Origin of the sequence: Haloarcula vallismortis ATCC 29715, from assembly GCF_000337775.1 — an archaeon.
GTDB classification, from domain to species: Archaea; Halobacteriota; Halobacteria; order Halobacteriales; family Haloarculaceae; genus Haloarcula; species Haloarcula vallismortis.
The window spans coordinates 1-56385 of record NZ_AOLQ01000069.1 but is presented as its reverse complement, the minus strand read 5'-3'; the positions used below and the strand labels follow the sequence as shown (position 1 = coordinate 56385).

Below are 56385 nucleotides of genomic sequence, written 5' to 3'. Positions count from 1 at the left end.
TACTATGGGAAGGCTTTATATACTGGAATGGTGGGACTCAGTGAGCGGGCATAGTGGCACGCAACAAGGCGCGATAGCACAGGGAGAAGGATACGCACAGGGGGATAGTATTTTCAGCAAGACAACCGTAACACAGTCACGCCTCGCGCTGTGACACATCTGGCACACACAGATTTCGTGTTGTCTTGGTGTTTGACAGCGGTGGCTATTTTAGAGGCCTTCAGCTAGGGCCGCAGTAGACCGGTCGTCACGGGGCTGGTTCTGGCGACGCTGGCTGCGATGCTTGGTGTTCGGCATTGCCATCGGCGTCAGCCGTCGTTCCATACCGTCGAACGTCGGAACACAGCGAAGGATGGGAAACGCGTAAGTATTGGGAATGAGATGATTCAAACGTATGACGCAGACGTATAAAAACTATATCGGCGGCGAGTGGACCGGACGCGGGGAGACACAAGACATCACGAACCCGGCAGACGGGACTGACGTCGTCAGCACGGTTCCGGTGGCCTCGGCGGCAGAGGCCGATGACGCGGTCGCAGCCGCGGTAGCAGCAACAGACGAATGGGCCGGGATGCCTGGCCCGGAGCGCGGTGCGATTCTGCGTGAGACCGGTGAAATCCTGAAATCCCGGAAAGACAAGCTCGCAGAGACGCTGACCCGCGAAGAGGGGAAACCGCTCGGTGAAGCCGAGGGCGAGGTACAGCGGGCGATTGATATCTTCTATTACTACGCGGAGAAGGCCCGTGACTTCGGGGGGACTGTCAAACAGCCCAGCGGCGGCCGCGCTGGCCTGCAGACGAAAAAAGAGCCGATGGGCGTCGCGGCGCTCATCACGCCGTGGAACTACCCCATCGCGATTCCGGCCTGGAAGATCGCGCCGGCGCTCGCGGTCGGCAACACCGTCGTCATCAAGCCCGCGATGCAGGCACCGACCGTCGGCGCGATGATCGTCGAGGCGCTGGACGAGGCTGGGATCCCGGACGGCGCTATCAATCTGGTCTGTGGCCCCGGTAGCGAAGTCGGCGAACGGCTGACCACCCACGACGACGTCGACGTGGTGTCATTCACCGGCAGCGCCTCGGTCGGCGAGCACGTCTACGAACAGGCAACGAGCAACGGGAAGCGTGCGCAGGCAGAGATGGGCGGAAAGAACCCGACGGTCGTCATGCCAAGCGCCGACGTGGACAAGGCAGCTGACATCGTCGGAGCCGGGGCCTTCGGCGGGACAGGGCAGGCCTGTACGGCGACCTCCCGAGCTATCGTCCACGAGGATGTCTACGATGAATTCCTCGATACCGTCGTCGACTACGCCGAGTCCCTCGAGATCGGAAACGGCCTCGACCGGGCCGGCATGGGTCCCCACGTCAGTGAGGATGAACTCGCGGGGAGTCTGGAGTACATCGACATCGCACAGTCGGAGGGAGCAACCCTCGAGACGGGCGGCGAGGAACTCACCGGCGGCGAGTACGACGCCGGGAACTTCATTTCGCCGGCCGTGTTCTCCGATGTCGAGCCAGATATGCGTATTGCACAGGAAGAGGTGTTCGGGCCGGTACTCGCCGTTATTTCGGTCTCCGACTTCGACGAGGGTGTCGAGGTCGCCAACGATATCGACTACGGTCTCTCGGCCAGCATCGTAACCGACCGGATCGAGGAGGAAAACGAGTTCATCGAGCGCTCTGAATCCGGCGTGGTCAAGATCAACGAGAAGACGACTGGACTGGAGCTGCACGTTCCCTTCGGCGGCCTCAAACGCTCGTCGACGAACACCTACCGCGAGCAGGGCGACGCCGGCCTGGAGTTCTTCAGCTACATCAAGACGGTGTACCGTAACAGCTAATCGAGGCAGCCACCGTCGTGCGAAGCAGACTTTCGGTTACAGACCGGGTATCTCGTACTGATCTTCGAGACCCCAACAGGCGACCGACCCGTACCGCTCCGTAACGATCGACTGTTCAATATAACGGAACAGCTGCCGTAACGGTTGTACTGTCGTTATTCTCGGTACGGAAAGCCGAGAGCATAGACGAAAAAAGCCCACAGACGGCCCGTGAAACAGCATTCGCCGTTCGGATTATCGACAGTCGCTGTGGAATGTCTACAGGTTGGGCTGCCAGTCTGTTCCTCAATACCGAACAGTTGTCTCACCTGTCGGGACTTACTTACATAAGATATGAACTACCATTCTCAAAGCTGGGACAGCGGACGCCGACACGGGCGTGCCAACACAAAAGATAATATCCAGCCAGTAGACCGCACCTGTATGAACGTTGACGCGCTCACGGGCGGATTCGACCGTCGAGACTGGCAGGAGCAGACAGAAACCGACAGCCCCGTTCGGTTTGCGATGATCGGCGTCGGCTGGTGGACCACCGAACAGGCGATGCCCGCCGTCAACGCGGGGGACCTCTGTGAAACGACGGTACTGGTCAGCAGTGACCGCGAGAAGGCGGCCGATGTGGCGGCTGATTCAGAGACAGTCGAACACGCAATCACCTACGAGGAGTTCCACGACGGTGTCGCGAGTGACGCGTACGACGCCGTCTACATCGTCACCCCAAACGCGCTCCACCTTCCGTACGTCGAGACGGCAGCAGAACTGGGCAAGGCGATCCTCTGTGAGAAGCCGATGGAGGCCACCATCGAGCGCGCCGAGCGAATGGTCGAGGTCTGTGACGAACACGACGCGACGCTGATGATCGCCTATCGGATGCACACCGAGCCAGCCGTCCGGCGAGCCAAGGACCTCATCGATGAGGGGTACATCGGTGACCCGCTGTTCGTACACGGAAACATGACCGAACCGATCCTCGAACTCGTCCCCGACCCCGACCAGTGGCGGCTGGACGGGGATCTTTCCGGCGGGTGTGCCGTAATGGATATCGGCATCTACCCACTGAACACGAGCCGGTTCCTGCTGGATGCCGACCCGACGGCTGTCCGAGGGACCGTCGCATCAGTGCAAGCGGAGTTCGCCGACGTGCCAGACGAACACGGCGCGTTCCAAGTGGATTTCCCGGGCCACGTGTACGCGGTGTGTACCGCCAGCCAGAACGCCCATCTCGACAGCCACATCTCCGTGCTGGGAACGGAGGGGAAAGTCCGCGTCGAACCGGCCTTCTACCCCTGGGACGACCGGGCGCTCCAGCTTTCCCACGAGGGGACGACGGTCGACATCGGCTTCGAACAGATCGACCAGATGGAAGAGGAGTTCGAGTACTTCGCTCACTGTCTGCTGACCGACACTGACCCCTATGCCGACGGCAAACACGGCCTCGTCGATATCAAGACGATTAAGGCGGTGTATGAGGCCTCCGAGACGGAGTCGACGGTCACGCTCGATTGAACGCGGTGCGAGATTTTTTCACCCGGCCAGATGTAGTTCGGCGCATGGTTCAGTCAACGTGGGACGACTGGTTCGTCCGTGAGGAGATAGAAGCGACCGACCCCGGCGACGGCGTCGTGATCTGGTATCTCGGCTGTAACGGTTTCGTACTTCGCTCACAGTCGACGACGCTGTACATCGACCCGTACTTCGGGACTGGCGACCCGCCGAACCTCATCCGCATGATTCCAGTGCCGATGGACCCCGCCGACGCGACCGAATGTGATGCGACACTCGTCACGCACGAACACATCGACCATATGCATCCGCCGTCGTACGGCCCGCTGGTCGAACAGCTCGGAGCGGACCTGTATGCGCCGTCGGCATCGTATGACTCCCCGGACTACGACGGTGAGATGCGGGTGCCCGACCAGCAGCGCAACGAAATCGCCGTCGGTGACGAGGTCACCATCGGCGACTTCACCGTACACGTGACCGGGACGAACGACCCTGACGCCATCGAACCGGTAGGATACGTCGTCGAGCACGACGTTGGGACGTTCTTCCACGCCGGCGACAGCCGGCCCGCAGAGGCATTTTCCGGCGTTGGCGAGCGGTTCGACATCGATGTGGGCGCGCTGGCGTTTGGCACCGTCGGTTCTATTTACGAGCCCGAGCCGGACTGCGGTGTCAGAACGAAGTGGTATATGGACGAAAACGAGATCATCGAGGCCGCAAACCAGCTCCAGTTGTCCCGGTTGCTGCCCTCACATCACGATATGTGGCAGGGCGAAGCCGGCGACCCGAAGGTGCTGCATGAACACGCGGTGTCCTTCGACTACCCCAGAGTCATCGAACCGCTGTACATCGGCTGTTCGGTTCGGCTGGGTGAGCCCGGTATTCGTCGTCTCGACGCGCTGGACTGAGTGAACCCGTGGTTCCGGTCGCTGCTATGTCGGCCACTCAAACAGCAGCAGTGCATCTGTCGCGGGGTAGCTTTAATATCCCCACCACAGTATGTCCGGCAAATGTCGCCAACGATAACGAAAATCGAAAGCCGAGAGTTCGAGTACCCCCTCGAAGATGTAGGGACCGATAAGCACGGCTTCAATCTGGTCTATGCGCCGGGCGAGACAACCACGCGGAAACTATTCGGTGTCCAGATTCACACTGACGAGGGAATCACGGGCGAGTACGTCGGTGGGAACTCACCAGCAGCCGCCCAGTACAACATCATCTCCCAGTACCTCATCGGCAAGGACCCGCTGAAACGCGAGAAGCATTGGTCCGAATGCAAGCGCGCGCTCCGAAAGTACGACCGGATGGGTATTGGCCCCATCGACATCGCGCTGTGGGACTTCGCCGGCAAGTACTACGACGCACCGATTCACGAGCTGCTGGGGACCTATCGCGAGCGCATCCCCGCCTACGCGTCGACGTATCACGGCGACGACGCCGGGGGACTGGACTCGCCCGAAGCCTTCGCCGACTTCGCCGAGGAGTGCCGGGACGAGGGCTTCGGTGGCTTCAAGATTCACGGCTGGGGCGGCGGCGACGACGCCCGAAGCCTCGACCGCGAGGTCGAGGCGGTCCACGCTGTCGGCGACGCGGTCGGCGACGAGATGGACCTGATGCACGACCCGGCCTGCGAACTGGAGACGTTCGCCGACGCGCTGGAGCTGGGTCGGGCGCTCGATGAACAGGACTTCTTCTGGTACGAGGACCCGTTCCGGGACGGCGGTATCTCACAGCACGCCCACAAGAAGCTGGCACAGAAACTCGATACGCCGATCCTCCAGACCGAACACATCCGCGGGCTGGAAATCAAATCCGACTTCGCCGCCAGCGAGGCGACTGACTTCCTCCGGGCCGACCCCGAGTACGACGCGGGCATCACCGGCGCAATCAAGGTGGCCCGGATGGCCGAAGCGTTCGGGCTGGACGTGGAGTTCCACGCGCCAGGCCCCGCTCAGCGGCACTGCATCGCCGCCTGCCGGAACTCGAACTACTACGAGATGGCGCTGGTCCACCCGGACTGCCAGAACACCCAGCCGCCGGTGTACGAGGGCGGCTACTCCGACCTGATGGACGCCGTCGACGACGACGGAACAGTTGGCGTCCCCGACGGCCCCGGCCTGGGCGTGGAGTACGACTGGGACTACATCGAAGACAACACCACTGGAAGCGTCCACGTCTACGAATAACACCGTCACAGACTGAGGAGTCGAATCAGTCTGTCGCGTACGCCCTGACACCGGTTTCGAGAACCTCGCGGTAGCGGTCCACGTCGATGTCGACTGCCACCTCGCTGTTGGGTTCGTTGTCGGTCGTGCCGTGCTCGTCACAGATGACGGCCCCGTGGCAAGGACCACCGGTCGTGTCTACATCGAGGTAGTACTCCTCGAAGGAGAGTACCGACTCGTCAATGATGTCGGCGACGACGGCGGCGTCGTGGATGGCCGGTGCGTCGGCGGTAGGATAGGTCCCGGAGTCAGGCCGGTAGTCGAGCCACTCGGCGATGGTCCCGCGGACGCCACCAGCGTTGCGGAACTCCTGTATAAACTCGGGGGAGACGGTGGCACGATTGGTCACGTCAAGGCCGACCATCCGCGTGTTGGCGTCCTGCAGAACGCGACTGGCCGCTGCGGGGTCGTTGTGGAAGTTGGCTTCGGCCATCGGCGTCACGTTCCCGGTCGTCATCGCCGCCCCGCCCATGAGATAGATGTCGTCGACGAGGTCGGGGAGGCGCGGTTCTTTCGCCAGTGCAATCGCCAGGTTCGGGAGCGGCCCGACGGCCGCAATCGTCAGTTCGTCCCCGTACTCGTGGGCGGCTTCGACGATTGCGTCGGCCCCGTGGATGTCCCGTGTATCGCCGTCTGCGTCAGGGATGTCGCCGTGGAGTCCGTTCTCGCCGTGAATCCACTCGGCGGTCGTGAGATCATCGACGAGCGGACGGCCACAGCCACGGGACACCGGAACGTCGTAGCCACCGAGGCCCAGTATCGCGTGGGCGTTTCGCGTCGTGTTCTCGATAGTCGTATTTCCGCAGACAGTCGAGAGACCGACCACATCGATTGCCTCGTGACCGAGCGCCATCGCCAGCATGACCGCGTCATCGCAGCCAGGGTCCGTATCGAAGAAGACTTTACGTGACATACCTTCCGAGTTCCGCCCATCGGGTCTTAAAAGCTGGTACGTACTGGTCGTGGCACACGTATCGCTGTAGACAGACCGCCAGTGTTCTGTGGGGGATCTGTCGGGTCGTCGTCGCGACCACAATCGGTATGTGGGAATGTGTGGCCGACAGAGCAGGTGTGTCCGTCGAAGCCGTCTTATACCGGCCGGGCAGTACGATATTCAACGACAGCTCTGGGTTTATCCACCTCTGGAGCCAAGGCTGAGTTACGCTTTCTAGAGACATTGGAATAGTAGTGGGTTGTTACAGAAAACAGTCACTATTTGCGAATAGTTAAGCTATGGTAAATTTTAACTATTCGGTACCTATACCGTACAGGAAGTAATGAATAAAAATTGTATATGGGCAGTCGCGTTCAGCATACTGCTCGTTTTCTCGGTTGTCAGCACTGGGTTCCTCGGAAGTGCCGCTGCTGCGCCGAGCAAACAAAGCGAGGTGGTATCGGCGAACAGTCAGACGATGACACAGACGGCCGCAGCTGGTGGGGCGACCTGTCAGCTTGACGGGAGCTGTCCGGTTCCTGACGGGTCGGTCGATCTCAACAACAGCGGTGCCGGCGTCGACGTGTTGATCGACGGGAGCCATCAGGGCTCGACGTTCACGAAGTTCGCAAACCGGCTCAGTGAACGCGGGTACGATGTCGATACGAAACGGTCGACGACCGGTGGACTGACCTCGTGGAACAGTTCGGCAGCGAGCGGGCTGTCGGATTACGACGTGGTCATCATCCCCGTCCCACAGACAGCCTATAGCGAGGCCGAGCAGGCTGCAATCGACGAATACGTCAGAAACGGCGGCAGCCTGTTTGTCGTCGGGGACTGGACCTCGCCGCTGCAGGGCCACGCCAGCAAGCTCAACGACATCACCGATCCGTACGGGCTGCATTTCAACGGCGAGAGCGACAAGTGGCTCCGAAATGTTCAGGACCCGACCAACAAGACGGTTGAAGACTACGAGTGGCGGGTCATCCTGCACAACACGGGCCGCCATCCGATAATGAACACCGTGGACACCGTGGAGTACGATGGCGTCAGTCTCAACGTGACCGGCACGGACAACGGGACACAGGCCCCGTTGCTGTACGGTGACAGCGATACCTACGAGTACACCTACTCCACGACAGAGAAAGAGTACCCCCGTGGCGAGCGCATCGTCGGTGCGGCCGCGACGTGGGACATCGGTGACAACGGCCGCGTCGTTGCCTTCGGCAGCCAGAAGTCGCTCACGACGTATCTCACCGACGAGTGGCAGGCCGAACACCAGCAAACCGATACGCGGCCGTTCCTCTTCCGGACCGTGAAGTGGCTGGCCTCGTCGGGCCACGTCGAGCGCCCGGACAGGCCAGTCGCCGTCACCGGTGAGCGAGTCAAAGGCGGCGAGACGCCGGCGAACGAGACAATCGTCCTGAAAAACAGCGAAGTCGCCGCCGCCATCGGCACCGAAACCAACGGTCCCTTCGGCACACTGCCGGGCGGTATCTACGACGCCAACGCGTACGGGCTGACGACCGACCAGATCGGCGTCGCCGAGTTCGCGTTCAACAACTTCGGGACGTGGCCGGTATACGAGTCCTTCGAGCGCCAGAACGCCACCGGGCCAAACGGCGCGGCGGTCGTCACCGCGACCGGCCACGTCAGCACGAATCCGAACGTCTCCGTCACGACAACGTACACGTTGCCGGCCAACTCCAGCCACATCTGGATCAACACCACGATGGAGAACGGCGGCGACCAGCGCCTCCCAATCAACGACTCCGAACGGCTTCAGAGCGGGGCCGCACTGAGTTCCGAAGGCCAGTCAACCTGGCTCCCTGGTTCGGGAAGAATCGAGGAGGCGCGCTCGCCGCCAGTGAGCGCCGACACACTCGATCAGCCATGGGCCGCACTCACCGGTGATCGCGTGAGCTACGGCGTCTGGGGCGGGAATGGCTCCTTTACCTCGTACACGGGTTCGACGACATGGGTTGATCCGTGGCTCGAACACCGCCTCAACCCCGGTGAAACTCGGTCAGCGGAGTTTGCCCTCTTCGTCGGTGAAGACGGTTCAAGTAGCGCGACCAGCGAGTACTACAACCAGCAGCAGGGAACCGAGACGGGAACTGTGACCGGGAGCATCGAGAGTACGGACAGCGAGTCTGTGTCACAGGCCACCGTCACCGCCTCGAAGGGCGACCGTGCGTTCACCTACACCGTCGGATCAGAGACGGGAGCGTACGAACTCGAACTCCCTGCCGGCGAGTACACGCTGACGGCCGACGCCGACGGGTTCGCGGCATCGGATCCCAAGTCCGTCACTGTCAACAGCGGCGAGACAGCCACTGCCGACTTCGACTCGCTGGAGGGGCCAGCCCCCGTCAACGTCACCGCAACGATAGACGACGAGGGTGAGGTCAGTCCCGCCGACGCCCGGATTACGGTGCTCGACGACGGCACCGCGGTCCAGACCGTCTACACCCAGACGACGCCGGCCGGGACGGCCTCGTTCCAGCTCCCGCCCGGCAAATACACGCTGGTGTTCAACCACGGGACCGGGTATATCGCCGAACCGGTCGAGAAGAACATCTCGGTGACGCCCGGCGAAGCAGTCAGCGTCAACGCGACGTTCACCGAGGAACTGGACCCCAGCGAGCGCAACTGGGTCGGCATCGACCCCCACGCCCACAGCAGCGTCAGCTTCGACGGCAAGACGCCCATCGACAACTTCGTCGCCATCCAGCAATCGGCGGGTCTCGACGCAGTGTTCATCTCCGACCACAACGCCATTGGCGGGTGGGGATCGATGGAGGCACAGGCCGAGGAACGCGACATCATGTTTGTCCGGAGTGAGGAGATCACGACCGGCGACCTCGGACACTTCAACCCCTACCCGATGCACGGCGAGGAGATGGTCGACTCCGACGGGACGCTCGTGGAGTTCATCGAGGAGTCCCGCAGTAGGCACAACGCAACGGTGTTCCAGATCAACCATCCGGGTGACCGCTTCGTCAGCCTCGACAGCGCGCCCGGCCAACACGAGGAGTACCTCCCGATGGTCGACGCCATCGAGGCGTACAACGGCCCGTACGGCGAGTCCGACGCTGCCAGCGTGCAGGGGCTGTTCACCCTCTGGAACGAGGGGTACGAGATCACGGCGACCGGTGTCAGCGACGACCACTGTTCGCAGTGCTTCCCGGCGAAATACGGCAGCGCCCGCACCCGAGCATACGTCGAGGGGACCGTCACGCCCGAGAAGTGGGCCCAGTCGGTAAAAGACGGGCACACGTACGCGACGTACGGTCCGGCCGTTGAGTTCACCGTCGACGACAAGATGCCCGGTGAAACCGTGAACACGACCGCCGGGTCATCCGTGGAGGCGTCCGCAACGTTCCGGAACCTCGACGAACTCGCATACGCCGAGGTCATCCGGAACGGGACGACCGTCTCGAACGTCACGCTGGACGGCACGAACGACACCATGAGCACCGACGTGGACGTCGACGGGAACGCCTGGGTCGCCTTCCGCGTCGTCGACGAGGACGGCGACCGAGCGCTGACCAGCCCGGTCTGGATTTCGACCGACCAGCAGGCCGATTCCGGGGCTGACGGCAACGGCGAATCCGGCGGTGCAACGGCGACCGACACGTCAGACACCGGGGGCGACTCGGCGGCAACGGCGACAGCTGACACTGCAGCCACAGAGTCGGAGACGACCGCCACGTCCGGGCCCGGGTTCACTGCCGTCGTGACACTGCTCGCGCTCGTCGGCGCAGCGCTGCTGGCAACGCGACGGGGGACCTGAGCCGTGCCAGACACCAGCCAGCGACGGAGTCGGCGTGGGTTCCTCGGGACCCTCGCGCTGGCTGCGGCGGCCAGCGCAGGCTGTAGCAGCCTCGGCGGCGCACAGAACAGCCAGTCCGGCGACACCGGGGCCGATGGCTCGACGGCAACGCCCGAAGCGAGTGCAATGCCCGCGAAGGCAGACAATGGGACACACCACGACGAGACACACGGCCACACGCACGCCGACGGCGATCACGACCACGGCGAGGGACACAGCCACGACAGCGAACACACCGATAGCGGCGGCGAAGCCGGTGGTGCTGCCGACACCGAGTTGGCCGCGTTCGAATCCAATCTGCGGAAGTGGTTCGTCGATATCGACTCACTCACCGTCGAAGACGGCCGGCTCAGGCTGACCTACGTCACGAAGAGCACGCGCGGCCACGAACTTGCGGCCGACATCGAGACGGTCGTCGTCTCGTTTATTCAGGCGTACACGGATGACTGGGGCGTCGAAGGTCTCGACGCGGAGGTAATCGAGCCGTCCGGCGAGGTGATGGGCTACTGGCGAACTGAATCCCGATGGGTCGAACCGGTGGTCGATGGCCACGAGACGCGGACGACGCTGCTCGAACGGACGCTGGACACGTATCACGGCCGCCTCACTCGCGATCACGACCACGGGGAGGCTGGAACCGACCACGGTGGGAACGAAAGCACTCACCAGCACCACAACGGGACCGAGCACCCAGACCACTGACGGCGGCAGTGGAGTCGCTGCCGTCGCCGTCGTTCCGGGAACGAATGTGAGACGATTGGGGTCGACAAAAGCCGTGTAGTTGCTCAGACTTTCAGCAGCGACAGCAGGCTGACCCCAACGTCGAAGTACTCGATGAGGCGATAGCCGACAAGGATTCCGAGGATACCCATCACACCGGCGAGGTTCGGCGGGGCCGGAATGGGGACATCCAGCAGTCCGAACACAACGCCGGTAGCGACGCCGGTCATCGTCGCGACAATAACGAGTGAAAGATTCATTGGTCGGTCACCACTGTCCTGCGGCGAGGACCCCCGAAGTCGCGTGCCAGAGCGCCCCGAGAGCGGTCGGAGAGTGTGTTTGAACTCTGTGTCATTGGTGGCATAGAGAATGGGTTCAAGCGGTAAGTATGCTCCTCATCGGGTCAGCAATGGTTGAGAGTGGCACACACCAGCCCAAGACAGCTCTGTACTATCAAGAAGTACGGCCATATAGATAGTTTTCTTACGTATCTATGGTCCAATCCCTATATTTCTATCTCGTATTCAGCGTATCTAGATACGTGGGGTCGGGGTGACAGTATAAGCGCAATACATGCAAATACACCCCATATTATGAAGGCAGACTGGTCGTAAATAGATATATCACGGGACAGAGCGGCACAGATTAAACAGTCACAGTGGTGCAACCACAACTAGTATCGTCCGGGAGGCTGGCGTTTATAACCAAGCCACGGGAAGTGATGACGATGCAAGCCGTTCAGTTCGACAGTCACGGCGACCGTGATGTGCTCGAGTATGGCGAATTTCCCGACCCCGAACCCGGCCGCGATGAGGTGGTCATCGACGTGAAGGCGGCCGCGCTGAACCACCTCGATATCTGGACCCGGCGCGGCCTTCCCGGCGTCGACCTCAAGATGCCACACATCCCGGGTAGTGACGCCGCGGGTGTCGTCGACGAGGTCGGCGACGGCGTCTCGCGGTTCGAGCCGGGCGACCGGGTCGCGGTCCTCGCCGGCAAGAGCGGCGGCGGCGACGAATTCACACGGAAAGGCGACCCGACGCTCGCGCCGGACTTCCACATCATCGGCGAACACGTCCGGGGCGTCCACAGCGAGTACGCCGCCGTGCCGGCCGAGAACCTCACGCCGGTCCCGGAGGGCGTCGACTGGGAGACCGCCGCCGCGTCGCCGCTGGTGTTCCAGACCGCCTGGCGCATGCTCCGTGACCGCGGTGACCTGAAAGCCGGCGAGTCCGTCCTCGTCCTCGGTGCGTCCGGCGGCGTGGGCCACGCGGCCGTCCAGATCGCCGACCACGCTGGCGCTGAGGTGTTCGCAACCGCCAGCAGCCAAGAGAAGCTCGACTACGCCGAGGAACTGGGGGCGGACCACACAATCAACTACGAGGAGGCAGACTTCGCGAGCGAGATCCGGGACCTGACCGACGGCCGCGGCGTCGACATGGTCGTCGACCACATCGGCGCACAGACCTGGCAGGACTCGCTCAAGAGCCTCGTCAAAGGCGGTCGAGTCGTCACTTGCGGGGCGACCACCGGCGGCAACCCCGAAACCGATATCAACCGCATCTTCTGGAACCAGCTACAGGTCATCGGCTCGACGATGGCCACGCCCGGCCAGGCCGACGAGGTGCTGGACCTCGTCTGGAAGGGTGAGATGGAGCCACGGGTCCGCGAGACGCTGCCGATGAGCGAGATCGCCCGCGCCCACGAGATTATCGAGGACCGCGAAGGGTTCGGGAAGGTCGTCGTCGTTCCCGACAGCGAACTGTAAGCGGTCGACGACGGCTCACGTGCTGTCCCCGAACCGTTCGACCGCGATCCGCTCGAACGGTGCGGAGTACTGCATCAGCACCGTTCCGAGAATACTCATCACAAGCACGTAGGCCACGGTAAAGGCGTAGATCGTGTTCGCCATCTCGGCGGACAGCGACGTGCCGGCCCCGGTCACTGCCACCGCTGCGATGATGAGCGAGAACTCGCCGCGGGTCACCATCCCGAGGCCGACGCGGATAGAGCGCCGCGGGTCGAGGTCGTACGTGCGGCCGCCGAGGTAGCCGGAGATGAGTTTCGTCGGGGTCGTCACGATGGCGGCCACAACGACGAGGCCGGCGACGCCGGCGAACAGCCGTGGGTCCGTTTCGAGACCGATCCAGAAGAAGAAGACGGCTGCGAACGTGTCCCGAACGGGTTCTAAGAGGTTCTCCAGCTCGTAGGTGTGCGAGGTCGGCGCGAACGCCATCCCGACGAAGAACGCGGCGACGGCCTCGCTGACGCCGATTGCGAGGGCGACGCCGGAGATGAGGACCGTGATGCCGATCGCCCGCAACACCGTGTACTCGTTCGACGTCGTCCGGAGGGCGCGCTCGAACCACGGCGTGCCGTAGTGGGCAAGCACGAGGAGACCCACGATGAACGCGAGCGCAGTGCCGACCGACATCGCGGCGGCAGTGACGTCAGAGCCACCGGTGACCAGCGCGGCCGCCACGGTGAGGTAGACGGCGATGAACAGGTCCTCGAAGACGAGCGTCCCGAGCATCGGGTCGGACTCGTCGTTGGCGATCCAGCCGAGGTCGATCAGCGACTTCGTGATGATCGCCGACGACGAGATGTAGACGATGCCGGCGACCAGAAAGGCCGCGAGCGGGTCCCGGAACAGGGCGAACCCGAGCAGGAGGCCGGTTCCGAAGTTGATGACCAGGTCGATAGCACCGACCGCGCCGATGCGCTCTTTGCTCGCCAGAAGCCGGTCGAGGTTGAACTCCAGGCCGAGGAAAAACAGCAGGAAGACGATCCCCAGCTCGGCCCCGATATCGATGAACTCGGACGATTCGACGACCGGCAGTCCGTAGCCGGCAACGGTGAACTCGCCGGCTACGGACGGTGACAGCACCATCCCCACGACGATGTAGAACGGGATCACTGACTTGTTCGCGGCGGTGGCCACGACGCCGGCGAGCGCGACGGCGGCAAACAGGATGCCGACAGCGAGCAAGTCAGCCACAGCTACCGACCCCCAGTACGCGGCTCGCCCATCTTACAGGTCACCGGTCAGAAGGGCCTCGAAGGCCTCACAGCTCTCGCGCTCGCCCACAACAACGAGCGTGTCGTCGGCCTCTATCGTCGTTGTGGGTGCCGGCCCCGAGATGACCTCACCGTCGCGCTGGATCGCGATAACGGTCACACCCGTCCGCTGGCCGACGTTCGCACTCACGAGCGTCTCGCCGACAAGCGGTGAGTCAGCCTCGACCGCGTACCACTCTAGCAGCGTTCCCTCGGTCAGCATCGTCTCAACGTGGTCAGACGAGACCGGCTGGAAGTACGCCCCTTCGAGGATCGTCCCGACTATCCGAGCCATCCGGTCTGAGAGTTCGATCAGCTTCTCGGAGTCGGCGTCCGGGCTCTCTTTCAGATACAGCTCTCGGTTCCCGGTGTTGTGGGTGACGATGACCAGTTGCTCACCGTTCCCGATGTCCACCTCGTGTTTCTTGCCGACACCGGGCAGGTCGCTCTCTCTGACATCCATACCGCAGGCTTGCAGTGGCGAGGGCATAAGATTCGGGTAGTGAGGACGGACAGCGGTCCACCCGGAACGCCACGAGGGGGGCGTGACTGATCCTGAGCGCCGTTCCGAAAGACGGGTGTTCGACCGTCTGAGCCAGTCCAGATTCGCCATCTCATCGAGTCGTGAATGGGGTGACCAAAAGGTATTAGTGGGTTCCTGCCAACGTTCAGGCAAGCCAACTTTCGCTAAAACAACTCAGCTTGTTTTAGCGTTGGGAGCTACCAATGCCACACGACACACTCCTGCTCATCGGTCGGGACACGTCACGCGCTGCGCCCTACGAGACACACGCTCGCCGCCTGCGCGAGCGCGGGGTAGCCACTGATGTGACGGTGCTGACCTACGACCACGAACCCCGTCGGGAGTTGCGCGACGACCTGGTAGCCATCGACGCCGACCGCGTGTTCGCGCTGCCGATGACCGTCGCTCACGACCACGCGACAGTCACGGACGTGCCCGCGGTGCTCGACGCGGTCGACGCCGAGACGCACTACTGTGAACCAGTTGGACGGAGCCCGCTGCTGACCGAAGCGCTCCGGGACCGCGCCGCCGCTGCGGTTCCGGAGGCCGCCAACGCCTCCGTCGCGCTCGTCGCCTTCGGCTCCAGCGGGAAGCCGTATCAGCGACAGGTGACGGAGTACCACGCCGAGCGTCTGCGCGAGCGCTCGGCCTTCGGCGAGGTCGAACCGTGCTATCTGCTGCAAAACCCCGCCGTCGAATGTGTCAGGTACAACCTCACCCACGACCACGCCGTCGCCGTGCCGCTCTTTCTCGCGCCCACCGACGCGACTGAGACGCAGATCCCCGCCAAACTCGACCTCGACAGGGGCGGCCTCGCCTACACCGACACGCTGGACGACCACCCGCTTGTCACCGAGGCTATCGCGACCGCCGTCGAGACGGCACGGACGATGGCCGACGCACGCACACCACAGACGTTCGAGGCGACGCTGGCCGCGACAAATCGACCAATGGCGACCGACGGCGAGGGCGATTAGGGCTGTCGCGGCAGCAGTGCCGAGCACCGTCGGACGAGAGGAAGCGATTTGTACCCACGGTACATTCTGGCATGTAGATGGTTCGCCGACGAGTAGTGCAGACGCGAGACCAGGTCAAAGAGAAGCTAGTGGCCGCGCTGGTCGAGGAGCATTCTCCGCAGGAGGTCGCTGTGAGCTTCAGCGTCGGCGTGTTTCTCACCGCGCTACCGACGCTTGGCACTGGATTCATCGCTTTTCTCGTCCTCGCGTACCTGTTCAGACAGCTCAGCAAGGTCGCGCTGTTTGCCTCGGTGCTGATACTCAATCCGCCAGTTAAGTGGGGCGTATACGCGTCGAGCTTCTGGCTCGGCAACCGGATTCTGGGGCCGGTGCCTGGGCTGTCGTTCGAGGGTGTGTCACTGTCGATGGGCGGTGACGTGCTGGTCCGACTGTGGACGGGCAACATCATTCTGGCCGTCGTGTTCGCCGCTATCGGGTACGTGCTGGCGTTCCGCCTGATAAACGAGTACAGGCGACGGCAGCAAGAGCCCGCCGCAGGTAGCTGACTGCAGCAAACGGCCTCAGTCTCGCCGCACGACGAACACCGACAGGTCCGAAAACCGCGTGTCGTCCCTGCTGTCACCGCCGGCATCTTTGGCAAGGTCGCCGAGCGTCGTCGCGGTCCGGGCCTCGTCGTCGTGGGTCAGTCGCTCGTAGACCAATGCCGGGAGGTCGGGGTCGCCGCCAGCGTCCAGCAGTTCGGCGGCGATGTCTTCGGGCATCAGGTCGAAGGGCCGGGGCAACACGAGCAGGTGTCGGTCGCCCACATCGCTCCGAAGCCGGTCGAGATCTGCCGAGAGGTCGCCGCTCTTGTGCAGCGTGACAAACGTCGTGTCCTCCATCGGCGTCCGGGCACGGCTGGCGGCCATCTGCAGCGACGAGATACCCGGTACGACGCGGACCGGGCGGTCGACGGCCCGCTGGACCTTCCCGACGAACTGGTAGCCCGAGTGGTTCGGGTCACCCATCGCGACCGCGGTCCCGCGCTCGCCCTCCGCCACGCGCTTGGCGAAGGCGTCGAGCGTGTCGAGTTCGTCACGGTAGCCACAGGTCAGCAGGTCCGCGTCGGTCCGGTCGGCAACGAAGTCGACAACCGTCTCGAAGCCGACGACCGCGTCGGCCTCGCGGATGGCCTGCTCGCCCCGCGGCGTCAGGAAGTCGGGGTTCCCCGGGCCGATGCCGACGGCGTGGACCGGCCGGTCAGTGTCGGGGTCCTCGGGCGCGCTCGCCGCGATATCTGCCGGGTCCGGGCCGGCATCGAGGTCGTAGTCGTCTTCAGTCATCCAGCGAAGCGTCGCCCTCCCGGCTCACGGCTCCTTCGTCACCGTTCGCCCAAATCGAGGGGACGATCATAGGTTGATCGTCCCCTCGCGCACATCTGACGCGACGTGCACCAGTTCGTTCGTCAACCCGGCGGCCAGTCCGCTCCCGCCGCGGCGGCCGACGTTCGTGATCGCCGGGACGCCATACTCGGCGGCGACGTCCCGGAGCCGCTTTCGGCTCTCGGCAGCCTTGACGAAGCCGACCGGCGTGGCGACGACGACCGCCGGGCGCGTCCCGTCCTCGATGCAGTCAGACAGCGCGAGCGCCGCCGTCGGTGCGTTCCCGACGACGGCGATGGCCCCGTCGTAGACGCCCTGCTTGTCGAGTTCGAGTACGGACGCCGCCGTGCGGGTCATCCCGGTCTCGGCGGCCAGCTCTGCACCGTTGCCGATGGCCTTCCGGACGGGACAGTCGTGCCCGCGACCGGTGATGCCCGCTTTGACCATCGTGATGTCGGTGACGATGGGCTGTTCGTCCAACACGGCACGAGCGCCCGCACGGACCGGTTCGTCGTCGTCCGTGCCGGTGAACCGCATCAAATGCTGGAACTCGGGGTCACCGGTCGCGTGGACGGACTTTTGCCGGATGCGGTCGGCCGGCGTCTCGTCAGGGACGAGTTCGCGTACGCGGTCCATCGACGTTTCAGCGATGTCCATCGCGTTCGAGGTGGTCGCGCCGAGGTCGGCGTACTCCTCGAAGTCGTCCTCGCTGTTCGTCTCGCCGTCTGTCGCGTCGTCTGTGTTAATCGTCATCTGAAGGCACCTCCGTCCGTTCTGCACCGCTGTTGCGCGCTTCGAGATCGCCATCCACTTCCAGATTCAGGTCCCTGAGCCGGTCGCGCGTCTCGTCGTCGGCGTCCCAGAGGCCGCGGTCGATAGCCTCAAGCAGCGTTTCGGTGATCGAGTCGAGCGCCCAGGGGTTCACGTCCCGGAGCCAGTCCTGTCGGTCCGCGTCGAAGGCGTAGCGTTCGGCCACGTCCTCCCACAGCGTGTCGCTGACCACGTCGGTCGTCGCGTCCCAGCCAAGCACCACGTCGACCGTCGTGGAGAGGTCGCCAGCGCCCTTGTAGCCGTGTTCCTCCATCGAGTCGAGCCACGAGGGGTTCAGCACGCGGGCGCGCATCGCCTTGCGGACCTTCTCCTCGTTGGTGTAGACATCGACGTTGTCGGGGTCCGAAGAGTCCCCGACGTAGGAGTTCGGTTCCTCGCCGGCGATTTCCGTGACCGCGGAGATGAAGCCGCCGTGGAAGGCGTACCAGTCCGAGGAGTCGAACTCGTCTTGCTCGGCGGTGTCCTCGATTTTGACCGTCGCATCGACCGAGGAGAGGCGGCGCTCGAAGGACTCGTGGGCCTCGCTGACCCGGCCGCGGGAGCCCATGGCGTAGCCGCCCCACTGGACGTACACGTCGGCGAGGTCCGAGCGGTCGTCCCAGTTGCCCTCGTCGACGGCCTTGTTCGTCCCCGCGCCGTAACCGCCGGGGCGCGTCGTGAACACGCGGTGTTTCGCCGCGCTCTCGGCGTCGCCTTCGTCCATGCCATCCGATACGAGGTCTTCGACCTCGCTCTCGACGTGTTTCTTCACGTAGTTCATCTCGTGTGGCTCGTCGAGGTCGACGACGGCGTCGACGGCGTCGTGGACGACCCCCGCGGCTGCCGGGAAGGCGTCCCGGAACAGTCCGGAGACGCGCGTCGTCACGTCGATGCGCGGACGGCCGAGCTCATCGAGTGGAATCGGTTCCACGTCCTCGACGCGGCCGGCATCGGACCAGACCGGTTCGACGCCCATCAGGGCAAGCACCTGCGCGATGGTCTCACCGCGGGTCCGGACTGTCGGCGTCCCCCAGACGACGACGCCGATTTCCTCGGGGTACTCACCCTCGTCCGTTTCGTGCCGTTCCAGCACGCCGTCGGCGACCTCGCTGCCCACGTCCCAGGCCGTCTTGGCCGGAACCTTCCGCGGGTCCAGCGTGTAGAAGTTCCGGGCTGTCGGCAGCAGGTCGACGCCGCCGCGGGTCGGCGCGCCCGAACCGCCGGGCGGGACGTACTCGCCGGCCAGCGCGTCGGCAGTGCGGGGAATCTCGTCGGCCGCGCCGGCCACCCGCGGGGCCGCCTCCTCGCAGATGTAGGCCAGCGCGGCACGGAGGTCCTCGTGTGCGCCCGACCGCACGCGGGCGTCCCCGAGCGGTTCGATATCCACGACGAGGAGGTTCATATTCACCTCCGAACTGCTGTCTTCGAGTTCGCTCTCGGGCACGTCGAAGTCGTACTCGGCCAGCGTCCGGACGAGGTCCTTACTGGTCTCGTGGACGTGGTCGGCCGCCTCGGCGTAGGTCATCCCCAGCGCCTCGTCGTACTCGCCCGGCGCGTTCCGGAGTTTGTCGTAGTCGACGCCGAGCACGCCCGCGACGCTCTCGCGTAGCGACGGTGCGCCGGGGTTTTCGAGGCGCGTGAGGGCGACCAGATAGTCGACCAGTCGGTCGTCGGTCGGCGGCTCGCCCATCGTGTGCAGCCCCTTCCGGATCTGGGTCGTCTTCACGTCAGTGAGGTACTCGTGGACGCGCTCGACGAGGTCGTCGATGTCGAGGTCCTCGCCAGCGACTTCGCCTTCGGCCAGTGTCGACCCCGCCTCGTCCGGGCCGCGCACGTCGGCTTTCTCGTCAATTTCACCCGCAATCCCGAGTTCGACGGCAAGGTCCAGTTCGTCCACTGTCTGGCGAATCTGCTCGGCGAGGTGTTCGCCGTCGTCGGTCCGGGCGTCCTCCATGCCCGCCTCGCGGTAGCGGTCGGCCAGTTCCTCTAAGTCGGCGAGGTCGTCGTATGTCCCGGCGTTGGCCATTACCGGCGTCAGGTAGTCGACGATAGCGGCGTAGGAGCGCCGTTTCGCCTGTGTCCCCTCGCCGGGGTTGTTGACGATGTACGGGTAGACGTTCGGGATGTCGTCGATGAGCTGGTCCGGCGCGCTCTCGCCGTCTAGCCCGACGGTCTTGCCCGGCAGCCACTCCAGACTACCGTGGGTTCCGAGATGGACGACGGCGTCGGTTTCGTAGCTGTTGCGGAGCCAGCGGTAGAAGGCGACGTAGTCGTGGGGCGGCTGGAGGTCCGAGTCGTGGTACACCTTCGAGGGGTCCATGCCGAAGCCACGCGGCGGCTGGACCGTCACGAGGACGTTGCCGAACTCGACGCCAGGGATGGCGAACGGGCGGTCCGGCGGGTCGCCCCACTCCTCGATGACGTTCTCGCGGAAGTCGTCGTCAAGAGTCTCAAACCACTCGTCGTACTGGGTCGGCGAGACGGTGTCGACGCTCATCTCGCGCACGTCTTCGGGTGCGACCCAGCGGTCATCGAGGGTTAGCTGTGCGGTGAGCCGTTCGACCAGCGACTGTCCGCTATCGGGCATCGTCTCTCCTAACTCATAGCCCCGAGCGTCCAGTTCCTCCAGCAGATTGACGGTACTTTCCGGCGAGTCCAGCCCGAACGCCGTCCCGATGCCGTCGTCGCTGGGCGGGTAGTTGTGGAGGACGACGGCCACGTTCTTCTCGTCGTTTGGCGTATGTCGCAGTTCGGCCCAGTTGACCGCCAGCCGAGCGACGTGGTCGATGCGGTCGTCGATGGGGAAGTGTTGTTTCGGCGCGCTGCCGATGCCGGCGTCGTCGTCGGTTCGCTCTTTGCCCGAGATGGGGTGGGTAATGACGTTGCCGTCGAACTCCGGCAGCGCAACCGACAGCGCGAGTTCGAAGCCCATCACGCCCGTGTCGCTGCTGTCGTAGCGCGAGCGAGAGCGCATCGTTGTCACGGTCTGGATGACCGGCACGCCGAGTTTGTCGAGGAACACGTCTTCGGCGCTCTGGCCCTCGTCGTCAGCACTGCGGCCGCGTTCATCCATCGACAGCGAGAACATGAACGACGAGCAGACGGCGTCGACGAGGGGATTGCCGTCAGCATCGAGGAGCCATTCCTCGGTGACCTGCTCGGCGTTCCACTGGCCGTCGGCGTCGGTCGCCGGCTCGCAGAATATCGGGAGCGCGTTCGCGCCCTGGGCCTCGATGGCCCGGACCTGTGCATCGACGTAGCGGGTGTTCTCGTGGGTCCAGTGGGACTCGTAGAACCAGACGGCGACGGTCGGCTTCGCCGGGTCGAACGTCGCGCGCAGGTCCTCGATGCTCGCGCCGGGGTGGTCGGGGTGGTAGACGCCCTCCGTCGGGAGCGTCACCGGATCGTCGAACGCGGGGTCGGCGTCGCCGTACTGCGCGACGAGGTAGCGGACGCAGTTGGCGACGTTGCTCGCCCCGCCCTTGTCGAGGTAGTCGTACACGGTGTCGCGGTGCTCATCGGGAACCGACGTGTCTTCGAAGGCGAAGGCGTCACCCGTCGCTTTCACCACGAGCGGGACGCCCGCCTCGCGCAACCGCTCGACGGCCATCTCGTAGCCGGGCATGCTGTCCTCGGCCCCGTGGAGCCAGAGGACGACGGCGTCGGCGTCGAGCAGTTCGTCGACGAACGCCTCGACCGCTGGCTCGTCGTCGAGGTCGCTCTCCGAGCGCACGACGAGGTCGGCGTCGACCTCGCCCGCGGCCCGCTGGACGGCCCCGAGTTCGTTCTCCGTCGCGGTGTAGAGTCCTAGCTGTGGCATAACGTTATTAAATCTCCGTTTGCACTAATACAAGTATGGTTGTATTCGGCGCGGGCAAAAAAGCTTCGCAGGGGACCTCGTTCGCGGCCGTGGTGGGCCAGCGGGACCTCAAGGACGGTCTGCTCGCGGTTGCGACGGACGACGACCTGGACGGGCTGCTGGTCCGCGGCGAAAAGGGGACGGCGAAATCGACGGCAGTGCGCGCCCTCGCCGACCTGTTGCCAGAGCAGCGCGCGGTCGCGGACTGCCCCTACGGCTGTCCGCCGGGCCGCCCCGACGAACAATGCGCGGACTGTCGACAGCGCTCGGACCCGCCCGTCGAGACGCGGTCGGTTCCACTTGTCACGCTCCCGCTCGGCGCGACCCGGGACCGCGTCGTGGGCACGCTGTCGGTGGCTGACGCGCTCGACGGCGACCACGAGTTCGACCCCGGCCTGCTCGCCCGCGCGAACCGTGGCATCCTCTACGTCGACGAGGTGAATCTGCTAGACGACCACCTCGTCGACGTGCTGCTCGACGCCGCCGCGAGCGGGCAAAACCGGGTCGAGCGCGACGGCGTCACCGTCACCCACCCCGCCGAGTTCACGCTCGTCGGGACGATGAATCCCGAGGAGGGCGACCTGCGCCCGCAGTTGCGGGACCGCTTTGCCCTCCAGACCGAGGTGTCGGCCTGCGAGGACCTCGACGATAGAGTCGCCATCATCGAACAGGCACTCGGCGCTGACAGTGGCGAGACGACGGCGGACGAACCGAACGACCGCGACCCCGGTGAGCGACTGCGGACAGCCCGCGAGCTACTTCCGGAAGTCGACCTCGCCCGCGAGTTCCGCGAACAGATCGCCGAACTCTGTCGGGACGCCGGCCTCGACGGCCACCGCGGGGACATCGCCATGGCGAGGGCGGCCCGGACCTTCGCTGCGCTCGATGGGCGAACAACAGTACTCGAATCGGACATCGAGCGGGCCGCCGAGTTCGCGCTGCCCCATCGGCTCACGTCCCGGCCCTTCGAGGACGCGCCGGACGTGGACGACGTGCTCGACGACCACTTCGAGGACGACGAAGAGGACACAGAGGAGGAATCCACCGAGGACGGAAAGAGCGATGGCGAGGAAAGTGACGCCGACGGCGGGGACGAGGCTGGCGGCGAATCGGCCGACGAGGGAGCCGATTCTGACGACGGCGGGGACAGGAGCGAACAGCAGGAACAGCGCCCGGATGACAGCGAAGAATCCGGGGAGAGCGACGATGAGTCGGGCGAGCGCGGCGAACAGCCGACGCCGGCGTCGGCCGACAGTGACGGTAGGCAACAGGAGGCCGAAGCCGGTGACGGCGACAGAGAGGCTGGAGACGACAGTGAAGAGGGAGAGTCCGACCAGTCCGACGACCCCGAAAACGCCACTCCGCTACTGCCGGGCCAATCCAGAGCAGCGGTCGGCGACAGCGGCGCACCCGACGTGGATGCACCATCGGTCGACACAGACGGTGGAACGGCGAGCGGGCGTGCGGATGCGACGGGCACAAAGCGAGGGGCAACAGTGCGTACCGAGCGTGCCGGCCGCGACGACGAGGTCGACGCCGCAGCGTCGGTCCGTGCGGCAGCCAGTCGCGGGAGCGGCCGCGTCGAATCGCAGGACCTCCGCAAGTCCGTGCGAGCGGGTGACGCGGAGACGCTGGTGGTGTTCGCCGTCGACGCGAGCGCGTCGATGCGCCCGGCGATGAAGGCTGCAAAAGGAACCGTGCTGGAGCTCCTGAAAGACGCCTACCAAGCCCGCGACGAGGTGGCGTTTGTCACCTTCGCCGGCGAGGGCGCAGATGTGGTCCTCCCGCCGACTGACAGTGTCTCGCTGGCAGCCCGGCACCTGAAGAACCTCCCGACCGGCGACCGGACGCCGCTGCCGGACGGGCTGACAGCCGCGCGCGAGGTGCTGGGTCGGGCAGCACCGGACGCCGGGGTCGTCGTGGTCGTGACCGACGGCCGGGCCAACACCGCCGAGGGCAGTCCGGTCGAAGCGACCAGAACCGCGGCCCGGACGCTCGGTGAGGCAGCTGACCGAACCGTCGTCGTAGACGCGGGCGAGGGTAGCCGCGCCGGATTACTCGATCTCGTTGCGGCCGAGACAGACGCATCGGTCGTTCCGCTGGACGCGCTAACCGCCGAGCGCGTCGATGCCGTCGCCAGCGAACGATAACCCCCGGTCTGTATCAGGCGGAAGTTTTACAACCTTACTTGTTCTTGAGACAAACGAGATTTCAATGCAGGATGACACTGACACCGCACGCGCCACGGACAGCGTGTACGACCGCATCGAACGCGCCAGAGGGGCACTGACCGGCCCACAGATCGCCATCGCCGTTGCACTGGTGGCGGCACTCGGCTTCACGCTGCTGTTCGTGCAGGACCCGATGCTGCACGACTCGCTGCACAACTTCCGACACAGTGCCGGGATTACCTGCCACTGATGGCGACTGACTACCTCGAACGCGGCGCGGTGGCCGGCGTGGCGGGTGGGCTGGTCTACGGCCTGTTCGTCGCGACGGTCGGGAACACCTTCACTGCCGGACTGGAGACATTCGAACACAGCCACGGCGGGGGCGGTCCCGTCGTCTCCGGGATCACGACGACCGTCGCGAGCATCGGCGGCGGCGTCCTCTGGGGCCTGCTGTTCGGCGTCGCAGCCTTCGGAATGGCGTACTTCTTCCTCGAACCCGCGATTCCCGGTTCGGGGGCGACGAAGCGACTGGCGCTTGCGGGAGCCGGCTTTCTCACCGTCTCCGGCGCGCCGTGGCTCGTCCTGCCGCCACAGCCGCCGGGCGTCGAGCAGGCGCTCGGAACGGAGACGCGCCTCGCCTGGTACGCCGGCCTGATGGCGCTGGGTGCGCTGGTCGCGGTGCTCGCCGGGCTCGCATACCGACGGACGGAGCGTCGCCACACCGCAGTTCGACTTGGGGCCATGGCGCTGCCGCTCGTACTGCTGGCAGTTCCGGTCGCGCTCGCGCCGGCAAATCCGGTCCACGGCGACGTACCCGCCGCGCTCGCTGCGGCTTACCGCTGGACGGTCGTGTTCGGGCAGCTGGTGCTGTGGGCCACCATTGCTGGTGTTCACGCATGGCTCGGAGACGGCGATACCCCAGCCGTGGACGACTTGGACTATCCCGCGACGGCAGACTGACGACGACGCGACTCAGATTTTTCCGGCGACCGTCCCGAGATTCAGCGCCAGCCCGACGACAGCGACGACGGCGGCGACAGCGAGGTCCGCCGTCGTTCCGCCGACACTGAACGGGGCTGTGCCGGCCGATGCCAGTGCACCGAACCCGATGCCAGCGACGACGAGCGCCACGCCGGCCAGTCCGACGAGCATCGTCCCGGTCGGACCGAACTGGCCGGCCGACCGGCTCGCCTCGTACCGGTCCAGTGCGTCGTGCATCGTCTCCGTGACCGACTCTTCTACGTCCGCCATCTGCCCCGAAAGGTAGGTGTTCAGCGTCTCCTCGTGCTCGTCAAGTTCCGCAGCGCGCTCGGATAACTGTGCGTCGTACTCTGTCAGCTCGGCCTCACGCTCGTCAAGGTCGGTCTCACGGTCGTTGAGCTCGGCTTCACGTTCATCGAGCTGGTACTCCCGCTCGTCTAGTTCCGTCTCCCGTCGGTCGAGTTCTTCCTCACGGGTGTCAATCTTCTCTTCGCGCCGGTCGAGTTCCGCGCTTCGCTGGTCGAGCCCCATCTCCCGTTCATTGAGCCGGCGCTGCATCTGTGCGAACTCTCGCTCGCGCTCGGTTGGGCGGTCGTCGACGGCGCTGTCGTCATCAGTCTTGGCGTCCGCCTCCGACTCCCCCTCGTGGTTCTGGTCTGTGTTATCGGCCATGCTTGGCACCCATACCGAGACACTACAGCTGGCGAATGGTTAGTTTGACACCACATAACACAGTAATCGGAGCCAAACCGGGAACACCAGACCTACACAAAAAGTATTCACTCGGGCCGCTATCGGCCAAAATTAGGACGGGAACGCGTCAACAAGAAAGCTGTGCTATCCCAACTCGATGCAGCCGATACGCGCCGCGCTCGCGGCCCTCGTCGTGGTAGACGACCGGCTCCTCAACGGCGACAGCGGTCCCATCAGAGACCGCGGCCGCTGTCACGACACCGTCCGCGTCCAGCGTGTCGATGGGACCGTCGACGACATCGAACAGCCGCAGTGCGTGGTCGTCGGCGTCGCGGTCCCGGAAGTTCTGCGCGCCGGGGACCGCGAGTAGCGAGCCGTCGGTGCCAAGTCCGCTGGCAAAACCGCCGACAGGCGCGTCCCAGCGGTGGTCGCCGTCGGTCGAGACGCCGATAGCGGTATGCTCGCTCGGATGCCGAGCGTCTGTCTCGCGGCCCTCCTCGGGGTAGGTGTTGCCGGTGATAAAGACCGCGCCGTTGTCCGTCGCGTGGACGTGGTTCGGGTAGGCGTAGACGGTGTCCCCGCCTACGTCGGTCGGCGTCGCCAGCGGGACGCGCCAGCGCTCCCGACCGCCGCTGTCGAGCCGATAGCCACAGTAGTCGCCGTGGCTGGAGACGACAGCGCCGTCAGCCAGCAGCGCAACGTCACCGACGCGGCGCTGGCCGTCGGTCCCGGGGTCCCACATCCAGCGCGGGTCGCCGTCGTCGGCGTCGAGGACGACGAGGCCGTGCTGGTGGTCACCGGGACACCGGTTGTACGCGACGGCGATGCGGTTCTCGTCAGCGTCGATCGAGATTGGGGAGCCGTCGGTCCGGTGGCTCCAGTCGATGGTTCCATCGGGTCCAAAGGCATAGACGACGCTCTCGAAGTGGCGCAGGTCGTTTCCGTCGTCGTCTGTCCGGCGTTCGTACCGCCGGGCGGCGGCGTAGCAGCGGTCACCGACAGCCGTAAGGCTGGCCACGAAGGGGAGCAGGAAGCGCGTCTCCTGCTGTGGGTCGCCCAGGTCGGTCCGGGTTTCGTACCGCCATCGCAGATCTCCGTTGGCATCGTGACAGCGGATTTCGCCGCGAGCGCTGCGTTCGCCGACGACGACGCCGCCGTCGAATGGGACCGCAGCAACGACACTCGGTTCGCCATCGGTGTCGTACTGCCAGCGCTGCCGTGGCGGGCCGGAGTCCGTCGACACGTCGAATGCCTGCAGGTCTCCGTCAGCAGTGCCGACGACGGCGAAGCCATCGGTCAGCGTGACCGCCGAGCGCCGTCCCTGGTGGCGCGACCGGGCTGGTGCTACGTCCCCGAGGTCGGCGGTCGGGATGCGCTGGCTACTCATCGACTGGGAAGGCCTCGTGAAGCACGTCGTGGGCCTCGCCGAGTCCGGCGAGGACATCCTCGCCCTGCATGGTGATGCGCGACACCGCCCGCTCGGCGTCGCGGACGGCGACGAGTCGCCCCCGGAGGTAGTCGTATTCGGAGTCGTCTTCGGGGGTCGCGGCGATTTCTTCTTCGAGGTCGACAAGCGCGGCGTCGAGATGCCGCTCGATTGCGGCAAGCGTCTCCGCGCCGGCAAGCGCCTCGATAGGGCCGGTCATGTGCCCCTCCAGCTCCTGTTCGGCGTGCTGGCGGGCGTGGTCGTCTTCGGTACCGAGAACGTTCATGAGGCCCAGTCGGAGGGCCTCGATTTCGTAGCAGCTCATGGGTGTCGTAGTGTTGTATGGGTGTATGCTCAAAGGGTCTGGTCGACGAGTTCGCTCACGATACGGTCGCGGTCCAGATGCGAGGACACAATCTCGGCGGCATCCTCGTCTTCGACGCCGCCGTACCAGACGCCGTCGGGGTAGACGGCGACCATCGGGCCCTCGCCACAGCGGCCGAGACACGATGACCGCGTGATGCGGGCGTCACACTGGTCGCTGTCGCGGGCGGCCTGCCGGAGCCGTTCGAGGACCGCTGGGGCGCCGTCTTGAGCACAGGTCTGGTTTGTGCAGACGGCGACGTGTTTCTCGGGCGCGTCGTGGACGTGCGGGTCGTCGTCGACGTTCTCGCGGTCGGCGTGTTCGGCCTGGTGGGTCAGCGCCCGCAGCATCGCGCGAGCGCCGCCCTGGTCTTCCTCGTAGCCGTCGAGTTCGACCTTGTACTTGCAGGTGTCACAGGACATCTCGACGCTGCCGGTTCGGGCTTCTTGCCAGCGGTCGCCCAGCACGTCGAGCAGGCGCGTGTCTGTCCCGAGTGGCTCGCCCGGCGCGGCGTCGACGTAGGGGTACTCCTCGTCGAACTCCCGCGCGCCGTCCTTGATACGGCCGGTCAGTACGCCGTCGCCGAGCATATATGGGATGACGACGACAGCGTCGGGTCGGGTCTTGGCGATGTCGTGGAGCGTGTCATCCAGCAACGGCTCGGTGACGCCGATGAACGAGGCCTCCACGCGGTCGAACTCACGACCCTCGTACAGCAGGCGGGCGAGCTTGTGCACGTCGGCGTTGGCGTCCGGGTCGCTGGACCCGCGAGCACAGATGACGGCGGCCACCTCGTCGGCCTCGCGGTCGACGCCCAGTTCGGCCTCGACAGTCGCCGCACGGTCGTCGAGAAGGTCGAGCAGCGCCGGGTGGACGCCAAGGTGTGCGCCGTTGTTGATCGTCAGTTCGGGATGGGCCTCGCGGGCCTGCTCGACGGCCAGGGGCACATCGTTTTTGACGTGGCTGGCGGCGAACAGTGAGAGGTGGACCACCGATACCTGAGAGACCGCCCCGGCCAGCCCCGCGATAGCCTCGTCGATGGCCGGCTCCGCGAGTTCGAGAAAGGCCGCGTCGACCGGGATACCCAGTCGCCCCTCTAGCTCGACTGCAAGGTCGCGAACCTGTTCGTTCGACTTCTCGCGCCGGGAGCCGTGGCCGACCAGCAGCACGGCTTCGTCACCCAGCGTCTCGGGGGCAGTGATGGCTTCGCTCATCGTTCTCGGACTCGCTCGATGCTTTTCCGGAGCTTGCGCCGACGGCTCGGCGCGAACAGCCCCGTCTCCTCGCTGCCCTCGTACAGCCAGTCGCCGAGGACAGGTGCCACGTCGTCGTCGACGCCGAACCAGTAGCCCGACGAGGTCTCCGAGAGGTCGTCATAGGGCGCGTCGACCGGACAGCGGTCAAGCAGCGTCTGAATCGTCCGGAGGAGGCGTTCGTCGCTGTGGACGAAGGAGATGCCGACCGCCTCGTCGTCAGACTTGAAACAGACCGTGCCACAGCCTTCGAGCAGCCCCCGGAGGAGCTGGCGGTCGTAGTCGGCCAGCGCGTCGAATCGATACCCACCCGAGTCACCGTCGAAGGGCAGGCCGAGGGCGGCGCTCGCGCGGTCGGCAAGGCCGCCGACGACCTGCACCGTGAACTCCTCCTCCCGGCGTGTAATCGAGGTGTCGTGGGCGTAGGCCCGCTCGACGATGCGGCGGTCGGCCCGCTCCGCACCGGCGATTGAGGCGAGCCGCCGGGCGGCCGTCTCGTCGCTGGTCCGGACGGTAATACAGCCGTCCTCGCACTCGCCGTCGGCGGCGACCCGCCCCCAGAAGTACGCCGTTTCGGGATGGGCCGCGAGCATGTCGGTCGGCGCGCCGGTTTCGACGCTCATGGCTGGACCTCCTCGGTGTCACTCGCCGGCGCATCGACGGCTCCCGGGTCCTCCTCGACCGATTCGACGTGAATCGCGTCCAGCGGACAGGCTGCGGCGGCCTGCTCGGCGTCGTCCCGGCGGTCGTCGTCGAAGATGGCCTCGATTGCTGTCCGGTCGTCGACCTCGATGGCCGCAAGTCCCTCGCTGTCTTCGACGAAGCGGTCGTCGCGGACGAGACAGGCGAACACGCCGTCGCAGGCGTCGCGGTCGATGGTGATTCGGTACATAATCAGTAGTCGTACTTGGTCTCGTAGCCCCGCGGGGTCACCATCCGGTCGTCCCAGACGTAGGTGTCCTCGTTGCCCACGAGCAGGGTTGTGGTCATGTCGACGAGGTCTGTTTCACCGAGTTCGGGGAGTTCGCCGAGTTCGACGATCTCGACCTGCTCGTCCTCGCGGCCGGCGGCGTGGACGACACCAACGGGCGTCTCCGGGTCGCGGTGTTCCAGGAGAATCTCACAGCACTTCTCGTAGTTGTCCCGCCGTTTCCGGCTCCAGGGGTTGTAGATGGTGATGGTAAAGCCCTCTTTCGCGGCGGCGTGGAGCCGTGACTCGATGGTCGGCATGTCGGTGAGGTGGTCCGACAGCGAGATAGAGACGGTGTCGTTGACCAGCGGCGCGCCGACGCGAGCCGCACATGACTGGGCTGCCGGGACGCCGGGGACTACGTCGAAATCAAGCATCGTCGCCGTCGCGCCTTTGGACTCGATGATCTCCAGCGCGAGGCCGGCCAGCGCGTACACGTTCGGGTCGCCGCTGCCGATAATCGCCACGTCGTTGCCCGCCAGCGCACGGTCGATGGCCTCCTCCGTTCGGGACACCTCGCCACACATCGGCGTGTTGTAGATGTCCTCGGCGGCGTCGGTCACCTCGTCGGGCAGCAGTTCGACGTAAGTCGTGTAGCCGACAATGTGCTCGGCGTCCAGCAGCGCAGAGCGGGCGCGGGCGGTCATTCCGTCGGGCTGGCCGGGACCGAGGCCGACGGCGATGAGCTGGCCCGGTTCGGCGTCGAAATCGTCGACGGTCGCACCGACTTCTTCCTCTTCGTCCGAAGAGTCTGACGACGATGACGCGCCGCAGGAACTACTGCTGGATGACGACGAGGAACTGCTGGCACCGCACTTCGAACTGGTGTCGTCGGCCTCCGTGCTCGTTTCCGTCGACGTACTCGCCTCGCTCGTGGAGGCGCTTGCGCCGCATTTCGAGCTGCTGTCAGCGCTCGCGACGGTGCCGTCTTCTCGCGGGCCTTGCCCGCTCGAACGGTCCGCGGAACTCCGTTCCGCGCTACTCGCGCTTTCCGAGGCGCTTCGCGCCTCGCCCGCGCCGCAGTTCGATTCTGTCTCGGTACTCGCGTCGGTGGTGTTGTCAGTGCTCATTGTTAGAAATCGTCGACGTCACGCCCGCCGCGCGGGGTGACGAGGAACTCCTGGTAGTCGTTGCGCCAGACTTCGGTCTCGTGGGTGCCGACGACGATGGACGATCCCATCCCGCCGACCTTATCGTCGTGCTCGGACAGCTCGCCGAGCGTGGTGATGGTTTCCGTCTCGTCGTCGAGGTTCCGACCGGCCTCGCCGCGGCCGGAGTCGTTAACGATAGCGGCGGGCACGTCGTCGGCTCGTTCCTCCCGCAGAACATCGACCGCTCGCTCGTAGTCGCGCCAGCAGTTGTAGAGAACGACGACGAAGCCCGAAATGGCGGCCGCTCGAAGCTTCTCCTCGATTTCCTCCCAGCCGCGCCACTTGTCGGACAGCGAAATCGTACAGAAATCGTTCGACAGCGGCGCGCCGAGGTTCGCCGCGCCCGACAGCGCCGCGGTCACGCCGGGGACGATTTCGATTGGCACATCGTCGGCGTCGTCGGCGTCGGCCATCGTAAACAGCAGGTCGGACTTCCCGTAGACGTTCGGGTCGCCGCCGGAGACGTGGGCGATGTCCTCGCCGGCCCGGACGCGCTCGAAGGCCTCGCGGGCGAGTTCGACCTGCTTGCCCATCGACGACCGGATAAGGGTCTGCCGGCTGCCGTCGGGCCGTTCAAGCACGGCCCCTTCCTCATCGGCGATTTCGCCGTCGTCGGTTTCGCCGTCGAGTTCAGCCGACTGGGGTGGAAGCGTCCCGTCTTTCCGCAGGAACTCCTGATACAGGTTCGAGGCAATGATACAGTCGGCAGTCTGGATGACGTCTTTCGCCCGCTGGGTCATGTCGTGGGGCAGCCCCGGCCCGATGCCGACGACGTACAACGTCCCATAGTCAGCGGGGCGCGTCGCCTCGGTCGTGGCGGCTGCCGACTGGCGTCCGTCGCTGCTCATCCTGGCGCTCCGAGAACCGACGGTCGAATCTCGATACTGTGGCGCATGGTGAATACAACGCCGCTTTCGCATAAAACAATTGTGCTTGTACTAGTGCAACTGGAGGTGTTAGCAGGGAAAGTCAGCTTGTCACGGGAGTCGGAGTTCCTGATCGAGAAGACACAGAGCGTCGGCCGGTTGTGTCCGTGGTCGTGCGAATACCGCGACAGAGAATCAGGTGTTGCTCAGTCCTCCATCGACGACGAGGCTCTCGCCGTTGACGTAGGAGGCCATGTCGCTGGCGAGGAACGTCGCCGCGTCGGCGATCTCCTCGGGTTCGCCAAAGCGGCCGGAGGGGATGAGTTCCTTCAGCATCATCTTCGTCGTGTCGTCGATCCGCTCGTCCTCAAACATCTGGGTCTTGCTGTAGCCGGGATGGATGGCGTTGACTCTGATATCGTAGTTGCTCAGGCGGTCCGCGAGCGCGTAGGTGAACAGTCGAACCGCACCTTTGGAAGTGCAGTAGTTGACCAGCAGCCCGGTACCGCGGATACCGCCCGAGCTTGACATATTGATGACGGTCCCGCCGCCGTTCTCCCGCATCGCCTCGGTTGCGATCTTCGCACCGAAGAACACACCCTTCGTGTTCACGTCCATGAGGCGGTCGTAATCTTCCTCTGTGGTCTCGTAGAAGTCCGCAATCTCGGAGATACCGGCGTTGTTGACCATGATATCGATACCGCCCAGTTCCTCGGCCGCGGCGACAGCCACTTCCAGATCGTCGGGATTGGTCACGTCACACTCGACGAAGTGTGCCGTCTGGTCGGTCTCGGCTTCGACCAGTTCGTGGGTCGGTTGACCGCCCTTACGGGGCTTTTCCTGCTGGTCTGCGACAATCACGTCAGCGCCGTGCTCCGCGTACCGTCGGCAGATCGCCCGGCCGAACCCGCTCGCGCCACCCGTGACGACTGCTGTCTTGGCTTCGAGTAGTGTTGTCATACGACACCTGTCACCACAGCCGCACATGGTAAATAAGTTTAGAGTTGTAGCGCGGTGCGCAAGTTGCAGCGCCACAAGAGTGGACAGCGACCGCTCGCATGCAAGAAGTCGGGAGCGGGCGGACAGCGGTCAGGAAAGTGACGGTATTACTGCCCGATGGCGACGGTAACGGCCTCGTCGTAGCGGGTCTTCTCGGCCAGCAGGTCGTGCTCGCTGCCGGCGGCGATGGCCGACGCCTCGGCGATGCCCGGCCAGCCGATGAGCTCCTTCGACCGCGAGGGGGTCGGTCCCTCGAACTCCTCCAGCGTCTCCTTCTCGAAGGCAATGACGCCCAGCCCCCACTCTTCTGCAGCGGCAAGCATCCCCTCCTCGTCGGCTTTCCGGGTGCCTGTCGCAATAAACTCCACATCGCTGCGGTCGAGGTCGGCCTCGTCCAGCGCTTGCTCCCAGGCTGCGTGGAACTGCTCGACATCCGCGCCGGCGACGCTGCCACAGCCGAGCACGACGCCGTCGTCTTTGTTGCGCTTCAGAACGGTCACGTCGTCGTCGACCAGCACGGCTTTCGGCCCATCGAGACGCTCGATTGGGCCGAGTTCGTCGTCGAGCACGGCAAGGTTCGTCGCGACCGTCGAGTCGCCGTTGACGACGTGGGCGTCGAGCGCCTTGGCCTGCTTCTCGACGCCCTGCTTGTCGGCGGCCTCGCTCGCGGTCGTCATCGCCGGCACCGCGCCCATCGACGCCAGATCGTCGGCGACCTGATTCGCGCCGTGGTGGCCGCCGGTGATGGGGATGGCCCATGTGAGTTCCTCGTCGACGACACAGATAGCGGGGTCGTCCCACTTGTCGTCGAGCAGATGGGCCGTCTTGCGCATCGCGATACCGCTGGCCATCAGACCGATGAAGCAGTCGTATTCGCCCCAGTACTCCTCAAACACGTCGCCGTGGTATTCGAGGATGTCGATGGACTCGTAGCGGTCGCCGATGCCGTCGACGATATTCTCGGCCGTGTCCATCTTCCGCTCGAAGGCCACGATAGCGATGTTCTCGGCTACTTCGCCGTCTGAATCGGGTGCTTTGCAACCGTGTGAACCAGAGTCGTCGTCTGTGTCAGTGCTCATCAGTCGTCAGCCTCCTGTGAATCCGCGTCGCTTCCACGGTTCGCCCAGTCGCCGTAGAGGAACGACCGTTCGTAGTCCTCACCACCAACGGCATCACCAATCACGACCATTGCAGACGCCCGATACCCGGCGTCTTCCAGTTTCTCGCCGATGGTCGCAATTGTCCCCTCGATAACGTCCTCGTCGGGCCAGGACGCGTGGTAGATGGCCGCCACGGGCGTCTCGGGGTCGTGCCCATCTTCGAGCAGGCGGTCCATCGTCTCACTGACGGCGTGGGTCCCGAGGTAGATGCAGGTCGTCACGTCGCCCATGCCGACGAACTCGGAGATGTGGTCCTCGTCCTCGTCGAGCGTCTTGCCCTGCGGGCGCGTGAAGGCGACGTGGTTGGCGACCTCGTTGAGCGTCAACTGGGTCCGCATCGTCGCGCTGGCGGCGAAGGCCGACGTGACACCGGGGACGATGTAGGTCGGGACGCCCTCGTGTTCGAGCGCGTCCATCTGCTCCAGCGCCGCGCCGTAGATCGCCGGGTCGCCGCTGTGGAGCCGGACGACGGTGTCGCCGGCCTCGTAGGCGTCCCGCATCAGCGGAATCAGCTCTTCTAAGTCCTTGCCGATGGACGACACCGTTTCGGCGTCCTCGCAGTATTCATCGAGCAGTTCGCTGTTGACGAGTGACCCTGCGTGGACCACGAGGTCGGCGTCGGCCAGCAGTTCCCTGCCGGCAACAGTCAGCAGCCGGGGATTGCCCGGCCCGGCCCCGACGAAGGGGATGCCCTCCTGCTCGTCGCCGGCACTGTGCTCGTACACGCGGTCGTCACGGTTGCCGGCGACGGAGTCGATGGCTGTCTGGGGGTCTGTCTCGGCCGCCTCCGTCGATACCTCGTCGTCGGGGGTCGTCGTGTCGTCAGTCATGGTTCACCTCGTCACCGCACAGGGCGGCTTCGGAGCGTTCCTGTCGCAGTAGTTCCCCGGAGCCGTTCTCGCCGCCATCGGTTACGACACCGCTCTCGTCGGCCGCTTCGAGGAAGGCGTCAGTCGCCTGCTCGACACGGGTCTCGGGCTTCTCGGCGTAGGCCAGCGTGTAGTAGTCTCGCTCGTCGATCTCGCTCGGGTCGTCCGTGACAACTGTCTCGCCCTGTTCCATGAACAGCCGGCGGCCGTACACCACGTCGTAGCCGGCCTCAATCAGGCCCTCGTGGGTCGCCGGCGCATCGGTCACCTTGAACAGAATCATCCGGTCGGGGCCGGTCGGCGACGCGCCGCGGTCGGCTTCCCGGAGTGCGAGGCTCGACCCCGCGGTGATTTCGACGCCCAGCGCCGTCGCAAAGGCCGACATGGCGCTGACGCCGGGCACCACTTCGAGGTCGACCTCGGGGTGGAACGCCGCGAGGGTCCGGCGGAGGTGGCCAAAGGTCGAGTAGACGTTCGGGTCCCCCAGCGTGACGAAGGCGGCGTCGCCGTCGCGGGCCGTCGGCGCAATCTCGGCGGCGGCGTCCTTCCACGCCGCACGGAGCTTCTCTTCGTCGCGCGTCATCGGGAAGTCGAGGTCGCCGATGCGCTCCTCGGGGACGTGTTCGGTCGCGACCGAGCGCGAGAGTCGGCCCGGCGAGTACACCACGTCGGCAGATTCGAGAGCGCGCTTGCCCCGCACCGTCACGAGGTCCGGCTGGCCGGGACCGAGGCCGATACCGTAGAGGGTCATCGCTGCCCCCCGTTCGCGGTATCGGCGTCACTCGGCCCGCCAGCGCCGTCGGCGGCAACGTCCTCGCTGGCGCTGCCGACGAGCATATAGACGGGGTTCTCCGAGTTGAAGCTCGTCGCACCGGCGAGTTCGTAGCCGTGGCTCACCTGGAACTGGACGACCTCCTCTAATATGTCGCGTTCGCGGAACGCCTCCGTCGCCGCGCCGGCGACTTCGAGCCGCGAGACGTTCATCACGATGCGGTCGACGCCGGTCTCGACGGCGTGGTCGAGGATGGCCTCGTAGTTGCGTGACCCGCCGAGAAAGAGGGCGTCGGCGTCGTCCGGCAGGCCCTCCGGGGCCTCGGCCTCGCGCAGTTCGACATCGGCGTCGATGTCGTTGGCCGCGAGATTCTTGCGAGTCACGTCGAGTCGATTCCCCTTGCGTTCGAGCGCAGTGACCCGCCCGGCCCGGCGCGCCGCCGTGATGGTGACGGCACCGGTACAGGACCCGACCTCCGCGAAGTGGTCGGACCCGGTGAGAGCGAGTTTGCTAGCGAGGACGGCCCGGACCTCCGGCTTGGTGGGACCGGCCTTCGCATCGTGTGGGAGCGAGACGCGGGACATCACGCTATACAACTGCAGTAGCGCGTAAAACAATTTTGGTTGTATTAGTCCAAGCGTAGATGATAACAGGATTCGGCGAACAGTCTTGCGGGAGTCAGGGAGGCCAGACACGGCAGCCATAGCGGTAGAGCGCAGCCAGAGAACCACCCCAGAGGAGATGCCCCAGCAGTGCCACCGCGCTAAGATTCGGGAGACTCGCCTCGATACCGACAAGCGAGAGCCACACCGGCATGATGAGCCCGCCGGCGACGAGCCAGAGCGCGAGCGACCAGCCGAGAGCGATTCCGTGGTATCGGACCCGGTCGGAGCGGTGGTCCGGCGCAGTCTGGACCAGCGCGGCGTACACCAGGCCGAAGACGACGCTGTGGAAGGTATGAGTTATCCACCCGACCAGGGCGTTCTGGACGCCGTACAGCGCGCCGATGACCGGGACGCTCCCGGAGAGTAGCTGCATCGGTACGCCCATCACGACGCCAGCAACGAGCGACGTCCCGGCCGCGAGACCCAGGCGACGCGGCGACAGTCCCAGCACGTCGTTCGACCGGGGCGTCACGACCCCGCCGTCGGCCGAAACTCGCGGCAGTGTCAGCGTTATCGTCGTCCCCTCGTCCGTAACGGTCGCCCCCGTTTGCCCGCCGTAGCTCCGCACAAGCAGGCGAACGAGGTCCAGCCCGAAGCCGGTCGAGCGGTCCTCGTAGGTACCTATCTCTCCGCGGTCGAGCAAGTCGAGTTGCCGCTCGGGCAACCCCGGGCCGTCGTCGCTGACGCTGATAGTCACTGTGTCCTCGCTCTCGGCGACTGTGACCTCGACCCGGGGGCTGTCGCTGTCGTTGTAGACGACCGCGTTCTCGACCAGATGGGCGACGAGCGTATCGAGCATCGCGTTCGCCCGCACCTGCAGGTCCGCTGGCACGTCGGTCCGCAAGTCGTACTCCGCGGTCGGGTGGGTCTCCCGGACTGCGTCGACGCCCGATTCCACGCATGGGACCACGGGAACGACGTCCAGCGACAGATCAGTCCCGTCGTGGGTGATGTGTTTCATGTTCTCGACGACCTGCTGAACGCCGGCCGAACGGTCGTCGATGACCGACAGGACGTCGGCCGTCCCCACGCTGTCTCGGGACTCCGCGATCTCTACCCGGCCCCGGATGACCGTCAGCGCGTTCAACACCCTGTCTCGAAGGATACGGTTGACCAGGTCCAGCCTGGCGGCCTGCTGTTCGAGTTCGTGTCGCTGTCGGTTCGACCGCCCGGCGTAGACGCCGGTGAGCGCCCCGCCGACGCCGCCGCCAATGAGGAAATTCGACAGATATGTCCGACTCCCCCCAGCGGACAGCGGTCCCATCCCGCCGTTGCCGACCAGCGTCAACAGAACAAGGACAAACATCGCGCCGGTACCGGCCAGACACCACAGCGTGACTGTCCGAACGAACCCGCGTTCGAACTCACCGACAGAGAGGGCGACACCGAACGCCGACAGCCCCAGTCCGAGGACCAGCGGTAGCACGCCGCCGAAAACGAACGCTGTCGGGCCGCCACTGACCGCCAGCGTGACAGTAAACCGGGTCAGAAAGAAGCCGAGGCCGGCGACGACGAGACCGGCCGGTGAGAAGCCACGGCACAGAGAGCGGATGTAGTCGAGCATGGTCCAGCCCCAACAGTTACCGTCGAGATACGTACCATTTCACGTCAGGGTACAAATCGGTTCCCCAGGTCCGACGCGGGCTGAGCGGACCGAGGAATCAGAACTCTGGCCCGGGAGCCGGCACGCCGTCGCTGCCGTCGCCGCCATCTAAGTCGAACTCCTCGCGCAGTTCGCGGATGCGGTCGCGGATGTCGGCGGCCAGTTCGAACTCCAAGTTGTCCGCGGCCTCCTGCATCCGCTCCTCCAATTGCTCGATCTGGCGGGCGGCCTCGTCAGGGTCGCTCGCGCCGTCACTGGAGATACCGCCGGTGTCGGTCTTGCTCCCCGGCAGGTTCGTCTCGCCGACTTCCTTCTCGATAGTCGTCGGCTCGAAGCCGTGTTCCTCGTTGTACTGCTGTTGGATGCGCCGGCGGCGCTGGGTCTCCTGAATGGCCGACTGCATGGCGTTGCTGCGCTTGTCGGCGTACAGCACCACCTCGCCGTTGACGTTCCGGGCGGCCCGCCCCATCGTCTGGACGAGCGTGGTCTCCGAGCGCAGGAACCCCTCCTGGTCGGCGTCCAGAATCGCCACGAGAGACACCTCCGGGATGTCAAGGCCCTCCCGGAGGAGATTGATGCCGACCAGCACGTCGATGTCGCCCAGCCGGAGCGAGCGGATGAGTTCGTGGCGTTCCAGCGTGTCCGTCTCGTCGTGCATATAGGCGACGCTCACGCCGGACTCCTCTAGATACTCCGTGAGGTCCTCGGCCATCCGCTTTGTCAGCGTCGTGACCAGCACCCGCTCGTCGCGCTCGACGCGCTCGTCGATCCGCCCGAGCAGGTCCTCGACCTGCCCCGTCGCCGAGGCGATTTCGACAGCCGGGTCCACGAGGTGGGTCGGGCGGACAATCTGCTCGACGACCTGGTCGCTGTGTTCGCGCTCGTAGTCGCCGGGCGTCGCGCTCACGTACAGCGTCTGGTCGGTCTTCTCCTCGAACTCCTCGAAGGTCAGCGGGCGGTTGTCGAAGGCCGTCGGCAGGCGAAAACCGTTCTCGACGAGGCTCTCCTTGCGGCTCTTGTCGCCCTCGAACTGGCCGCGGATCTGGGGGAGCGTCTGGTGGGACTCGTCGACGACGGTGAGGAAGTCATCCGGGAAGTAATCCAGCAGCGTGTAGGGAGCTTCGCCGGTTTCGCGGTCCGAGAGGTGGACCGAGTAGTTCTCGATGCCCGAGCAGTAGCCCGTCTCCTGCATCATCTCGATGTCGAACGTGGTTCGCTCCTCGATGCGCTGGGCGGCGACGTGGTTCCCCTGGCGCTCGAAGTAGCTGATGCGCTGGTCCAGCAATTTTTCGATTTCGTCGATGGCCCGCTGTAGCCGCTGTTCCGGAATCGAGTAGTGCTCCGCCGGGTGAATCAGCGCCGCCGGCTCCTCGCTCTTTACTTCGCCCTCGAGTGGGTCGATCTTCAGCATCCGGTCGATCTCGTCGCCCCAGAACTCCACGCGCAGGGCGTAGCGGCCGTACATCGGATAGATCTCCAGCGTATCCCCGCGCACGCGGAAGGTCCCCTGCGTGAAGTCCACGTCGTTGCGCTCGTAGTTCAGGTCGACCAACCGCTTCAGGAGGTCGTCGCGCTCGATCTCTTGGCCCACCTCAAGCGAGAGGGACATGTCGACATAGTTGCGTGGGTCACCGAGCCCGTAGATAGCTGAGACGGATGCGACGACGATCACGTCGTCGCGGGTGAGCAGCGAGCGCGTCGCAGAGTGACGTAGCCGATCGATTTCGTCGTTGATGGAGGCGTCCTTGTCGATGAAGGTGTCCGTCTGCTCGACGTAGGCCTCGGGCTGGTAGTAGTCGTAATAAGAGACGAAATACTCGACGGCGTTGTCCGGGAACAGCTCGCGGAACTCCTCGTAGAGCTGGGCCGCGAGAGTCTTGTTGTGGGCGATGACAAGCGTGGGCTGCTGGATCTCCTCGACGAGCCACGAGACGGTGTTTGTCTTCCCGGAGCCAGTCACGCCGAGCAGGGTCTGTCGGTCCATCCCCTGACGGAAGCCCGACGCGAGCCCTTCGATGGCCTCGGGCTGGTCGCCTGCCGGCTCGAACGGGGCGTCGACGCGGAACGCACGGTCGACATCTGGACGGTCAATGGAGAGTGGTCCGCCGGTGTCGCTCATTACCCAGATGTCGGGCTGGACGGACTTGAGCCGCGTGGTTCGTGAAGGGTTAGCAGACCGGCTTGGGGTTCACGCCGAGGTCTTCCAGCGTCTCGAAGTACTCGTCGTAGGCTGTCGAGACCACGTCGATGGCAGCGGCCTCCGCCGCGTCCCAGTCGTCGTCGCTCTCACACACCGCATCAAGGAGTTCGGCAGCCTCGTCGCGGAGGTCCACCACGTCGCTCCCGGCGCTGCGGAACGTACTCGCCGTCTGTGGGTCCGCCTGCCCGGTGAAGAAACCGGTGTACTGCTCTTTGACCTTCTTGTCGACGAGCGACCAGCCGACGAAGCCGCCGAGGCGTTCGACGGTCCCGTCGAGGCCGTCGAGCACGGCGTGCATCGCGGGCGTCCGGTCGACCGGGTCGGCGTCGAGACTGTCACGACGCTCGGCCGTCTCGGCCGCCGCGTCGGCGAACAGCGCCGCCGCGTCGTCGTGGCCGTCGTCACTCCAGGCGTCGAACGTCTCGTGGGCCGCCTCCTCGCGGGCGGCCGCCGCTGCCAGCACCACGTCCGGTTCCATCTCGCCGCGGGTGTCGGCGTACAGCGTCTTCGAGGAACCCAGTCGGGAGAGTTCCGTCTGCTGGTCGTCGCGAACGGCGTCGATAAGATCGGCTGCGGTCATACTCTGGCTTGCGGCCGGCGCGGGCTTGTAACCATCGAAGCCACGGCTCGGCGGCTAACGTGGCTGCGGGGAGTAAGCCCCCTTCTGTTCGGGCCAGCATTCGGCTGAGCGGCCACGTCCAGCGCTTGCGCGCGGTGTCGGACTACCTGTCGACGCGGCCTTGCACCGGTGAGGTTTCGCCGTTCCATCGGTCCGTCGCCGGAAGCGTGGGGCGCGTCAGCGGCCCACGCGTGGAGCACGGATGTGGTCCACAAACGCGCACCCGGAGTCACCGGGCGCAACTGCCCTCGGTGGGTTAACTCTCCCTCGCTTTGGCGGCGTGCCACACCGTCTGGTGCGGTACACAGCCTCGCTCGGGATTCGCACACCTCATTGGTCCGGCGACGACGTGTCGTTGCTGTTCCAGAGCCGACGGTCTCCCGCCCCGGACTTGCGCCCGGTCACCTGTCCGACAGGTGGGGGGACTTTCCTCATGGCTTGCGCCACGGGAGCCGGCCTCCCGCTGCCAGATACTGCTACGCCAGTGCGGCGAATAAGGCTTACCAACCACCTTTTTTCACCGGGGGTTCGCGCTCGCCGTCGGCGAGCGCTCAACCCCGGCGAAAAAACGTGGGCGAAAAAAGCGCGAATCGCGTCGCGATTCGCGTGAAACCGCTCGCTTCGCTCGCGGTATGCTCGACAGCAGCAACAGTACTGTATTTGTGTCCCGTTTGCAGGCAAGCCTGCCCTTCCCCGGGTCGCGCGACGGAGCGCGCTCCCGGCCACGGCAGAGAAGAGAAGTAATCAAAACGCGGGCAGCCACGCGATTCAGCGACAATCGAACCGAGAGTGCCCAGTAGCGTGGACTTAGTCGTCGGACGGCAGCGGCTCGCCGGAGCCGTCGGTCGGCGCGGGCGAGGACTGCATGTCGTCGTCTTCTGCGTAGGGGTACCACGTCATCTTCGTGTTGTGCATGTACGGGTCGTGGTAGTCAGTCTCTTCGGGTTCGACCATCTCGGCCAGCGTCTCCTCGTCGCGGTCCTCGACGAAGTCACGGAAGGTCTCGCCGCCCTCGCGGGCGTCCTCGAAGTTGTTGACGAGATTCTTGATAGCGCCGGGGACTTCGTCGGCCGGGACGCGCATCTCCACCCAGTCGGCAAAGCGCGGGTCGTCGCCGAGGCCGCCGCCGAGGCCGATGTCGAGCGCCTCGACCGGTTCGCCGTCCTTGCGGGTTTTCATGCCACGCAGGGAGACGTCTGCGATCTGGGGCTGGGCACAGGAGGCCGTACAGCCCGAGAGGTGGATGTGGAAGTCCTTGTGGTCCTCGGGCAGTTCGACGTTGTCCTTGAGCCAGCGGGCGTAGCGGACCTGACGGTTCTTCGTCTCGACGATAGAGAGCGAGCAGTACTCCGTGCCCGTGCAGGCGATGGAGCCGCGCATGAACGGCGACGGCTCGGGGGAGTAGTCCTCCAGTAGGGGTTCGCTCGTGAACGCGTCGAGGTTCTCCTCGGGCACGTCGGTAACGATGATGTTCTGGCGCTGGGTGAGTCGGACCTCGCCGGAGCCGTACTCGTCGGCGAGTTCAGCGAGTTCGATAACGTCGTCGGCACCCATGCGGCCGACGAGCACGTTCAGGCCGACGTAGTAGTTGCCGTCCTTCTGTTCGTGAATCCCGACGTGGTCGTTGTGCCCGTCCTGGGACCCAGTGTTGTAGCTGTACTGGTCGCGCATGTCCTCGCCGGCGGTCTCCAGTTCGAAGTCAACGTACTCCTCCTGCAGGACCGAGCGCATCTTCTCGGGGCCCCATTCGTCCATGAGGAACTTGATGCGGGCGTTGAAGCGGTCCTCGCGGTCGCCGTGCTCGCGGAAGAGCGTGGACATGCCGTGGGCCACATCGGCGGCCTGCTCCGGCGGGACCCACACGTCGATGTCGCGGGCGAGGCGCGGTTCCTTGCGGGAGAGGCCGCCGCCGATACGGACGTTGAAGCCGAGTTCGCCGTCCTTCTCGGCAGGCTCGAAGGCGAGATCGTTGATGTCGCCCTGGCCACAGCCCTCGTCACAGCCGGCGATGGCGACCTTCCACTTGCGCGGGAGGTTCGAGTAGTCGTCGTTGCCCTTGAACGTCTCGTGGAGGTCCTCGGCGACGGGCCAGGCGTCGACGTGCTCGTGTTTGTCCTTGCCGGCAACGGGGCAGCCGACGATGTTCCGCCAGGAGTCACCACAGGCCTGTTGCGTTCCCAGGCCGACGGCTTCGAGCTTCTCGAAGATTTCCGGGATATCCTCCAGTTTGATCCAGTGAAGCTGGATGCTCTGGCGAGTCGTCCAGTCACAGTAGGCGTCGCCGAACTCGGGGTTGTCGGCAGGCCCGCTGGCGTACTCCTTGGCGACCTCGCCGATGACTTCGAGCTGGCCGGGCTTGATGACGCCGTTCGGCGTCCCGATGCGCATCATGAAATAGGACTCCTGGCCGGAGCGCTGGTGGTACAGGCCCCACCACTTAAAGCGCTCGAACCAGGCGTCGTGTTCGTCTTCGGGAATGGCGTCCCAGCCCTGCTCTGCAAACTCCATCAGGTGCTCCCGAATCTCGTTACCGTAAACCTCGTCTTTCCATTTCTCGACTTTACTGGGCATAGCTAATGTGTTCTTCCACAAGTCTCACAGACTTATACAACACACTTTGCCGTCAACCGTCTCCCCCACTCCCCGAAACAGGATATTATTTCCTATTTTTTGGCGTTAGCAAGCCGGGTACGCTTCTCCGGAAAATGGACGCTCTCGTGGACAACACCGTAGAATTCGCCAGAGTCAGGGTCTACGACACGGCCGACCGTCAGCCAGTCGGTAACGCCGCTTTCACCGCAGGCGATGCACTGTCCGGCTATTCGGGCCTGAATATCCGGATAATCTACGCCCACTTCCACGAACCCCTCTGCGAGGAAATCCGTCGTCTCACACCCACAGAAGTCGCTTCGAGCCAACAACCACAGGTCCGAGACGTTCACTTCCCGCGAGTCATTGACGGAAATCCAGGCCCCGTCGTCGAGCTGGTGAACGTCGGTCGTCATTACATCTCATTAGATTCCCGGGACACCTGAGGGCATCGGCGGTCGCAAGTATCACCGGGGTCGGGTCGAATCCGCCGCAGTCATGCGGTGACTGTACCAGACATAATAACCCGCTATTTCGTGGGTGCTGTACGAGATAGATACATTTGTTGCCTGTAAGTCGCAGTGCGGGCCAAGCTTACAGCAGAGTCCGTCCTTAAGATAGTGGGGCCATTACAGAAGAGTACGACATCCCGTGGCGGCCACTCCGGTCGTCGCTGTGAGAGAAACGATGACGAACGCACAACAGACCCACGACGACAATGCCGAGCGCGAAGAGCCAACGACAGACCACCTCGACGATGTCGAGGACGGGTGTGGCTGCACAGAGATCTGGGAGCACATGAGCGAAGAGCGCGAGAGCGAGAGCGTATCCGACGACTAACACCCCTGTACGGGGTACTTTTGTGCGACGCTCCCTAATCACGTATCGATGCCTGAGGGGCCCGATAAATACATTCCATCGACCGACCGTGAATCACCGGTCGGCAAACCGGTCATCCGCGGGGACCCGGCACTCACTGGCCAGCGACCCGAGGAGGCTATCGAGTTCGATCCCGACGACCCTGAGAGCCTCGAACTCGCCGCCAGAACAGTCGAGAAGTTCTCCCAGAACACCGCTGGTGCCGACGACAACGTGTTCATTCTGCGGGGCGCGGCCGCATGTGCAGCCTTGGTCCGTGGTGAGGGGTCCTACAAGGCCGCGTCCGAGCGGGCCGGTGGCGAGGCGTCAATCTCGTTCATCCGCAAGTGGTCCCGCGTACACGATCTCCCGCGGTCGGTCCGTATTCACGTCGCCATGGGAGAGATCGCGCCGACGGCGGCCAAGCACATCGCCAGGGTCTCCGGCGAATCCCGCCTCATGCTGGCGTGGGCCGCGCTCGACCACGACCTCACCGTCCGCCAGATCCGGTCGGTCGCCAGCAGTGTCAATGATGGCGCGTCCGTGGACGCGGCACTCGCCAGAAACGGATACGCGCTGGGTGAGATGCGGACACAACTCGGCCGCGATGCCTACTGTCGCCTCCGCCGGCAGGCCGCGCTCGACGGGGCGTCTCCCGGGGAGGTAATCAGTGAAGCTATCGAATCGTACTTCGACGACGGACCGTAAGGTCTTAATCGCCGCTCCCCCGAGCGAATAGCGAGGGCCGGTAGCTCAGTTAGGCAGAGCGTCTGGCTTTTAACCAGATGGTCGGGGGTTCAACTCCCTCCCGGCCCGCTTTTGCGACGAACGGACGTGAGGAGCAAAGCAGCTACGGAGGGCGTTGAACTACGGCACGAGCGAACGTAGTGAGCGAAGTGCAGGTGGTTCAACTCCCTCCCGGCCCGTGCAGTGAACCGATGAGCTGCGCGAATCGGTGAACGAACCGGGCAGGAAGGAGTTGAATCCTGAGAGTCGCAGCGTCCGAGCGAACTGAGGACGACCGTCGCTCTTCGGCTCAACCCCCTCTCGGCCGTGTTCTATGAACGAAAACAGCGCGACAGCGAATAGTCCGAGACCGGTTCATTTACCACGAAGACAGCGAATGTCACCAGTATGGACGGAACTACCGGTACAGTGCAGCGCGTGCTCACACAGCCGTTGCGCCCGCTAGGTGTCACTGTCGGCGTCTTGCTCGTCGTCGCCACGCTCGCGGCGGTTGCCGGCACACCGTGGCAGACGCACGCCTCGATGGCGGCGGCAATTATACAGATGGTCGCGGCGGTCCTGATGGGTGTAATCGGTGTCGGGCTGGCGTACATCGCCTGGGCAGCCGAGGCGTAAGTCAGTCGGTAACAAAGCCGAAAACAGACGTCGTTGTTATCCGCGGACAGGCATATACGCCATCCCAAGCATCAACACGGCAGCGATGCCCGAGAGAATCGAGACGCCCCAGATACCGTTCTTGCGCTCGTGGAAGTAGTCCTGCTGGTCGAGCGTCGCCTGGTACTGGTCGTACTGCTGAATCGGGACGATCTGGACGGTGTGATGGTCTGGGAAGTGAGTGAAGAACTGTTGTCCGCTCAGCGTGACGTTCCCACCTTCGGAAAGTTCAATTGTGTTCTCGCGCGGGGCAACCCATTCGAGCGTCGCGCCATCAGCAGTCACTTCGGATATCGTGGTCTCCTGAGTACCGCTGTCGGTCGCGTACGGGTAGGTGTCACCGGTGGAGAACGACACCGTTTCCGGCTCTGGGAGCCATTCAGTTAGCGGGACCTGCGTGTTGTTCGACCGGTAGACCACGTACTCAGTCCCGTTCTGGGTTGCCAGTGTGTTCTTGACCGAGGAGTCCTCGGCGAGGAGCGCACTGACGTTGAGTTCTTCTTCGAGGGTCACCGTACTCTCGTTGCTGTCAGTAAGCACGCGGTAGGTGTCGTTCTGATACGTCGTCGTAGTGTTGTGCTCTACCGTCGCAGTGTACTGTGACGATTCGTTCGTCCACGAGAGGTCAGCTGCCATACTGCCTCCACCGCCGCCGTGGCCGCCGCCGCCGCCGGACATGTGGATGTTCGTGGCCGTGTATTCCGTTCCGTCGACAGTGAACGTACTCTCGTTGGTCAGTTCGGCGTCAGCGTCGAGCGACACCGCCGGCTGCTGACTCTCCGCGACGCCGATGTAGGCGTACGCAGCAACACTGATAACGAGGAAGAACGCGAAGTACGCCGCCGCGGCTCGTCGTTGCATATCAGGACGGTCAGTCGCCGGGCCGTTTAATGATTACTTTTCGAGCGCATCGGTCCGCGGGTGACACGGGCCGCTCGCCCCGGCAACGGCGGTGCCAATGTGTCGCACCGGTCAGGCCGTTTCGGACTCTCCCGCAAGAACGTCGTAGCTTTCCAGTGTCCCTGCCATTGGGGGTGCATCCGGGTCGTCTTTCTGTTGTGTGCCATAATCCATCCAGACGCCGCTCGTGTAGCTGTACATCTCGAAGGCAGTGTCGGTCTCGACGACCATGTCGATGACGGCGTCCTCTGGAGGGTCATCGAGCACGACGGCCGACCGAACGTCGTTGTCGTGGTGCATCACCCAGACTGCGGTGGCACCGTCGATGTCGTCAAGTAAGGCACTGGCTTCCGCCGGTGAGAACGGGCGGTGGGGCCAGTCGTCGACGGGTTCTGGTTCGTTCATACTGGGAGAACGGGCCGGAGCGGCATCGGTGTTCCCCCGTTGGTCGGAGTCACCCGACCGTCAGTCAGCGAAGTAACTGGTGAAAAAGCCGGACAGGAACGACGAAACAGCGACGGCCATGGCCATATCAGTCAGGCTCCATGGCGCGTCTTCGTCATCAGCCAGCCAGACAGTGATAGCGACGCTGACCACCAGCGAGACGATTCCGTTGAGGAGGTGCTTGCTCTTGAGCAGACTCATACGGCCAACTGTTGGTGTGGGATTCGTATAGAGATTGCCCCCCAAGCGGTGTTTGCTGACTGATGCGGCGGTACCGAGTTAGCCACACGGGTTGGGTCCGGCACTGTGACAGTTACCCGTCACAGCAGACCGTGTATCGAACGTCGGCCCGGGCAAGCGATTCGACCCTTTCGACGGCGCTATCGATGGTCTCGAACTGGCCAAACTTGCTCACGACCGCACCGTCCGCGCGTAACACGACTGTCCACCGGCGTCCGTCCGGGCCATCGCTCTGTTCGAACGCGAACTCGCGGTCGGGCAGTCGAGCGACGACCGGGCCGTCAGTCGTGACCGTCCACGACTCCTCATCAGCGAGCATGCACTCCAGTGCCGTTTCGAGTCGTCGGGCGAGTCTGGCCGTCGGTTCGTCTCGCGCGTCCATACAGGACCGTCGAGGTGTAGAAGTATAAGCCGTTGTGACGCGACACAACGTTCAAACGGCCCAAACACGTACAGTAGGTGTGACTCAGTCGCTTCTCGTCTACGACGGCAGTACCGACCTGTTCCGGCGCGCTGCCGAGACGATCACCCGCTGTGCCACGGACATCACGCCGGTCCCCTGGGAATCCGAGGCGATTCAGGCGTTCCTTCAGGCGCAGTTCAATGACCTGCCGTTCGCGTTCATTCTTATCGAGGGGGAGTCGGTCCACGTCGGCGAAGCGGCGGTGAAGGAAGCACTGGAAGGGCTCGACGTCGCAGCCCCCGTCGCCCGGTTGGCCGAACAGGTGTATCCCACCGCTGCCGGGCCGTTCGGGCGCGTCGTCCACGGCCGAGTCCCGGCCGACATCCATGGGACCTTTCCGCTGGACGAGGCGGCGAAAGCACACATCGAACCACTCCGGCGAGTCCACACGATACCTGTCGAAACAGAGTAATTGGGGTGAAGAGAGACATGGTCGGCCAAGGCTGGCCCGTTGCGGGATAGCGCGGCCCGCAAACTCTAGGGTTACCGTTGGCGATGAGTCTGGACAATGCACCGCCACGCGACACTGAATAATCGTCCTGTCACAGCAGTCGACGCTTTAATCGGAGGTAAAGCGAGATGTCTCGGTCAGAGTCACGAACGCGCCGCTTCTCTGTCCCGAGTAATCCGATAACGAACGCCAGTACCGCCACGGTGAGCGCCGCATTGATCACACCCAGTGCCACCAGTGGGTGAATGTCGTGCATCGCGATAATAACAGTCGGCGGCAGCAAGACGATGTAACGGTGCTCAGAGACAGTCACGACCTTCTGTTCGCCTCGTGGCGGGGCAGGTGCATACAACGCTGTCGAGTCCGTCTCTCCGCCCGGAACGTCGAGCCACCGATTCTCGATTGTCGTGCGGCCGGAGGCGTTAAACACGACGAGCATCGTCACCAGCGCGTCTTCGTTGTTGGCGACAAGCGTTGCTTCGACCGGGTCGCCGGGGGCGATATTGTTCCCGGCTGCGATCTCGCCCGACGGGATCTGGTGGGTCGAACTCGGAGCCACCATTGCGATGTTGGCCGGGACGATGATGATTGCAGTCAGAAAGAGCGCGGCGTACCGTGGATCGAAGGTGTCCTGCCCGCGCGAGCGCGCTCGTTCGCGCGACGACCCGTTCACGACCCCGCTGCCGAGGCTTATGGCGAACAGTATCACGCCGGAGACCAGCATCACCGTACCCGCCTGCCAGGACTCGGCTGCCCCCTCAACCCCAAGGACCGTGGTAACCGCAGTCAGAATATTCGTCACGACGACGCGGCCGGCGAGAATGGCAGTGCCGAGGTTCGGGATTGTCACCACCTGTCCGCCGGGCTGCCAAGCGATTGCGACGATTTGGCTGTCGGTCACTGGGGGTTCAGCCCCATCCTGATCTGTGAACGGGTTTGCATCCCCCCGCGTAATGTATCCCCGCTCAGTTTCACCGACGACTCGATGTGTCGTCAGTTCTCCACCGCGAATCTCCTGTGACTGGAAGACGATGACATCGCCCTGCTCAATGTCGCCTGCGGCCTGCGCCGGAATCGCGACGAAGCCATCCCCCTGCTGAATCGTTGGCGACATACTGCCGGACACGACGAAGCTCAAAAGCACTGGCTGCCCGACCAGTGCGCCCACGATGAGTGTCAGGACCAACACGAAGCCAGCAATTGTCAGCCCCCTCGTCACATATGTTCGGAGCATCCAGTGTATCGCTACGCGATGTAGACCAGCAGAATATAAATCGGTGTTGCTCAGTCGAGCAGAGCCATCAACAATTACAGGACGTGCTGGCCGATGGTGTCACCTGTCGTTCGAGTCGCGCGTGTCGCTTTCATCAGGGTGTGTCCCACCAGTGCTCTCGGTCGAGTCACTGAACAGCAGGTTGGAAAGCGACGCTGTCTCTTGTTCTGTGTCTTCTGCGACAGGGTCGGTATCGCCAGTCGCCGGTGACGCAAGCGGGTCAACGGCTGGCGGAGCCGTGTACGTGTAAATTTCGCTGTCGACGAGGACAGCATACTGATCACCGTGTTCAAGTACCCGCCTGTCACTATCGATAGCGATGTCGACGAGGTCGACCAGCGAATCCGTCGGTACGGGCGTCCGGTCGCCGGCGTCCGGAATCCGTGCCGTAGAGATCCACTCGTCGAAATCGTCACGCGCACGCTCGAACTCGTTGCGCACTCGTTCGCGGTCGGTGACTGCCAGCCAGCCGCGCCAGCGTGCCGTCCCAAGGAAGGCCATAGAGAGCAGTCCAAGCACACAGAGTGCAGGCCCGCCGTACAGTTCCAGCCGCGTCGGCTCAATAGTCCGGGTCACCTGCTCGGTCGCCTCGTAGGAACCCGCGTCCTGTGTGGTCGTGCTAACGCGATAGACGCTCTGCCCGGGCACGATCTCGATGCGGTCGGTGCGGGTGTCGGTGAACGTCTCCCCGTCGACCGACGACTCGACGGTCGTGTCGGCGACGAGTAACACCTCGGTCTGTCCGGGGGCGGCCCCGAGGTCGTTTTGTATTGCTTCGGTGCGGTTGAGAATTGTCGGAATGTCGACACTGACGGTCGTTTCGGTCGCTTCGCCGTCCTCGATTTCAACGCCGTCGAGCGTCTCAAGCGAGTCGCGTGTCTCCCAGTGGACCTCCTGATTCCCGTTTCGCTCCTCAACAGCACGGATGACCAGCGACAGGTCCGTCGAGGTGTCTGCCGGGTTCCCGTCAGTGTTGTCGTGTGAGACAGTATATGTGCCCTCAAGCTCGGGCGACGCCGTCGTGAAATACAGCGACCGGTTGGTGAGTTCCTCGCCGGCACTGAACACCTCGGTGTCACGCGTCACTGTCGCGCCGTGCTCGAACTCGCTTTCCACTGTCCACGTGCCAGTCGTTTGCTGCTCGACGACCGTTTCCGCGCCGTCGACGTGGCTGTCGTACGTGACGTAGCCACCAGCGAGCGTTACTGCAAGTGCAACGAGTAGTACCAGTACAAACCAGCGGTTGAGGGCGGAGCGGACAGACACTGAAAGTAGATTATTCATTTTCATCGTTTACACCCGGTAGTCTGCGATGTGACGTGGCCACTATCCTCGTCGGGACCGGCACACCAACGTTTTCTGCTTCATTTGATTCGCTGTTGACCATGTTGTTCGTTGCACGCGCTACGGGCAGTGTGATTTATTGAATCAATACGCTCACAGAATTCACCCACCGATACTACCACCATCGCCGGCTTCACTTGTCTTGTGGAGGTTTAGCACCTGCTCGGTGGTGAGCGCGGTGTCGTAGGCTTTTGGCTCGTCCATGAGACCATCGAATGGAAAACTAAGGTTTCTATTACCGTCGATCCCGTTGCCTATCCGGAGTGGTGCATCGGACCCAGACGGATGTTTTATTTTGTCAACATCTATTTTGTCAACAATTTCACTGTTTCTATTTACGTATACCCTATCAGGTTGTTTAGACGGCCAGTGGGTCCAGACAACATGGTTCCAATCACCCCCGCTTACTGTTGCACCCGTGTTTATCTCATTGGTTTTTCCATTTTTCTGCCCAGTTTCTATGCCAATTTCAAATTTATCGTCATATATATTGCCAGTTTCACTGAGGAAAAACTGGTATCCCTTCTCAGCGTCAGAATCTTGATTATACCTGGGAGATTTCCATTTACTGAATAGTCGCGCGTACCAATTCGGAATCGAAATCGGTTTTATCCAAACTGAGAGCGAAAAGTCATCGGTGAAATCTAATTTAGAAGAGGGAGATGTCGTAATAACGTCATCATCGCCTGAACGGAATCTGTCGCCGCGGAAATCAAGCACGGTGCCACGCTCATCAATGGATAACGGATCTGGCTCATAGCCATAAAAGCGTCCACGACGCCGCCCTACGTATTGACGGCTGGCGTTGTTGCCACTCCAGATATCTTTGATAGTTTTTCCGTCTATTCCATCAAAGTCCCAATACGAAAGCCGCGGATCATCGTAGGTAACGGTAGATACTCGTTCGAGCGTTACCTTTTGATTGTCGTTTTTGGTAGCAACGGAGACATACAGAGTGACATCGTACGTGCTGTTGTCAGATTCGGAGGGCGTGGACGAGAGCGTGTCAAGGGTTGCTTTGATACTCTTGGTGGATTCTGTTTCGATCGTATCTGGTATGTCGAGAATCTTATTAGTGTTTTCCTTGAACAGCGTGTCGGGCTGAACGATGTTCCCATTACTGTCCTTAATCTCAACACTCGCCGATACGACGTTGATATCTGCGCCCAAGTTGTTTGTCAGTTTTATTAGCGACACTGTCTCTCCGGGCCCTCCGCTGGTAGCTTTTATTTCTACTCCGACAAGTGGACCACTGGAACTGTTGTCAGCAGTTGTGTCAATATTTACCTGACGCTCAGCAGTCACATCTGTGAACCCGCCAGTCCCCCAGGTAAGGAGCCCGGCACCGCTACCGATCAGCGCGAGTGCACTCCGGCGAGTCCACTTCTTGCTCATGTTTCAACATCCGGCGGCGTCTCACCAGCTCCCAGACGGAGTTGTCGACTCTGCCAGACGTGATACAGCCCGGAGCAGAGGAACAGCGCGACGACGAGGGCCGCCCACGCGAGGTCGGGCACGCTCGCCGGGAACACGCCCAGCCCGGCCGCGCCGACCACAGCGCCGGAGAGGACTGCCAGCCCGAGGTAGTACTGTCCCCACGGGATGGAGTCCTCCGGCACGACATCCATGTACACGTCGAGATCCGCCGCCTGCTCGGTCAGCGTGACCGTGCCGTTGTCGTAGTCGATCACGCCCGCGCGGTCCATCGCGGGCAAGTGCGTCTGTTGCATCGACGTGTACACGCGATGGCGTTCACTGGACGTGATCTCGCTCTGCGCTTTTCCGTTTTCCCACGCCGCTACCTGTTCTGCGATATCCGACAGCTCAGACGCACCGTCCGTCTGCTTCGCTACGTGGAGCGCGTATCGCCGGCGGTGATTACTGAGTAATTCAAACACCTTATCCCGCGTAATCGCGTTACCAGCCCCTGTCTGGTCGCTTTGCTTCCCACCCACAGCCATTAGCTATTGGTTTGTTTATAGTATAAAAAGTCTTCTGGAGTGTCACTGGTAACAAACTGAGTATGAATTAGATATTTAATAGATAAAAATTTGGTGTCACTAGATTTGAAAATTCTTCATCGCCCGCCGGCAGCAATGACGAGAAAGAACTACATCACAGAATCTGGTCGCAGCAATTAAAAGTAAACTACGCTGTTTCTTGAGTTATTGAGCCCAGATCGTCAGTTACTGCTCGAAATGCTAATATCGAGGTCTTCATTCTTACCCGAAGTTTCTGTCGCAACTTTGGCATTGCTCGAAGTACTGCTTGAAATCGAGACAACTGCGCCGTCGCTAACCGACTTTTCATCGACTTTCGTAAGCACATCGCCGCCATTGCTTCCCCCGAACGTAACGTCAAACGTGGCGCTGTTGTCGCTGTTCGGTATGAATTCGAAGAGCCCGTTGTATCCGAGCGTCGAGTTCGGCGGGAGGCCGTTCTCTTCGCCAAAGACGATCGTTACGTCGTTGGCGACAAGGCTCACGTACTCGTGGCTCACGTTGTCGTATGTTCCCTCCGTACCAGGGTCCGCTCCGTTCGAAGCCCCCGGATTAGCGGGGAACAGGGTGTTTGCATCGACAGAGGTGTCATTGGGCCCCTTGACTGAGACATCAGCAGACGACGTATCAACGAGTACGTCGACGGCGTTGTTGGTGATCGTCGTCGCAATCTCGTCTTCGGTAGATTGTTCTGCACCCTCTACGAGGCCGCTTGTACCACTATCTGCACCGAAAACATTCACCTCTACTGAACGTGTCGCGCTAACGCTCGTAAATGCGCCCGACCCAAAGAGCGCCCCACCACTGATTGCCAGTCCACCGAGTCCCGTAAGTACGTTTCTGCGATTCATAGTTGTAGTTAGTCAGCACGTTATGGCCGTGCCGTATCAGATACAACAGTTTCCGGGGACTTACTATTAGGCTGCTTGAGTGGAGTTATAGCCGTGCCTGAGCCGTTAATGGGCGGCATTAACCACGCTCAGGCACGTCAATAGTAACTGGTGGACTAGCGTTGTGTAACACAACAGATGAGACTCAATCGACGCAGTGTCCTGCTCGGACTCGGGACAATCAGTGCGACTGTCGGCGGCGCGTTCGGTTCTGGTGCGTTTTCCTCTGTCGAGGCGACGCGGACAGTTGACCTCAATACTTCTGACGATTCAGATGCGCTTCTGGGCTTCGAGCCCAACGGGGACCCGAATAACATAATCGACACAGAGGACACGTCCGGTGACACAGCAACTGATGGCGGTGACTCTGTAATCAAACTTCAACAGAAGGATCTCAATCAGAACGCGACAACCAAATTTAACGACGCTCTGAAAGTGGTCAATAGAGGAGACAAGGATGTCGGTGTCTCAGTAGATAATACGGGTAATACGAGCTACATTGGAGACGGGAAGCTGCTGGATATACAGCACGGTGGAAATTCTATCGTCGGTAACGGCGATTCCGGACGCGGATACGCTGCGGACCTTGCTTCCGATGATGGAAACGGTAATCCCGGCAATGTTACGCTTACAATCGTCATCAATCTTCAGGAGAATATTGACGAGAACATAGACAATGTTAGTGAGATAGTCTTCGCAGCTCGGCAGAAAGATTACGACGTGTGATCGTCCTGGCGGCAGGAACCTGCACTACAACAGAGTGTAACTGACCCGGAAACGCACTGATCTAATGCTTTCAGGCTGCGATATGAAATGGTACTTCGCCCTTGGACTCGCGTTCATCGTCTGCGGGACAGTCATGTCCACGGGCGCGGCCCCGCTTTCCGAGCCTGTCGATGACCTCGCTCCGGAGGCGGACACCGGGGTTGCGCTGGCCCCGGCTGACACGCCCAACGGCGACCGCTACGCGTCGTTTGACAGCAACGACGAGCTTGTTATTTCTGTTGACGTTGTTTCCAGTACGAAGACGATATTCGACGACGTATTCGTCGTCGGTTTTTCCGGAGTCACTGGGAGTGACGAGGCAGCAACGCTCCGGCTCGAACACGATAGCGAGTGGCTGGACATCTACAAGAATACTGATGCGGGCACACGCGAGTCGGTCGATGAGACGGGGAACACGATGACGCTTGAGCCCGGCGAGCAGGCAACACTCGGGTTCGCGGTGACGACCGACGCCGACAGCCCGAGCTCTCTCTCCGAGACAGTGACCTACAGGATGGAGGTCCCCGATGCTGAATCAAGCACCGGTGGTAGCGGCGGTGGAGGCAGTGGAGGAGATGGCGGTAGTGCGGGCGGTGGTAGCAATGGCGACAGCGACGACAATGCTGATACGAGTGGTAGCGATGACGGTGACACCGATGTGGGCAACAGTGACGGCACAGACACAGCCAACGGTGGCGGCGACACCAATCCGAGCGATGGGAATGGTACTGACGGCGGGGACGGCGCTAACCCAGAGACGGTGACACCAGTTGACGAATCAACCGAGACGCCCGCTGGAGCCAGTGACGATGATGCTGGCGTCGAAGCACCGACCGATGAACCGGCTGAGATGCCCACCGACGGCGAAGAGGAGACCGAAACCGTGGCCGGCGGTGGCGCTGAACCCGTGCCGTCGACGCCCGAAAGCCAACAGCCAGCCGAGCCGAGCGGATTCGCGCTTGATCTCGACCCCGCATTCGGGGTTAACTGGGGATCGTGGTCGTTCATCGCTGGCCTGCTCGCTGTAGTGACGAACTACCTCGTGCAGACGCGATATCATGATGTCCGCCCGGTACTCCAGACACAGCCGAGTGACCGTCGGCAGCGGTTCCGCCGCATCGCTGTCCGCGAAGCAGCAATCGGTTTTGTCGGAATCGTGCTCACGGTACTTGTCGCGTCAGCGGTTTCGGGCGCTGGCTTCGGCCCAGTTCCACAACTGGTCGCCTCGCTCGCGTTCTCCGCTGGAGTCGGCACAGTGACCGGGTACCGACTGCTCCCGAAACTCGATGCACCGTCCGAGCCAAGTGCCACCGACGGCGGCACGGAAACGCAGTAATACAACTCGCTCAGTCCGACGATTCAGCGTTAGTATCCTTCACAGCGACGGCAGTCCCAGGTTCACTGGAGCGACCTTCCGGAGGTACACGGGTTGGCTTTCGAGCACTTTACCATCTGGAAACGCTGAGATACCGTTGCGAACTGTCGCATTGTGGGAGAACTATCCTGACGATTGTCACGATGACACCTGCCGCGTGGTCGTGTCCGTTCCCGGAGCAACGTGGCCCGTATACGTGAGATATCCGCCAACAGCAGCGATGTCTGCGATTCTACAGTTCCTCATGTCAGCTATTATAACGAGCAGATTTGTCCACTCCCACCGCAGAATCAGGTCTGATATCCATAGCCGAGCGCTTATTTAAATAAGACGGATACACGCTCATATCAAGAAAGACACCGACAAGCGGACGAGAGGATCGGTACGACAAGTCGTTTCTGCGCAGTTGCAGGTATTCGATATTGCCCTTGTTCTTTCGTTTCCACTACTCCTGTGGATCGGGTATAGCCTTCCACTAAGCATCGGTGAATCACTCGTTTTTAATTACGCGAACCCAACACTGCTTGCAGCGTTTTTGTCGTCGTTCATTCATTTCGACTTCGGACACCTGATTACGAACGCCGGGTTGTACGCCCTCGTAGTCCCAATACTGTATGTCCTAAGTGCCTTGAGCGGTCGTCAACAGCAGTTCCGAGTGTTTGTCTTCACCACCTTCCTTGCGTTTCCTCCTGTCCTTTCGTATCTGAATCTCGCAATCGCCAGGCCCTCCGTAACGTTCGGTGCCTCGGGAGTCGTCATGGTATTTGTCGGCTACCTACCACTGGCACTGAGTGAGTACCTCGACACGAACTTCGATATCGGTCCAGTTAGCGTGTTCGCGCCAGCCTTGTTCTTTGCAAGTTTAGGGTTCATTTCAGTGTTGAGCCTCCAGTCCGTGCTCCTTCAGAACCCGACAGTACTGCTGGGCACCGCCGGTCTAGTTTTAGCGACAGTACTCAGTACGATACTGTATGGCCTCTCAGTCA

The 56385-nt window shown here is 63.4% G+C and carries 53 protein-coding genes, 1 tRNA gene, 1 other RNA gene and 1 pseudogene; 20 read left to right on the top strand and 36 right to left on the bottom strand.

What is annotated here, in order from left to right:
- The first annotated feature begins 394 nt into the window (after positions 1-394).
- From xacF to C437_RS17230, 4 genes are all read left to right on the top strand, one after another.
- Entirely contained in the window at positions 395-1840 is a 1446-nt protein-coding gene (xacF, locus tag C437_RS17245; RefSeq protein ID WP_004518281.1) for a 2,5-dioxovalerate dehydrogenase, read from the top strand.
- A gap of 423 nt (positions 1841-2263) precedes the next feature.
- A complete protein-coding gene (gfo6, locus tag C437_RS17240; protein ID WP_004518280.1) occupies positions 2264-3346 on the top strand; it encodes a D-xylose 1-dehydrogenase Gfo6 in 1083 nt (360 codons plus the stop codon).
- A 44-nt stretch (positions 3347-3390) separates the two neighbouring features.
- Entirely contained in the window at positions 3391-4251 is an 861-nt protein-coding gene (locus tag C437_RS17235; protein WP_004518279.1) for an MBL fold metallo-hydrolase, read from the top strand.
- 102 nt (positions 4252-4353) lie between these two features.
- The gene (locus C437_RS17230) at positions 4354-5529 is read left to right on the top strand and encodes a mandelate racemase family protein (RefSeq protein WP_004518278.1); all 1176 of its coding nucleotides are present in this window, start codon (positions 4354-4356) and stop codon (positions 5527-5529) included.
- Positions 5530-5554: 25 nt separating this feature from the next.
- Here the strand turns inward: C437_RS17230 and C437_RS17225 are convergent, their stop codons facing one another.
- Positions 5555-6481, bottom strand: a complete 927-nt coding sequence (locus C437_RS17225; RefSeq protein ID WP_004518277.1) for a nucleoside hydrolase — start codon at positions 6479-6481, stop codon at positions 5555-5557.
- Positions 6482-6845: 364 nt separating this feature from the next.
- Between C437_RS17225 and C437_RS17220 the strand changes: the two genes are divergently transcribed.
- On the top strand, positions 6846-10298 hold the full coding sequence (locus C437_RS17220; protein WP_004518276.1) for a CehA/McbA family metallohydrolase: 3453 nt from the start codon (positions 6846-6848) through the stop codon (positions 10296-10298).
- Positions 10299-10301: 3 nt separating this feature from the next.
- Positions 10302-11039 (top strand): hypothetical protein, encoded by a 738-nt coding sequence (locus tag C437_RS17215; RefSeq protein WP_004518275.1) that lies wholly within the window; start codon positions 10302-10304, stop codon positions 11037-11039.
- An 83-nt stretch (positions 11040-11122) separates the two neighbouring features.
- On the opposite strand, the gene C437_RS17210 is transcribed toward C437_RS17215, so the two are convergent.
- A complete protein-coding gene (locus C437_RS17210; RefSeq protein ID WP_004518274.1) occupies positions 11123-11317 on the bottom strand; it encodes a XapX domain-containing protein in 195 nt (64 codons plus the stop codon).
- A 467-nt stretch (positions 11318-11784) separates the two neighbouring features.
- On the opposite strand from C437_RS17210, the gene C437_RS17205 reads away from it, so the two are divergent.
- On the top strand, positions 11785-12825 hold the full coding sequence (locus tag C437_RS17205) for a zinc-binding dehydrogenase (protein WP_004518273.1): 1041 nt from the start codon (positions 11785-11787) through the stop codon (positions 12823-12825).
- Between the two features lie 15 nt (positions 12826-12840).
- Here the strand turns inward: C437_RS17205 and C437_RS17200 are convergent, their stop codons facing one another.
- The gene (locus tag C437_RS17200) at positions 12841-14055 is read right to left on the bottom strand and encodes a cation:proton antiporter (RefSeq protein WP_004518272.1); all 1215 of its coding nucleotides are present in this window, start codon (positions 14053-14055) and stop codon (positions 12841-12843) included.
- 33 nt (positions 14056-14088) lie between these two features.
- A complete protein-coding gene (locus C437_RS17195) occupies positions 14089-14577 on the bottom strand; it encodes a cation:proton antiporter regulatory subunit (protein ID WP_004518271.1) in 489 nt (162 codons plus the stop codon).
- A 263-nt stretch (positions 14578-14840) separates the two neighbouring features.
- Between C437_RS17195 and C437_RS17190 the strand changes: the two genes are divergently transcribed.
- Together C437_RS17190 and C437_RS17185 are read left to right on the top strand one after the other, a co-directional pair.
- Positions 14841-15614 carry a CbiX/SirB N-terminal domain-containing protein gene (locus C437_RS17190; RefSeq protein ID WP_004518270.1) on the top strand — a complete coding sequence of 258 codons (774 nt, stop codon included), beginning with the start codon at positions 14841-14843 and terminating at the stop codon, positions 15612-15614.
- 77 nt (positions 15615-15691) lie between these two features.
- Positions 15692-16159, top strand: coding sequence for a DUF2062 domain-containing protein (locus C437_RS17185; protein WP_004518269.1), 468 nt, complete (start codon positions 15692-15694; stop codon positions 16157-16159).
- A 15-nt stretch (positions 16160-16174) separates the two neighbouring features.
- Here the strand turns inward: C437_RS17185 and C437_RS17180 are convergent, their stop codons facing one another.
- The 3 genes from C437_RS17180 to cobN all read right to left on the bottom strand — a co-directional run bounded on the left by C437_RS17180 (position 16175) and on the right by cobN (position 21605).
- The gene (locus tag C437_RS17180; protein ID WP_004518268.1) at positions 16175-16936 is read right to left on the bottom strand and encodes a cobalt-precorrin-7 (C(5))-methyltransferase; all 762 of its coding nucleotides are present in this window, start codon (positions 16934-16936) and stop codon (positions 16175-16177) included.
- A gap of 66 nt (positions 16937-17002) precedes the next feature.
- Positions 17003-17728: a precorrin-8X methylmutase gene (locus C437_RS17175; protein ID WP_004518267.1), complete on the bottom strand. Its 726-nt coding sequence runs from the start codon at positions 17726-17728 to the stop codon at positions 17003-17005.
- Complete coding sequence (gene cobN / locus C437_RS17170) at positions 17718-21605, bottom strand: cobaltochelatase subunit CobN (protein ID WP_004518266.1); 3888 nt, start codon at positions 21603-21605, stop codon at positions 17718-17720. The genes C437_RS17175 and cobN overlap by 11 nt, the downstream gene beginning before the upstream one ends.
- A 35-nt stretch (positions 21606-21640) precedes the next feature.
- Here cobN and C437_RS17165 point away from each other — a divergent pair, with 35 nt between their 5' ends.
- The 3 genes from C437_RS17165 to C437_RS17155 all read left to right on the top strand — a co-directional run bounded on the left by C437_RS17165 (position 21641) and on the right by C437_RS17155 (position 24775).
- On the top strand, positions 21641-23794 hold the full coding sequence (locus tag C437_RS17165) for a VWA domain-containing protein (protein ID WP_004518265.1): 2154 nt from the start codon (positions 21641-21643) through the stop codon (positions 23792-23794).
- A gap of 64 nt (positions 23795-23858) precedes the next feature.
- Positions 23859-24065, top strand: a complete 207-nt coding sequence (locus C437_RS17160; RefSeq protein WP_004518264.1) for a CbtB domain-containing protein — start codon at positions 23859-23861, stop codon at positions 24063-24065.
- Entirely contained in the window at positions 24065-24775 is a 711-nt protein-coding gene (locus tag C437_RS17155) for a CbtA family protein (RefSeq protein WP_004518263.1), read from the top strand. Before C437_RS17160 ends, C437_RS17155 begins: the two co-directional genes overlap by 1 nt.
- Positions 24776-24787: 12 nt before the next feature.
- On the opposite strand, the gene C437_RS17150 is transcribed toward C437_RS17155, so the two are convergent.
- The 19 genes from C437_RS17150 to C437_RS17065 form a co-directional block, all read right to left on the bottom strand.
- Positions 24788-25468, bottom strand: coding sequence for an AAA family ATPase (locus C437_RS17150; protein ID WP_004518262.1), 681 nt, complete (start codon positions 25466-25468; stop codon positions 24788-24790).
- Positions 25469-25616: 148 nt separating this feature from the next.
- Positions 25617-26876, bottom strand: coding sequence for an outer membrane protein assembly factor BamB family protein (locus tag C437_RS17145; protein ID WP_004518261.1), 1260 nt, complete (start codon positions 26874-26876; stop codon positions 25617-25619).
- The gene (locus C437_RS17140; RefSeq protein WP_004518260.1) at positions 26869-27240 is read right to left on the bottom strand and encodes a DUF3209 family protein; all 372 of its coding nucleotides are present in this window, start codon (positions 27238-27240) and stop codon (positions 26869-26871) included. The genes C437_RS17145 and C437_RS17140 overlap by 8 nt, the downstream gene beginning before the upstream one ends.
- 29 nt (positions 27241-27269) lie before the next feature.
- Positions 27270-28493, bottom strand: coding sequence for a CbiX/SirB N-terminal domain-containing protein (locus C437_RS17135; RefSeq protein WP_004518259.1), 1224 nt, complete (start codon positions 28491-28493; stop codon positions 27270-27272).
- On the bottom strand, positions 28490-29155 hold the full coding sequence (locus tag C437_RS17130) for a hypothetical protein (RefSeq protein ID WP_004518258.1): 666 nt from the start codon (positions 29153-29155) through the stop codon (positions 28490-28492). The genes C437_RS17135 and C437_RS17130 overlap by 4 nt, the downstream gene beginning before the upstream one ends.
- On the bottom strand, positions 29152-29424 hold the full coding sequence (locus C437_RS17125; RefSeq protein WP_004518257.1) for a ferredoxin: 273 nt from the start codon (positions 29422-29424) through the stop codon (positions 29152-29154). The genes C437_RS17130 and C437_RS17125 overlap by 4 nt, the downstream gene beginning before the upstream one ends.
- A 2-nt stretch (positions 29425-29426) precedes the next feature.
- Positions 29427-30572, bottom strand: coding sequence for a precorrin-3B C(17)-methyltransferase (gene cobJ, locus C437_RS17120; RefSeq protein WP_004518256.1), 1146 nt, complete (start codon positions 30570-30572; stop codon positions 29427-29429).
- A 2-nt stretch (positions 30573-30574) separates the two neighbouring features.
- The gene (locus C437_RS17115) at positions 30575-31501 is read right to left on the bottom strand and encodes a precorrin-3B C(17)-methyltransferase (RefSeq protein ID WP_004518255.1); all 927 of its coding nucleotides are present in this window, start codon (positions 31499-31501) and stop codon (positions 30575-30577) included.
- A gap of 213 nt (positions 31502-31714) precedes the next feature.
- Positions 31715-32479, bottom strand: coding sequence for an SDR family oxidoreductase (locus C437_RS17110; RefSeq protein ID WP_004518254.1), 765 nt, complete (start codon positions 32477-32479; stop codon positions 31715-31717).
- A 146-nt stretch (positions 32480-32625) separates the two neighbouring features.
- Positions 32626-33597: a cobalt-precorrin 5A hydrolase gene (gene cbiG / locus C437_RS17105; protein ID WP_004518253.1), complete on the bottom strand. Its 972-nt coding sequence runs from the start codon at positions 33595-33597 to the stop codon at positions 32626-32628.
- The gene (locus C437_RS17100) at positions 33597-34508 is read right to left on the bottom strand and encodes a cobalt-precorrin-4/precorrin-4 C(11)-methyltransferase (protein ID WP_004518252.1); all 912 of its coding nucleotides are present in this window, start codon (positions 34506-34508) and stop codon (positions 33597-33599) included. Before C437_RS17100 ends, cbiG begins: the two co-directional genes overlap by 1 nt.
- The gene (locus tag C437_RS17095; RefSeq protein WP_004518251.1) at positions 34501-35298 is read right to left on the bottom strand and encodes a cobalt-factor II C(20)-methyltransferase; all 798 of its coding nucleotides are present in this window, start codon (positions 35296-35298) and stop codon (positions 34501-34503) included. Before C437_RS17095 ends, C437_RS17100 begins: the two co-directional genes overlap by 8 nt.
- Positions 35295-35903 (bottom strand): precorrin-6Y C5,15-methyltransferase (decarboxylating) subunit CbiT, encoded by a 609-nt coding sequence (gene cbiT, locus C437_RS17090; protein WP_004518250.1) that lies wholly within the window; start codon positions 35901-35903, stop codon positions 35295-35297. Before cbiT ends, C437_RS17095 begins: the two co-directional genes overlap by 4 nt.
- A 94-nt stretch (positions 35904-35997) precedes the next feature.
- Positions 35998-37548 (bottom strand): ATP-binding protein, encoded by a 1551-nt coding sequence (locus C437_RS17085; protein ID WP_004518249.1) that lies wholly within the window; start codon positions 37546-37548, stop codon positions 35998-36000.
- Between the two features lie 97 nt (positions 37549-37645).
- The gene (gene uvrB / locus C437_RS17080) at positions 37646-39706 is read right to left on the bottom strand and encodes an excinuclease ABC subunit UvrB (protein WP_004518248.1); all 2061 of its coding nucleotides are present in this window, start codon (positions 39704-39706) and stop codon (positions 37646-37648) included.
- Positions 39707-39755: 49 nt separating this feature from the next.
- Positions 39756-40367 carry a hypothetical protein gene (locus tag C437_RS17075; protein ID WP_004518247.1) on the bottom strand — a complete coding sequence of 204 codons (612 nt, stop codon included), beginning with the start codon at positions 40365-40367 and terminating at the stop codon, positions 39756-39758.
- 61 nt (positions 40368-40428) lie between these two features.
- Positions 40429-40874, bottom strand: an RNA gene (gene rnpB / locus C437_RS19690) — RNase P RNA component.
- 339 nt (positions 40875-41213) lie between these two features.
- On the bottom strand, positions 41214-42977 hold the full coding sequence (locus tag C437_RS17070; RefSeq protein ID WP_004518246.1) for a nitrite/sulfite reductase: 1764 nt from the start codon (positions 42975-42977) through the stop codon (positions 41214-41216).
- Between the two features lie 92 nt (positions 42978-43069).
- Positions 43070-43411: a hypothetical protein gene (locus C437_RS17065; RefSeq protein WP_004518245.1), complete on the bottom strand. Its 342-nt coding sequence runs from the start codon at positions 43409-43411 to the stop codon at positions 43070-43072.
- Between the two features lie 271 nt (positions 43412-43682).
- On the opposite strand from C437_RS17065, the gene C437_RS20725 reads away from it, so the two are divergent.
- The 4 genes from C437_RS20725 to C437_RS17050 all read left to right on the top strand — a co-directional run bounded on the left by C437_RS20725 (position 43683) and on the right by C437_RS17050 (position 45215).
- A complete protein-coding gene (locus C437_RS20725; protein ID WP_169331092.1) occupies positions 43683-43835 on the top strand; it encodes a hypothetical protein in 153 nt (50 codons plus the stop codon).
- Between the two features lie 48 nt (positions 43836-43883).
- A complete protein-coding gene (locus tag C437_RS17060) occupies positions 43884-44561 on the top strand; it encodes a DUF7119 family protein (protein ID WP_004518243.1) in 678 nt (225 codons plus the stop codon).
- Between the two features lie 34 nt (positions 44562-44595).
- A tRNA-Lys gene (locus C437_RS17055) sits at positions 44596-44669 on the top strand.
- A gap of 318 nt (positions 44670-44987) precedes the next feature.
- Complete coding sequence (locus C437_RS17050) at positions 44988-45215, top strand: hypothetical protein (RefSeq protein ID WP_004518242.1); 228 nt, start codon at positions 44988-44990, stop codon at positions 45213-45215.
- Positions 45216-45251: 36 nt separating this feature from the next.
- Here C437_RS17050 and C437_RS17045 read toward each other — a convergent pair whose 3' ends face one another.
- The 4 genes from C437_RS17045 to C437_RS17030 form a co-directional block, all read right to left on the bottom strand.
- On the bottom strand, positions 45252-46115 hold the full coding sequence (locus tag C437_RS17045; RefSeq protein WP_004518241.1) for a hypothetical protein: 864 nt from the start codon (positions 46113-46115) through the stop codon (positions 45252-45254).
- A 111-nt stretch (positions 46116-46226) separates the two neighbouring features.
- The gene (locus tag C437_RS17040; RefSeq protein ID WP_004518240.1) at positions 46227-46559 is read right to left on the bottom strand and encodes a hypothetical protein; all 333 of its coding nucleotides are present in this window, start codon (positions 46557-46559) and stop codon (positions 46227-46229) included.
- 60 nt (positions 46560-46619) lie between these two features.
- Positions 46620-46799 carry a hypothetical protein gene (locus C437_RS17035; protein WP_004518239.1) on the bottom strand — a complete coding sequence of 60 codons (180 nt, stop codon included), beginning with the start codon at positions 46797-46799 and terminating at the stop codon, positions 46620-46622.
- Positions 46800-46911: 112 nt separating this feature from the next.
- Positions 46912-47220 carry a hypothetical protein gene (locus C437_RS17030; RefSeq protein WP_004518238.1) on the bottom strand — a complete coding sequence of 103 codons (309 nt, stop codon included), beginning with the start codon at positions 47218-47220 and terminating at the stop codon, positions 46912-46914.
- A 79-nt stretch (positions 47221-47299) separates the two neighbouring features.
- Here C437_RS17030 and C437_RS17025 point away from each other — a divergent pair, with 79 nt between their 5' ends.
- On the top strand, positions 47300-47713 hold the full coding sequence (locus C437_RS17025; RefSeq protein ID WP_004518237.1) for a hypothetical protein: 414 nt from the start codon (positions 47300-47302) through the stop codon (positions 47711-47713).
- 130 nt (positions 47714-47843) lie between these two features.
- Here the strand turns inward: C437_RS17025 and C437_RS17020 are convergent, their stop codons facing one another.
- From C437_RS17020 to tafA, 5 genes are all read right to left on the bottom strand, one after another.
- Complete coding sequence (locus tag C437_RS17020; protein ID WP_241431707.1) at positions 47844-48941, bottom strand: signal peptidase I; 1098 nt, start codon at positions 48939-48941, stop codon at positions 47844-47846.
- A 144-nt stretch (positions 48942-49085) separates the two neighbouring features.
- Complete coding sequence (locus tag C437_RS17015) at positions 49086-50291, bottom strand: DUF5305 domain-containing protein (RefSeq protein ID WP_241431706.1); 1206 nt, start codon at positions 50289-50291, stop codon at positions 49086-49088.
- Between the two features lie 180 nt (positions 50292-50471).
- Positions 50472-51764: a TafC family fimbrial protein gene (gene tafC, locus C437_RS17010; RefSeq protein WP_004518234.1), complete on the bottom strand. Its 1293-nt coding sequence runs from the start codon at positions 51762-51764 to the stop codon at positions 50472-50474.
- Entirely contained in the window at positions 51761-52330 is a 570-nt protein-coding gene (locus tag C437_RS17005) for a DUF7344 domain-containing protein (protein WP_004518233.1), read from the bottom strand. The genes tafC and C437_RS17005 overlap by 4 nt, the downstream gene beginning before the upstream one ends.
- Positions 52331-52551: 221 nt before the next feature.
- The gene (gene tafA, locus C437_RS17000) at positions 52552-53220 is read right to left on the bottom strand and encodes a fimbrial protein TafA (RefSeq protein ID WP_049919878.1); all 669 of its coding nucleotides are present in this window, start codon (positions 53218-53220) and stop codon (positions 52552-52554) included.
- Positions 53221-53397: 177 nt separating this feature from the next.
- Here tafA and tafE point away from each other — a divergent pair, with 177 nt between their 5' ends.
- Together tafE and tafF are read left to right on the top strand one after the other, a co-directional pair.
- A complete protein-coding gene (gene tafE, locus C437_RS16995) occupies positions 53398-53985 on the top strand; it encodes a TafE family fimbrial adapter protein (RefSeq protein ID WP_004518231.1) in 588 nt (195 codons plus the stop codon).
- Between the two features lie 82 nt (positions 53986-54067).
- A complete protein-coding gene (gene tafF / locus C437_RS16990) occupies positions 54068-55360 on the top strand; it encodes a TafF family fimbrial protein (protein ID WP_049919877.1) in 1293 nt (430 codons plus the stop codon).
- Between the two features lie 63 nt (positions 55361-55423).
- Here the strand turns inward: tafF and C437_RS21320 are convergent.
- Positions 55424-55645: pseudogene (locus tag C437_RS21320) on the bottom strand (DUF5305 domain-containing protein); the annotation flags it as partial.
- A gap of 160 nt (positions 55646-55805) precedes the next feature.
- Between C437_RS21320 and C437_RS20855 the strand changes: the two are divergent.
- A partial coding sequence (locus tag C437_RS20855; RefSeq protein ID WP_004518229.1) for a hypothetical protein occupies positions 55806-56385 on the top strand: 580 nt, incomplete at its 3' end.

Bases quoted from the DNA above. Each gene is read 5' to 3' on its own strand.
- C437_RS17030 (WP_004518238.1), bottom strand. From the start codon at position 47,220: ATGGACGCGCGAGACGAACCGACGGCCAGACTCGCCCGACGACTCGAA.
- tafE (WP_004518231.1), top strand. From the start codon at position 53,398: ATGAGACTCAATCGACGCAGTGTCCTGCTCGGACTCGGGACAATCAGT.
- xacF (WP_004518281.1), top strand. From the start codon at position 395: ATGACGCAGACGTATAAAAACTATATCGGCGGCGAGTGGACCGGACGC.
- C437_RS17195 (WP_004518271.1), bottom strand. From the start codon at position 14,577: ATGGATGTCAGAGAGAGCGACCTGCCCGGTGTCGGCAAGAAACACGAG.
- C437_RS17130 (WP_004518258.1), bottom strand. From the start codon at position 29,155: ATGAGCGTCGAAACCGGCGCGCCGACCGACATGCTCGCGGCCCATCCC.
- C437_RS17040 (WP_004518240.1), bottom strand. From the start codon at position 46,559: ATGAACGAACCAGAACCCGTCGACGACTGGCCCCACCGCCCGTTCTCA.
- C437_RS17110 (WP_004518254.1), bottom strand. From the start codon at position 32,479: ATGACAACACTACTCGAAGCCAAGACAGCAGTCGTCACGGGTGGCGCG.
- C437_RS17210 (WP_004518274.1), bottom strand. From the start codon at position 11,317: ATGAATCTTTCACTCGTTATTGTCGCGACGATGACCGGCGTCGCTACC.
- C437_RS17075 (WP_004518247.1), bottom strand. From the start codon at position 40,367: ATGACCGCAGCCGATCTTATCGACGCCGTTCGCGACGACCAGCAGACG.
- cobN (WP_004518266.1), bottom strand. From the start codon at position 21,605: ATGCCACAGCTAGGACTCTACACCGCGACGGAGAACGAACTCGGGGCC.
- C437_RS17100 (WP_004518252.1), bottom strand. From the start codon at position 34,508: ATGACTGACGACACGACGACCCCCGACGACGAGGTATCGACGGAGGCG.
- C437_RS20725 (WP_169331092.1), top strand. From the start codon at position 43,683: ATGACGAACGCACAACAGACCCACGACGACAATGCCGAGCGCGAAGAG.
- tafA (WP_049919878.1), bottom strand. From the start codon at position 53,220: ATGAATCGCAGAAACGTACTTACGGGACTCGGTGGACTGGCAATCAGT.
- C437_RS17125 (WP_004518257.1), bottom strand. From the start codon at position 29,424: ATGTACCGAATCACCATCGACCGCGACGCCTGCGACGGCGTGTTCGCC.
- C437_RS17070 (WP_004518246.1), bottom strand. From the start codon at position 42,977: ATGCCCAGTAAAGTCGAGAAATGGAAAGACGAGGTTTACGGTAACGAG.
- C437_RS17205 (WP_004518273.1), top strand. From the start codon at position 11,785: ATGCAAGCCGTTCAGTTCGACAGTCACGGCGACCGTGATGTGCTCGAG.
- C437_RS17065 (WP_004518245.1), bottom strand. From the start codon at position 43,411: ATGACGACCGACGTTCACCAGCTCGACGACGGGGCCTGGATTTCCGTC.
- C437_RS17165 (WP_004518265.1), top strand. From the start codon at position 21,641: ATGGTTGTATTCGGCGCGGGCAAAAAAGCTTCGCAGGGGACCTCGTTC.
- C437_RS17035 (WP_004518239.1), bottom strand. From the start codon at position 46,799: ATGAGTCTGCTCAAGAGCAAGCACCTCCTCAACGGAATCGTCTCGCTG.
- C437_RS17135 (WP_004518259.1), bottom strand. From the start codon at position 28,493: ATGAGCGAAGCCATCACTGCCCCCGAGACGCTGGGTGACGAAGCCGTG.
- cobJ (WP_004518256.1), bottom strand. From the start codon at position 30,572: ATGAGCACTGACAACACCACCGACGCGAGTACCGAGACAGAATCGAAC.
- C437_RS17155 (WP_004518263.1), top strand. From the start codon at position 24,065: ATGGCGACTGACTACCTCGAACGCGGCGCGGTGGCCGGCGTGGCGGGT.
- gfo6 (WP_004518280.1), top strand. From the start codon at position 2,264: ATGAACGTTGACGCGCTCACGGGCGGATTCGACCGTCGAGACTGGCAG.
- C437_RS17235 (WP_004518279.1), top strand. From the start codon at position 3,391: ATGGTTCAGTCAACGTGGGACGACTGGTTCGTCCGTGAGGAGATAGAA.
- cbiG (WP_004518253.1), bottom strand. From the start codon at position 33,597: ATGAGCACTGACACAGACGACGACTCTGGTTCACACGGTTGCAAAGCA.
- C437_RS17180 (WP_004518268.1), bottom strand. From the start codon at position 16,936: ATGACTGAAGACGACTACGACCTCGATGCCGGCCCGGACCCGGCAGAT.
- C437_RS17230 (WP_004518278.1), top strand. From the start codon at position 4,354: ATGTCGCCAACGATAACGAAAATCGAAAGCCGAGAGTTCGAGTACCCC.
- C437_RS17185 (WP_004518269.1), top strand. From the start codon at position 15,692: ATGGTTCGCCGACGAGTAGTGCAGACGCGAGACCAGGTCAAAGAGAAG.
- tafF (WP_049919877.1), top strand. From the start codon at position 54,068: ATGAAATGGTACTTCGCCCTTGGACTCGCGTTCATCGTCTGCGGGACA.
- uvrB (WP_004518248.1), bottom strand. From the start codon at position 39,706: ATGAGCGACACCGGCGGACCACTCTCCATTGACCGTCCAGATGTCGAC.
- C437_RS17005 (WP_004518233.1), bottom strand. From the start codon at position 52,330: ATGGCTGTGGGTGGGAAGCAAAGCGACCAGACAGGGGCTGGTAACGCG.
- C437_RS17150 (WP_004518262.1), bottom strand. From the start codon at position 25,468: ATGGCCGATAACACAGACCAGAACCACGAGGGGGAGTCGGAGGCGGAC.
- C437_RS17095 (WP_004518251.1), bottom strand. From the start codon at position 35,298: ATGACCCTCTACGGTATCGGCCTCGGTCCCGGCCAGCCGGACCTCGTG.
- C437_RS17145 (WP_004518261.1), bottom strand. From the start codon at position 26,876: ATGAGTAGCCAGCGCATCCCGACCGCCGACCTCGGGGACGTAGCACCA.
- tafC (WP_004518234.1), bottom strand. From the start codon at position 51,764: ATGAGCAAGAAGTGGACTCGCCGGAGTGCACTCGCGCTGATCGGTAGC.
- C437_RS17115 (WP_004518255.1), bottom strand. From the start codon at position 31,501: ATGAGCAGCGACGGACGCCAGTCGGCAGCCGCCACGACCGAGGCGACG.
- C437_RS17045 (WP_004518241.1), bottom strand. From the start codon at position 46,115: ATGCAACGACGAGCCGCGGCGGCGTACTTCGCGTTCTTCCTCGTTATC.
- C437_RS17060 (WP_004518243.1), top strand. From the start codon at position 43,884: ATGCCTGAGGGGCCCGATAAATACATTCCATCGACCGACCGTGAATCA.
- C437_RS17220 (WP_004518276.1), top strand. From the start codon at position 6,846: ATGAATAAAAATTGTATATGGGCAGTCGCGTTCAGCATACTGCTCGTT.
- C437_RS17140 (WP_004518260.1), bottom strand. From the start codon at position 27,240: ATGAGCTGCTACGAAATCGAGGCCCTCCGACTGGGCCTCATGAACGTT.
- C437_RS17225 (WP_004518277.1), bottom strand. From the start codon at position 6,481: ATGTCACGTAAAGTCTTCTTCGATACGGACCCTGGCTGCGATGACGCG.
- C437_RS17085 (WP_004518249.1), bottom strand. From the start codon at position 37,548: ATGCTCGACTACATCCGCTCTCTGTGCCGTGGCTTCTCACCGGCCGGT.
- C437_RS17050 (WP_004518242.1), top strand. From the start codon at position 44,988: ATGGACGGAACTACCGGTACAGTGCAGCGCGTGCTCACACAGCCGTTG.
- C437_RS17175 (WP_004518267.1), bottom strand. From the start codon at position 17,728: ATGACGATTAACACAGACGACGCGACAGACGGCGAGACGAACAGCGAG.
- cbiT (WP_004518250.1), bottom strand. From the start codon at position 35,903: ATGTCCCGCGTCTCGCTCCCACACGATGCGAAGGCCGGTCCCACCAAG.
- C437_RS17160 (WP_004518264.1), top strand. From the start codon at position 23,859: ATGCAGGATGACACTGACACCGCACGCGCCACGGACAGCGTGTACGAC.
- C437_RS17190 (WP_004518270.1), top strand. From the start codon at position 14,841: ATGCCACACGACACACTCCTGCTCATCGGTCGGGACACGTCACGCGCT.